Raw genomic sequence first — 41253 nt, forward strand, 5'->3', positions numbered from 1 at the left:
GTTCGTTTCGCGCAAGGTTATAGCGGCCGTGCCTTGGTGGGGCGCGGCGTATGGTTTACATCGGTTGATTCGGGTTGCGGCTGGAGTGGGTTGTACGGTTGGGCAGGCCTTGCGGATTGGCTTTACGCGGGTGCGGGGGGGGGGGGTGGCGGGTCAGGTGGGGACGCCGATTTGAGGGCAGTCTTTGAGGAGCGGGCATGATTCGCATTTGGGTTTTCGGGCTTTGCAGATCGCGCGGCCGTGGAAGATGAGCAGGTGGCTGAGCATGGTCCAGTTTTTTCGGGGGAAGAGAGGCATGAGGTCGCGTTCGATTTTTTTCGCGTCTTTGTGTGTGGTGAAGCCGAGGCGGTTGCTCAGGCGGGTGACGTGTGTGTCAACGACGACGCCGACGTTTTGGTTGAAGGCGTTGCCGAGGACGACGTTGGCGGTCTTGCGGGCGACGCCGGGGAGTTTGAGCAGTTCGTCCATGGTGTCGGGCACTTCGCCGGCGTGGTGGTCGACGATGGTTTGGGCGGCGCCACGGATGGACTTGGCTTTGTTGCGATAGAAGCCGGTGGAGCGGATGAGCTTTTCAACGTCGGCCGGCTTGGATGCGGCGAGCGCGGCGGGGGTGGGGTACTTTTCAAAAAGTGCGGGGGTGGTCATGTTCACCCGCTCGTCTGTGCATTGGGCGGAGAGGATGGTGGCGACGAGCAGTTCGAAGGCGTTGCGATGCTTCAGGGCGCAGGTGGCGTGGGGATAGGTTTTTTCGAGCTTGCGGTAGACGCGGCCCGCGCGGCGTTTTTCGGCGAGAGGGATGGGGGTTGGTGCGGGGGGCGTTTTCATTTGGGGTGGTTTTAGGTGGTGGTGCCCCACGGATTCGCTGCGCTATATCCGTGGGCTTTATGGGGGAAGGTTATTCGTAGTCGGTGGCGTTTTTTCGTTGGTCGGGGGGCAAGGGGCGTTCGATGAGGGCAGGGGCGGGGGTGACGCGGAAGGCGAAGGGGGAAATGAGCACAGCGACGGCGAGCATGAGAGCAGCGCCGCCGGTGGTGCGCTCGCTGAGGCGGTGGTGGTGGTCGAAGATGAGACGGGCCTCGATGCGCTGGGTTTCGGTGCGGGCGGGATCGTACATGGCTTCGCGGGACTGCCAGACGTTGGGGTTGATCCAGAAGACGTTGAGCAGGAGGACGAGGGCGGGGCCGACGACGAGCAGGGTTCGCAGGAGGTTGGCGCGCGATCGGCCGGCGTTTGCGAGGCGGCGGCGGAAGAGGGTGGTTTGGAGGAGGAGGCAGGCGATGGCGACGAGGGCGCAGATGGCCTGGAGCCAGGTGAGGCCTTGGATGATCTGGCCGACGACCTCGCCGGCAAAGATGCGTGGCGCGTCGGCAGCGTGGTCGGGCTCGACGCCCGCGGCATGCAGGAGACCGGTCTGGAGCACGAAAGCATGCTCTTCGAGGGTACGGAAGGTGATGGCGGCGGCGATCGCGAGCATGACCAGCGCGCCGAACCATGTGCCCAGGGCGAGATAGTAGAGGCCTTGCGTGAATCGAAACGCGGCAGGGCGTTCCATAGCGGACTCCTTAACGTGGGCGGGACGGACGCCGAGGGCATTCTAGGGGATGGTGGCTGCTGCGGGGCGGCAGATGGGTGGTGTGAGTTGAAACCGTACCAATTCGGTCCTAATATTGGCAGCATGTCCGCCGGCCGAGTGCTATGCGGGCGGGAAGGCAGGCTGCATGCTGAGTCTGACGCGAAAAGCGGATTATGCATTGATCGCGGCGGTGTATCTGGCGCGTCAGCGGGCGAGCGACGCTGGCCCGGTCAGTGCGCGGGAGATCGGCGAGGCGTTTGACCTGCCGGTGCCTGTCCTGATGAACGTGCTGAAGCAGTTGGCGTCGGCGGGGCTGTTGCGGTCGACGCGTGGCTCGGGCGGGGGGTATGAGCTGGCGGCGGAGCCGACGGCGGTGAGCCTGCTGGATGTGGTGGGAGCGGTCGCGGAGGGTGACGTCGATGCTGGTGAGCCGACTGAGGCCGATGCGCCTGTTGCGGGCGAGACGGTCGTCGGGGCGTTGCGAAAGCGGTTGGACGGTTTTTTTCAGCGGATGACGCTGGCGGAACTGTTGCGGGACAGCGATAGCGGCGCGGGCGAGACGATCGTGCCGCTGCGCGGACTGGACTGATTCGTGGGCGGTTGCCGACGAGGTGATTGTTCGCCTGACGGTACAGAGCCTACAATGGTGCCACGGCTGCCCGCTGAAGCGGGTAGCCGATCGATTGACGATACACACACGCAGTACTTTAGAAGACGGAGCCTTTACGATGGCCATCAAGCTGACTGAATCGGCAGCGCGGGAAATTAAGACGATTATCGAACAGCAGGAGCTGGATGCAGAAACGATCTGCCTTCGCGTGGGCGTGAAGGGCGGGGGCTGCTCGGGTTTTTCGTATCTGCTGGACCTGACTGAGCAGAGCCGTGAGAACGACGAGCAGTTTAAAGAGGGTGGCATTACGGTGGTCTGCGACCCCAAGAGCTACCTTTATCTCAATGGCACGACCATCGATTTCAAGGACGAGGTGATGGGGCGTGGCTTCGTGTTTAACAACCCGAATGCAACGAGCTCGTGTGGTTGTGGCAGCTCGTTCAGTGCGTAAAATCGAATTTTTGATTTGCGACTTTTGATTGGCGATCGTGTCGGCACGAGTGTGCTGCATGAGGGCCGGTTGAGAGTTGCATGTTCGACAAGCAGCCCGGGCGTCGTGCCCGGGCTTTTGCTTGCGCGGGGAGCGGTGATGGCGGACGAAACGTGCCCGTACGTGTCGCGCGGCGGGTTGAAGCTGGCGGCGGCGCTGGATGCCTTCGGCATTGATCCGACGGGGTATGTGTGTGCGGACCTGGGCTGCTCGACGGGTGGATTTACGGATTGCCTGCTGCAGCGAGGGGCGGCGCGGGTGTACGCGGTGGATACGGCCTACGGCGAACTTGCCTGGAAACTGCGGCAGGATGAGCGGGTGGATGTGCGCGAGCGGACGAACGCGCTGCACTTCGACCCGTGGGCCGAGGTAGCGGGTTTTCAGGGGTGTGACCTGGTGGTGCTGGACCTTGGGTGGACGGTGCAGGCACGAGCGGTGCCGGCGGCGATGCGGTGGTTGCGTCGTGAGGCGGATGCGAATGCCACGGGTGAGATTGTGAGTTTGATCAAGCCGCACTACGAGGCGAGTGGACAGGCGATGGGCTCGCGTGGCGGGGGGCGGGGGGGCCGTGGCGGCGTGCTGGACGAAGCGGCGGCGGAGCGGGTGCTGGGCGAAGTGCTTGAGGCGATGCCAACAATGGGTGTGCGGTCGCGGGGGCATGTCATGTCGCCGATTCGCGGGGGTAAGGGGGGCAACATTGAATACCTGGCCTACCTGGAACTTGTGGGGAGAGATTCGTGATCGCTAATTGCTGATTGCCAATTGTTGCACATCGCAACGCTTTGCTGTGCGTGGTTTGGTTTGGGGGGGAGGCGGGGTGGTGCGGGTAGACGACTGCAGGCAAATCGGTTAAACATTTATCTCGTCAGCTTTCGATTCCGGCGGCGTGTTGTATCGCAGCTTTCGTGCGTTTCCGGAGTTTACGACAAGCAAGCGGCGACGGCATCGAGATCTGCCATGATGCACTGGTTGCGGGCACGCGAAGGCCGGGCGGTTTGTATTGAGGGTTAGGTGATTCGTGGCCCGTGGTGCGGTGGCATGTAGCTGTTTGTCGGCCCCGGTACTCGCGTGCGTTGGCAGCCGAAGTCTGGTCCGGTAATTTCTGAGTGAATGTGAAACTGGCAGAGAAGCAACAGATTGTCGAGTGGATGGGCGTGCGGTTGCTGCTGCCGGCGTCCTGGCAGGTCGTTCGCCACAGCTTGGGTTTGGCCAAGGGCAGTCTGGCGTTGGTGGATCGTCGTCGGCAGCGTTTGCAGGTGATCTGGAGCGACTGGCCGACGAAGCCGGATGTGAATCATTTGATCGCCGACTATCGGTCGCAGCAGACGGATCGGGATTCGAACGCGGTGTTTGAGTCATTGGACCTGCCTGAGCCTTGGCAGGGCGTGGGACGGCATGTGGACAAGGGTGGTATGCTCGTACGAGCCGCGCGTTTTGATCCGTTGACGTATCGACTGATCGAGACGGCGATGCTGGTTGATCGGGAAGATCCAGCAGAGCGTTTGTTGGTCAGCGAGGTGCTGGGGAATCTGGAGGTGGTCTGTCGGCCGGAGGACGCTCAGCAGTGGCAGGCGTTTGACGTGAATCTGACCACGCCGAGCGGGTATCGGCTTCGTCAGGCGACGGTGAAGCCGATGAACGTGAGTCTGCGTTTCATGGGTTACGACGTGGAGCGGGACCGATACGATCGCCGGGAGTCGCGGGTTCGGCGGATGGCGATGGCGCAGGCGTGGTACAAAGGTGCGGAGCGGATGTTGCAGACCGCCGACCTGAATCTGGTGTTTGACCATCGTCCGATGCAACTGGGCCGACATGCCGCGACGCTTTCGACGTCGGATGAGGTCGGCACGCGTTGGGAGCGGCTGACGGGAAAGCTGCGTCGTCGGCGGGATCTGGTGTGGCATTGCGACCGAGAGGACGCGGTGTACCAGGTGACGACGTTCAGTCCGCAGCGGGCGGACGTGGATCCGGAAGACTTTACGGTGTCATGCTGTCGGGAGATCACGCCATGAGTCAGCGTCCGCCGCGGATGACCAACGAAATGTTGCTGGACGCGATCCCGGTGGTGAACCAGGCGGTTAAGGCGCGGCAGCATGGCAAGGCGATGGAACTGATCGTGCCGCTTCGTCAGACATGGTGGATGGGGCCGCCGTTAAGTTGGGTATTTCCATTTCGGGAAGAGCGACGAATCGCGCTGGATGCGGTGGGGCAGGAGGTCTGGCGATCGTGTAATGGTCGGCGGACGACGGAGCAGATCATCGAACGTTTCGCAAACAAGTACAATGTGCGTTTCCATGATGCACGGCTGGCTGTGACGCAATTTCTACGGTCGCTGCTGGAGCGGAATCTGGTCGCGCTGGTGTTGCCTGAGCAAGACAGCGGGCAGCCGTCGGCGGGCCCGGGCCAGGTCACAGCGTCTGACAATTGATCGCTGAGTTGTAATTTCAGAGCCCCGTTCTCGGAGGTTGTTTCTTGAAGCCGATTGAAGCTCGCAACCAGGTGAAACTCGGTGCCGTGCGGTGCCTGCAACTGGCGTTGTCAGGGATGTCGTACCGGTTGTTTCGCTCGCTGGTGACGGTATCGATTCTAGCGCTGGCGGTGGCGTTCCTGGTACACATGCTTGCGTATGGCATTATTGGTCACGAGACGGAACGGGACGCTTACGACGAGTTGCGACAGAGTCGGCAGCTAGGCGAGCGGATCACCCGTCTCGCGGCGATGGATAGCCGACAGGCAGCGGAGCGGGGGCTCGCAGGTGACAATGCGGATCGGCACGCGGAGTATCAGCGGTGGGCGTCGTTGTCCGCTGAGGAGTTGGACCGGGCACGCGAGGTTGCCCGGCAGATTCGTGCGACGAACCAGCATTTCATGGACATGCCGTTGACGCAGCGATTGCCGTTGATCGGCGACGTCGAGCCCCGAGGTCTGCTGGATCGCCTGCGTGACGAAGATCGCTTCGATCGTTTCGTGGCACGGATCGAGGAGCTTCGCGTATCGCCGCCGCTGGGTGATGTGCGGGCCTTTGCCGAGTTGGTTCGCGAAGGTCGGCCGTGGCTGTTGGGGGTGATCGAGCGGCTGCAAGCGGGGCACGTCGAGGCGATTGAGGCAGTGCGCGAAGCGTATCCGCAGCGTTCGCCGCGCGAGTTGTTCGCCGACCCGCCGGATGATTTTGTGGAGGTGTTGCAGGGGGCGGGCTTCGCGGTTGATTATGAGCGGCTTGCGGAGATTCGCACGTTCGCTCAGCAGATGGACGACATCGAGCAGATCACGTCCCGGATTACCGACAGCACGGTTCGCGCCGCGGTGGCGCGGCAGACCAACGAAGCGCCGACCGAGGTGAGCTTCGATAGTCTCATGCAGTATCTCAGCAGCCAGCGGCGGGCCGACTGGTTCGCCGGCGTGCTTGCCGAGGCGGGCGCACCGGCTCGGCTGTCGGGTGATCGTGTGCTTGAGTTGAGCAACGAGTACCGCCGGGAGCGTCAGCTCGAGCGCATCGTGGGTGAGGAAGCGCCGGAGGACTCAGGCGTGTTGTTCGGTTTGCCGCCGCGGACGCTGTATCTGATTTCGCTGTCTTTTATGGTTTGTGTGGTCGGCGTTGCCAATGCGATGTTGATGTCAGTCACGGAACGCTTCACCGAAATCGCGACCATGAAGTGCCTCGGCGCGATGGACGGTTTCGTGATGAAGATGTTTGTCTTCGAAGCGGTTATCCAGGGGCTCGTCGGCGGATTGGTGGGTGTGGTGCTTGGCATCCTGCTCGCGGCGCTGCGCGGATTGGCGGAATACGGCCTGCTGGTGACCAGCGGGTTCGCGGTGTTGACCGATGTGGCGATGGCGACACTGCTGGCGTTGAGTGTGGGTATCGGGTTGGCGGCGGTGGCGGCGATCGGCCCGTCGTGGGTCGCGGCGCGGCTGGCGCCGATGGAAGCGATGCGGGTGGAGTAGTGTGCCGGATTTCGAATTTGGAATTTCGGATTTGGTGTTTCGAGTTGTGATCGAGGCGTGAGTCAGTAGTCGCGGTGTGTTTGCGAAAGGCAGGAATCCGATGACGGCGGAAAGCCCTCCGGCAAATTCGAAATCCGAACCCCCCAATCCGAAATCGGATAAAAAGGCCGTCATCATCCGCACGCTCGATCTTGAGAAGCGGTACGGCGAAGGGGAAGCGGCGACGTACGCATTGCGTGGGGTGGACTCAACGATTCATCGCAGCGAGTTCATCGCTGTCATGGGCCCGTCGGGATCGGGCAAGAGCACGTACTTCAACATGATCGGCGCGTTGGACTCGCCTTCGAAGGGGCGCATCCTCATCGACGAGGTGGACGTCGCGCAACTCTCGGCGACGGAACTCGCGTTCCTGCGCTGTCGCAAGATCGGCTACATCTTCCAGCAGTACAACCTGATCCGCTACATGACCGCCCTGGAGAACGTCACGGTGCCGATGGCCTTCGCGGGCGTGACGCCGGAGGATGCGCGGGCGCGGGGGATGGAGTTGCTGGGGCTGGTCGGCCTGGCCGACCGGTGGGACCATCGGCCGATCGAGATGTCCGGCGGCCAGCAGCAGCGCGTAGCCATTGCCCGGTCCATGTGTAACAAGCCACGCATCCTGCTGGCGGACGAACCCACCGCCAACCTCGACCTGAAAACGGGGCAGGCAATTCTCGAGATTCTTCAGAAGATCAACAAGGAGCGCGGCGTCACCGTCGTCTGCTCGACCCACGATCACCGGCTGCTGAACATCTGCGACCGCATTATGTGGATTCGCGACGGCCGAGTTGAGCGCGTGGAAGAACGCAAGGACCTGACCATCAAGCTCGGCCGTATCGGAGGCGAAGACGAATGAGTTGTATCCACACCCGATCTGACCGAGTTCGAGATTCGAAATCGTACGTCTCATTGCTCCTTGCCTGGCTGTTGGTGGCGTTGTTGCCGGTGGCTGGCGTGCACGCCGACCAGTTTCAGGCCGACCTTGAAGCGCTGACGCAGCACCCGCATCGACTCTCCGGCACGGAGGAAGGTCGCGCGGCGGCGACGTATATCGAACAGCGGCTGGCGCAGATCGGCATTGAGCAGGTGCTGCCGTTGGAGATGCCGGTCTGGCAGACGCAGGTCGAGCATTGCGAGCTGATCGTCGGTGGTCAGCGTGTGCCGCTTTCACCCATCCGCCCGAACATCATCGCGAACCCTGTTACGCCCGCGGAAGGGCTCAGCGGGCGCGTGATGTATGTGGGCGATGGTGAGATTGGCAGTTACGGCACGCGCTCGCCGGACGGGGCGATCGTCGTGCTCGATTATGGGAGCCATGACAACTGGGCGGTAGCGTTCGCGCTGGGCGCGCAGGCGGTGATCTTTCTCGATCACGGCGATGGTGCGACGCCGATCCAGCCTAAGCATACCGGCCTGCCTGCCAACTTCGTTCGGTTGTACGCCCACGTTGACGACCTGGCCGAGGTGGGCATCGACCTGACGGCGGACCACGACGAGGCGGTGGTGCACAGCCATGTGACGTGGCAGCGCCAACTCGGGCGGAACATCATCGCCCGCATCCCCGGCACGGACCCGGGCTTCATCGCCGGCCGGAATGATGACGAAGCGATCGTGCTCGCGGTGCACTACGACAGCTTTGGTGTCGTGCCGACGCGCAGCCCGGCGGCGCGGTCGGCGGCGAACATTGCAGCGTTGCTGGAAGCGGCTGAAGGTCTGGTCAACGATCCGCCGCGGCGCGATGTGATCCTGATGTTCCTGGATAACCAGGCTCGCTATCACCAGGGCGCTCGCGAGGTCTATACCGCGCTGACGATCACTGACCGAGAGCACACGAACCTGAACCAGCAGCACTTGGACGAGCAACGGTTCGTACGGGCGATGGCGTCACGGCTGGATGAGGAGGGGTTGCAGTTCACGCCGACGGGTTCGGAAGGTCATCGGCTGTCGCAGGCGTTGCAGGATGAGGCGAACTTTGCGCGGGTCGACATTGTTCACGAACTGCGGCAGTTGCGGCTGAAAGCTCGGCCGATGCAGGCCGAGTTGGAGGCGATGGGCGTTGATCCGGAAACGGACGAGCCAGTGGACAACCCGCGGGCGCAGGCGTTGCTCGACCAGGTTCAGCCGTTGCTTGAGCAGGTGGAACAGTTGCACGTGGCATCACTGCGATGGGACGAAATTCGGCGGGCGTTGCACCGCAATGCACTGGCAGCGTTTGCCGCCGATCAGCAGGCGTACGCGGCGGGGCGTTTCGAGTCGGACGAGGCCCAGCGCTGGAACACAGAGCAGCGGCAACATGCCCAGGCCGAAGCCCAGCTTTTCGTTGAAATTTTCGATCGGCTGCAAGCGCGAGCAAGCGGACGGTTCGAGCGTCGGTTAACGGAGCTTGTCACGCTGATTCGGATTGACGAGCAGCGGGATGCGATTCGTTCGGCGCTGGCGGATCCGTGGATCGTGGCGCATGTCAGTTATGACTTGGCCGACGGCAGCGGCGTGTGGGGGCCGGTGGTGGGAGACTGGACGACGCGCCTGCATCGTCACACGGCACCGAGCGCTTCGGCGGACAACCCGGGCTACTACGGCCGAGTGCTCGCCGCGCTGCGTGATGCACGCGATCGGTTGGACCAGCCCATCGCGGTGGATGATCGACTGATGCGCGACCCGACGCTGGGCATGAGCTTCGCGCCGCGGCCGTTCGTTCATAGCGGTGCGATCGCCGGCATTCACCGCATCTACAACTTTTCAATGATGACCGGGCACGACGGCCGACTGCGTGACGGCCACCCGGCCGACACGGTTGATGCGCTGGACTGGGCACGGCTGCGCGGGCAGGCGACCGAAGCGACCGCACTGCTGCATGCCGCCGCCAACCGTGAAGCGATTTCGCTGTCCCGCGTGTTTCGCTCGGAATATCGTCTCAAGCTGCCGGGGTGGAGCAACGGTCGGCCGACGGGCGATTATGCCCGGCTGCAAGTGGTCGGCGGTCTGGCGGAAGACCGACCGGCGAGCGGGGCGATGCTGGCGATCTGGCCCAGCGCGGCCGCGACCGGAGCCGCGTCGTGGACCAGCATGGCCGAGGCCATGGCCGTACCGTCGTTCGAGCCGGTGATGTATGAAGCGACGGATGAGAACGGGCGGTTTCGGCTGGTGACTGCTCGCAACGATCAGTTTACAAGTCTCCTGGCGCTGGGCGCGACGTTCGACGAGCAAGGCAAGATGCGGGCCGTGTCGTCGATGGCGAGTCTGCTCCAGGATGCCAGCGCGACGATGCAGGTGACGATGTTCCTCGGCCGGGGGTACGCAATTTCGGAGTTCGGCGGGTTTCGCATCCGCCCGCAGCAGCTTCACGTGCTCAAGGCGAGTACGGACGCGGCGCTGCGCGACATTCAGAGCCTGTGGGGGCAACTCGCCCCACACACGTTCTTCTTTGTGGCGGACCAGGAGTTCGACGACCGGATCAAACTTTTTCAACCGTTGGGCCCGGTTGTGCTGGGGATCGACGATGACAACGATAGCGGCGTAGGACTTTCCGCATCGGGATTTTTCCAACGGCCGGTCTGGTTGAGCCCGCGGCGGACCACGGACCTGGAGATGCTCAATGAGTATCGTCTGCGGCAATTGCGTGACCGTGGCGTGACACAGGCGGACCTTGAGTCGTTGCAGGCCGCCGGCACGCGAGCCCGCGACCGGGCAGAGCAGGCCGAGTCTGTACGCGAACGCGAAGCGGCGCATCAGCAGGCAGCGGCTCTGTTCCAGAAGGTATATACCCCGTTACGCCAGGCGATGGACGACCTGGTGCACGCGATTGTCATGCTGCTGTTGCTGGCGATTCCCTTCGCGTTCGCGATGGAACGTCTGCTGGTGTGCGCGACCAGCGTCTACGGGCGGATCAGCGGGTTTACGGTGATCTTTCTGGTGACATTCGGCATGCTGTATTTCATGCACCCGGGTTTCGCTATCGCTGCGACGCCGGTCATCATCTTTCTTGCCTTTGCGATCATCCTGCTTTCGAGCATCGTGATTTACATTCTGGTGCGCAAGTTCCGCCTGGAACTCAAAGCGATTCAAGGCCATCGCGTCGGCCTGCATGATGTGGAAGTGTCGCGGATGGGCACGATGCTTGCCGCGGTGGGCATGGGCATGAGCACGATGCGCCGCCGCCCGACGCGAACGTTCCTGACCGCGGTCACGGTGGTGATGCTCACGTTCACGATCCTCGGCTTCGCCAGCTTCAGCCGGACGGTCGGCGTGCGAACCGTTTACCAGGGGCCGGTTGGCGAAACCATGCCCGCCGGCGTACTGATGCGCCATCTCGACTACTCCGAACTGCCGCGCGGCACGCTTCGTCTGATGGCGGGGCAGACGGGCGAGACCGGCTACGCCGCAGGCCACTGGTGGCGAATGCGCTCGGATGGCAGCGGCGCCACGCTTCAAATCGCCCGGCCGCGGGATGGCGAAGCGCTGAGTCTCAGTGCCATCATGGGCCTGTCGCTGGAAGAGCTGGACCGTTGGCCCGCGCTGGCGGCGGTGTTCGGCGATGACGCGGACATGGACGAAGTCAAGTCGAACCTCGCCAACGGCGGCGTGTACCTGCCGCGCGTTTACGAGGAACTGCTCGACCTGGAGGTGGGCGATACCGTTCTGGTTGATGGTGAACGTGTGCGGTTTGCCGGCGCGTTCCAGGGCGCTACGCTGCAACGGCTGCGACATCTCGATGGGCACTCCGTCCTGCCAGTGGATTTTCAGGATACCGCCGCAGCCATGGGCGCGGAGGAAGCGGAAGAAGAAGAGCTGATCATGGCTGACGAAGTCGACCGCGACTTCGTGCATCTCAGTGCCGATCAGGTCGCCATTGCCGCCGACCGGACGGTGCGGCGCATGGGTGGCGAACTGCACATGGTCACCCTCTACCCCGACGAGCAGGATGACACGCTCGCGAAGGGGCGCGAGCTTGCGCAGATGCTGGTGATGCCCGTCTGGGCGGCGGGGCCTGACGGCGTGGAACGCATGATCCTCACTGTGCTCACGGAAGTCACCGGCGGCATCGCGCTGCTCGTGCCCGTGCTGCTGGGCGGGCTGATCATCTTCGGCACGCTGCTTGGCTCGATCAGCGACCGCGAGAAGGAAATCTACACCTTCAGCGCGCTGGGCCTTTCGCCGCAGCACGTGGGCGTGTTGTTCTTCGCGGAAGCAGCGGTGTACGCCGTGGTCGGCGGGATGGGCGGACAGCTGCTCGCGCAGGTGGTGGCGCTCGTGCTCGGTTGGCTGCATAACGCGGGCATCATCACGATGACCGAGTCCATCAATTATTCTTCAACCAACGCGATGTTCGCCATCGGCGTGGTGATGGCGACCGTGCTGATCTCGGCGATCTATCCTGCCATGCGTGCGAGCAAGAGCGCCAACCCCGGCCTCGCCCGTGCGTGGCGGATGCCTCAGCCCGAGGGCGATCATCTGCACCTGGTGTTCCCCTTCACCGTGTCGGCCTATGACATCACGGGCGTCGTCAGCTTTCTGGCGGAGCACTTCCGACGACACGACGACGCGGGCCTGGGCAGCTTTGCGGCGAGCAACGTATCCATCGGCCGAGATGCCGATGGCAACCTGCAACTGTCCGCCGAACTGGCGCTGGCGCCGTTCGATCTGGGTGTGACGCAGCACATGAAGCTGGCTGCCAAGCCCTCGGACATCGAGGGCGTGGACGAGGTCGCCATTGACGCCGACCGCCTCAGCGGGGCGCGCGGCGACTGGATTCGCGCCAATCGAGTGTTCATGGCGGACCTTCGCAAGCAGTTCCTGCTCTGGCGTACGTTGAGCAACGAAATGATCGAGCAGTACCGGATGCAGACGATGACGGCGTTGGAAGATGTCGACGCCGAGGCGGTCGCGCAGCGTGAAGAAGCGTCTTCCGCGGGATCGCAGTCGGGGCAAGGTTCGCCTTTGATGTAGCTTCTCGTTTTGCTCGCGTATGCGGGTGACGCGATGTTGTTTTCGATTCATGACCTGTCGGTTAAAGCAATCCCTGAACGGACGGTGGAATGAGCAAGCAGGCCAAGCCGAAACGAGTAGACCGCGAGCTGGAAGAGTTTCGCTCGCTGATGACGCCGCCCTCGAAGTTCGAGGACGGGTTTACATGGGCGGCGTTCTTCGGCGCGATCTTCGTCGCGCTGCTGATGGTGCCCGGCGCGATCTACATGACGCTGATCGCCGGCGTGGGTACGGTGAGCACCGCTGCGCAGTGGGTGACGGTCATCCTCTTCATCGAGGTGGCCCGGCGCGCCAACAAGTCGCTGCGCAAGGCCGAGATTTTCACGCTCTTCTATCTGTCCGGCGGGGTGATGGCTGCCGCGTCGGCCGTGCAGGGCGGGTTCCACGGCGGCATGCACGCCATCTGGTCGCAGTTCTACGTGCAGTCCAGCGCCGCAGCGGCAGCGGGCATCACCGAGCATATTCCCGACTGGGTCGCGCCCAGCGACCCGGAGGTGCTCGATCAGCGGAACATGCTGATGTGGGAATGGTTGCCCGCGCTCGGGCTGGTCTCGTTCACCATGCTCATCGGCCGAATCGACAACATGGTGCTCGGCTACGGGCTGTTTCGCCTGACAAGCGACCTGGAAAAATTGCCCTTCCCCATGGCGCCGGTGCAGGCGCAGGGGATCATGGCCCTTTCCGAAGAGCAGGAGGAAGAGTCGCGTTCCGTGCAGCTTGACGACACGGAGCATACCGACGAAGACGAAGCCGCAGGCGAGGCCGGCGGCGACGCTGCGGGCAGGTGGCGATGGCGCGTCTTTTCCATCGGGGCGGTTATTGGCCTGGCGTTCGGCCTGGTCTACCTGGGCCTGCCGACCGTCACCGGCGCGCTGCTCGGCGAGCCAATCACCATCATCCCCATCCCGTTCATCGACTACACCGCCGACACCGCCAACCTCCTGCCTGCCGTCGCGGTCGCGCTGGCAATCGACCTTGGACAGGTCATCATGGGCATGGTGCTGCCGTTCTGGGCGATGGTTGGCAGCTTCGTCGGCCTGCTGGTGACGTTCGTGCTCAACCCCGTTCTCTACGCGGGCACTGCGCACTGGCTGCCCGACTGGATTCCCGTGCTGGGCACGTACGACGGCGGCACGCTCACGCAGTGGAGCCCCGGCGACAACATGCAGGAGACGTTCTACAAGAACAACATCGACTTCTACTTCAGCTTCTCGATCGGCATTGGCATGGCGATCGCGGTTGCGGGCATCTGGTCGGTGGCATGGAGTCTGGCACGCATCCGCAAGGAACGGCAGCTTGGCGGCACGGACATGGAAAGCGAACTCTACGCCGTGCCCGAAGGCCGAGGCGATATCCGCACATGGTTCATCTTCCTGACCTACTTCATCGTTACCGCTATGTACATCGGCGTGTCGATGTGGCTGCTGTGGATCACTGATGAGCATGGGCAGGGGTGGCATTGGGGCGTGTTCGCCGTCATGGTTTTCTACTCCATGATTTACACCCCGTTGATCAGTTACGTCACCACACGACTTGAAGGTATCGCCGGCGAGGTGATCAACATCCCCTTCGTTCGCGAGGCGAGTTTCATCCTCTCCGGCTATCACGGCGTGGCGGTCTGGTTCCTCCCCGTGCCGCAGCACAACTACAGCACGATGGCGGTGTTCTACCGCTCATGCGAACTGACGGGCACGAAATTCTGGTCGATCTGGAAGAGCGAAATTCTCCTGACGCCTATCGTGCTCATCGGCTCGCTGGCGTTCGCGCACTTCATCTGGCGGATGGGGCCGATCCCCGGCCCGACGTATCTCTACGCTCAGGAATGGTGGGAAGTGACCGCTGCTCAGCAATCGATCGTCTTCAGCTCCACGCTCGGCGGGTTTACCGAATTCGAGCAGGCGTTCAACACGTCGTACATCCTCTGGGGCTTGGTGATTGGCGGGGCGACGTTCGCCGCGTTTAACTGGATCGGCGCGCCAGTGTTCCTGGTCTACGGCATTGTCCGCGGCCTCGGGCAGACCCTGCCGTTCGCGGTCATCCCCCAGTTCATTGGGGCACTCATCGGCCGATACTACTTCCAGAAAAAGCTCGGGCTGATGTGGCGACAGTACATCCCCGTTGTCGCGGCCGGCTTTTCGTGTGGCATGGGCCTTGTCGCGACGCTGGGCATCGGCTTTACGTTCCTCGCCAAGAGTGTGTTTGAGCTGCCTTATTAATCGCTGATCGCTAATGGCTGATTGCTGATTGAAATCGACGGCAGGCTGATAAGCAATCAGCCATTAAAAATTAGAAATCGGACACTCCATGACCCAACTCGACACCAGCAACCTCAACACCATCAACCGCGGCGATCGGCTGATTACCGTCAACGGCGTGTCGAAGATCTACAACCTCAAGAAGCAGAAGGTCTACGCGCTGAACAACGTCAGCCTCGAGATCTTCCGCTCGGAGTACCTCTCGATCATGGGGCCGTCGGGATCTGGCAAGTCGACACTGTTCAACATCGTCGGCGCACTGGACCGGCCGAGCGAAGGCAACGTGGCCATCGGCCCGCTGGACCTGACGAAGCTTTCATCTCGCCAACTCGCGTTCGTCCGTTGCACGTACATCGGCTATATCTTCCAGGCTTACAATCTCATCCCCTCGCTGACCGCGCTGCGGAACGTCGCGCTGCCGCGCATTTTCACCGGCGAGCCGCCGAAGCAGGCGGAGGAGGCGGCCGCGAAACGTCTGGAACAGGTGGGCCTGGCTCACCGCCTCGACCATCGGCCTGACGAATTGTCCGGTGGCCAACAGCAGCGTGTTGCTATCGCCCGCGCGCTGGTCAACGATCCAACCATCATCCTGGCGGACGAACCGACCGCCAACCTCGACCTGAACACCGGCGGGGAGATCATCACCATCCTCAAGGATCTTTCCTCCAAGGAAGGCGTGACGATCATCACCGCAACGCACGACCACAAGATGCTCGCCAACTCCGATCGCGTGCTCTGGATCAAGGACGGTCAGGTTGACAAGATTCAGACGGCCGACGAACTGGAGATCGAAGAAGGCGACATCTCCGTCGGCGGCGAGTCGATGGAGTAAACCTCAGCCGCGAAGCGAAGCGGAGCGTGCTCCGTGCCTGATCGACATGCGGGCCAGCAGCACGAACCAGGATTAAGATTAAGATTAGGGGCAGGACGCGGATCGCGCTTTACTGCGTTTGCGGCGAACGGCAACGGTGTGCGCTTGACCGCGACGTAACGGGGCCCGAATATCTTCATGCATTATGGCTGACCAAAATCAGGACAACATCACTGCGCAGGTGCTCGTCGTCGACGACGAGCCCGATCATGCCGAGGTCATGGCCGAGGCTTTGCGACGCATGGGACACGTCTGCACGCTGGTGCACGACCTCGACGCCGCGAAGGATGAGCTGACGCATGGCCAGTTCGATTTGGTCGTCACCGACCTGGTCATGGACACCGAACGCGACGGCATGGAAGTGCTCGCCACCGCGCGTCAGCACCAACCCAATGCCGAGACCGTGCTCGTCACCGCCCACGGCGACGTGCCCACCGCCAAGGCGGCCATCAAGGGCGGTGCCTACGACTTCATTGAAAAGCCGCTCGACCTCGACGTGTTCCGCACGTTGTGCACCCACGCGATCCAGGCAGTCGGGCTGCGCGGTGAAAACACACAACTGCGCGAACGCCTCGACGAGCAATATGGCTTTGAAGGCATCATCGGCAACAGCCAACCGATGCGCCAGCTCATCACGCGCATGAAGCAGGTCGCGCCAAGCCCCATCCCCGTGCTCATCACCGGCGAGTCGGGCACGGGCAAGGAACTGGTCGCCCAGGCGATCCACAACAACTCCAAGCGCGCCAAGAAACAGTTCGTCCCGCTGAACTGTGCTGGCTTGAGTGAGTCAATCCTCGAAGACGAACTGTTCGGCCACGTGCGCGGTGCGTTCACCGGCGCGGAGCGAGATCGCGAAGGTCGATTCGAATACGCCCACGGCGGCACGCTTTTCCTCGATGAAGTCGGCGACATGCCGCTGACCATGCAGGCGAAGCTGCTGCGCGTGCTGGAAAGTGGCGAGGTCGTTCGCCTGGGCGCCAATGCGACGCGACACGTGGACGTGCGTCTGATCTCCGCGACGAACCACGACCTCAAAGCGTTGGTGAAGGAAGGCAAGTTTCGCGAGGACCTTTATTTTCGCATTGCCGGGGCGGAGTTGAAGCTGCCGCCGCTGCGCGAACGTCGCGATGACATTCCGATGCTGGTGCGTCATTACGTGCTTAAGTTCAGCAAGGAGATGGACCGCGAGCCCGCGGGCCCGCCGGAGGTGGCGGAGGATGTGATGATGACGCTGATGCAGGCGCCGTGGCCGGGCAATGTGCGTCAGCTCATGAACGCGGTGCAGAACATGCTGGTGATTGCCGAGGGTGATCGGATCGAGCCGAGGCATTTGCCGCCCGACCTTCGCGGCAGCGAATCGCCGCAGGTGGCAGGGTTGCTGCCTGACCCGAGTACGATGAACCTGGAGCAGATTGAGAAGCGGGCCATCCGCAACGCCCTGCGCATCAACCACGGCAACCGCGAAGCCGCGGCGAAGATGCTCGGCATCGGCGAGCGGACGCTGTATCGGAAGTTGAAAGAGTACGGGCTGAAGTAATGGCGATGCCGCCGGGATCGAACTGTCCATGAAATACCGCATCGGCCACGGCTTTGACCTGCATCGCCTCGAGCCCGACTTGCCGCTGATCGTCGGCGGCGAACAGCTGGCGCATGATCGCGGCTGCGCGGCGCATTCCGATGGCGATGTCGTGTATCACGCGGTGACGGACGCGGTGCTCGGGGCGCTGGGGCAGGAAGATATCGGCCAGTTGTTTCCGGATACCGACGCCGAGTGGAAGGGGGCGGATTCGCGCATCTTTGTTGAGGAAGCTGCGAAGCGGATGCGCGATGCGGGGTATGCGATCGGCAATCTGGATGTGACGGTGATTCTCCAACGACCGAAGCTTGGGCCCCACAAAATGGCGATTCGTGAAAACCTCGCTGAGTTGCTCGGCTGTGCCGTGGAGCAGGTCAACCTCAAGGGCAAGACGCATGAGAAGGTCGACGCGCTGGGCGAAAACCGGGCGATCGCGTGTCACGTGGTTGTGCTGTTGAAACGGGAGGCGGACGGGGCGGGGGACTCAGCGTGACAGCGTTTCGTGTGTTTCCGCGTCGGCTTCGTCGGAGGCAGGTGGCGGGGGAGTGGTTCTTGGTCGTGGCGGGGGGTACTTTTCGCCGGTGGTTTTTTCCCACTTGCCATGTCGTCGGCTCATGGGCATGCCGGAGAATTCGCTTCGGCAGCGGTAGCAGACCAGCACACGGCGGGTGAAGAAGTAGATCGCCACATCGACCGCCCCGACCAGCACGAGGATGAGCACTGCGAGTCCGACTTCGCCGATGCCCAGCAGCACCATGGCGACCACCGCCGCGAGGATGATCAGCACGAAACCGGTGACTTGCGGCATTTGCTTGCGTAGGAAAAGATCCGGGCAGCCACACACCGGGCAGCGGCGGAGGTGTCGCTCGTCGTCGAGGGCGCGGTCCCAGTCGAGATGCGCTTTAGACCCGCCGACTGCGTTGGGCGGGCGTACGACCGCTGGCGGATCTTCCAGATCGACATACACGGTGAATAGCCGATCTCGTTGCTCGTTGCGAAGGTCGATTCGCATATCATCCGGGTCCGGCTGAAACTACAAAGATGTGGGAGGCCTTCCATGGACCAGCATACCAACATCGGCCCGCTGACGCGCGACCAGGTTCGGGAATTGGACCGCCTGGCGATCGAGTCGCTGGGCATTCCCGGCATTGTGCTGATGGAGAACGCGGCGGCGGGCGCTGCGGCCGAGCTGCGAGCCCGGCTCGGCCGACGTGCGAAGGCCGCGATTCTCTGCGGCGGGGGTAACAATGCAGGCGACGGCTATGCCATGGCCCGCCACCTGCACAACCACGGCCACGGCGTGACCCTCTACGCCCTGAAAGACCCGGCGAAGCTCACCGGCGACGCGGCAACGAACCACGCGATCTGTCAGCGCATGGGTCTGCCGATCGAGCAGCTGGCGGATGCCGGGGCCATCGAAGCCGCGGCGGATCGTTGGGCCGAGGCCGACGCGGTGGTGGACGCGCTGCTGGGCACGGGCTTCGCGGGCGAGGTGCGGGAGCCGCAGGCGACGGCGATTCGACTGCTGAACGCGATGAGCGGGCCGACGGTGCTGGCGGTGGACGTGCCGTCGGGCCTGGACTGTCAGACCGGTGAGGCGGCGGAGGCGTGCGTGCGGGCGGATGTGACAGCGACGTTCGTGGCCAGGAAGACGGGGTTTGACGTCGCGGAGGCTCGGCGGTGGCTTGGGGAGGTGGTGGTGGTGGGCATCGGGGCGCCGCCTGAGCTGGTCGAACGGGTGCGTCGGAGCTAGCCGTGCATTTGCCCCGACGGGCAAGAACGGCTAAAAATGTCGTTTCTGCTGTACCGTCGCGGGCCAGTGCCAGGCGGACGTGCATCAATATCCTGAACGCAGCCCCGAACGCGGCAAAATCTCATGAGCGCCCAGTTTTTCGTCAGCATTGTGACCATCACCATCGTCGTGCACGTGATCCTGATCGCGTGTGCGTATCTGATCTTCGCCGAGCGCAAGGTCGCCGCGTGGACGCAGGACCGCATCGGCCCGAACCGGACGAACCTCTCGTTCGGCCTGCACGATATCTGGGACCGCGTCGGGCTCGGCGGGATCATGCGCCGCATGCACTGGGGGCTGGGGCAGGCGCTGGCGGACGGCTTGAAGCTGCTGGTGAAGGAAGACTACAACCCGCCACACGTGGACAAGGTGCTGTTTTTCCTGGCTCCCGCGCTGGCGGTCGTGCCTGCGTTGATCGCCTGGGCGGTCATCCCCTGGGGCGGGGTGTACTACTTCCCGGGCCTGACGTTGCCGATCCTCGGCGAGATCGAGGCCGGGCTGGTCAGCGTCACCGTCGCACCGATCAACATCGGCGTCGTGTTCATCCTCGCGATCTCCTCACTGGCGGTGTACGGCGTCGTGCTCGCCGGCTACGCCTCGAACAACAAGTATTCCTTCCTCGGCAGCCTGCGGGCGACCGCCCAGATGCTCAGCTACGAAATCCCCATGGGTGCGATCGTGCTGATCATGATCCTGACCTACGCGACCACCGACGCGGGGCTGATGACCAACCTTCAGGGCACGGGCACGTGGGGCATCTTCCTGCACCCGCTGCTGGCGATCCTGTTTTTCGTGTGCATCCTGGCTGAGACCAACCGCGCTCCGTTCGACCTTGCGGAGGCGGAGCAGGAACTGGTCGGCGGCTTCCACACCGAGTACAGCTCGATGAAGTGGGCGCTGTTCTTCCTGGCCGAGTACATGCACATGGTGACCGGCTGTGCGTTTTTCGTGCTGCTGTTCCTCGGCGGATGGGACCTGCTGCCGTTCATGGCGGTGCTGCCGGTGGTGACGGAGAGTATCTTCGTCGTGCTGCTGAAGGCGGGCGTTTTCGCGGGCAAGATCTTCCTGCTGCTGATGGTGATGATGTGGATTCGCTGGACGCTGCCGCGGCTGCGGTTTGACCAGTTGATGACGCTGGCGTGGCGGGCGCTGATTCCGATGGTGATCATCATGCTGCTGCTCACGGGCGCGCTGGTGTTTGCCAACAACACGATGGCGGACGGCCTGCCGCTGTTCGGGCTGTGGCTGTTCGTGGCGAACGTGGTGGTGGGGCTGGCGACGATGTTCCTCGGGCCGAAGCTGCCGCAGGGTCCGTCGATGAACCGCCGGGTTCGGCTGGAAGGTTCGCGGTTCTATCCGCCGCTGCCGGAGTCGGATGAGACGTCGGCCGAGCGCGAGACGATGGCGAGTGTGTGACGCGAGCACGCCGGGCACGGGCGTTTGGGGCGGTGCATATTGAAGATTTGAATTGATGAGCCCGGAACACCCGTTCCGGGCTTTATCATGTGGGGTGAGCGTGCCATGACTCAGGCTTCCGCATCCAACCCGATCATTGACCCGGCGGTGCTCGATGTGCTGCTGTCGGCCGAGGGGCCGATGGGTGTCGAGGCGGTGGCGCTGCGGTGCGGGCTGTCGGTAAAGCAGGCGATGGCGGAACTGGCGAGGCTGCGGGCGGCGGGGTGCGAGTTGGACGAGCATCCGCAGCATGGCGTGACGCTGACGGAGGCGGGGCTGAGCACGTGGCAGGACTATCTCGCGTGGCGGCTGGGGGCGGGGCGGCATGTGGCGGTGTATCGGCAGACAGGCAGCACGCAGGACGTTTGCCGGGGCTTGATCGCGGCGTACGGCCGATCGGCAGACGGCGCGCTGGTGGTGGCGGAGCAGCAGTCAGCCGGTCGCGGTCGACTGGGTCGGCGGTGGGTGGCGCCGGCGGGGGCGGGGCTGGCGTTCAGCCGAGTGTACGTGGGCGACGACGAGGCGACGGTGGATCGGCTGATGTTCGCGACGGCGGTGGCGGTGGCGGAGGCGTTGGAGCGGGCGTTGGGTGGGAAGGCGGCAGTGGGGATCAAGTGGCCTAACGATGTGTGTGTGGATGGGCGGAAGCTGGCGGGCGTGCTGGTGGAGGCCGAGCCGACGGCGGCGGTGATCGGTGTGGGGGTGAACACGCATCTGCAAGCGGACGACTTGCCGAGCGATGAGCCGACGCTGCGCGAGCGGGTGACGAGCCTGGCGATGCTGGGCGTGCGGACGCATCGGCTGGCGGTGCTGGCGGCGGTGGTGTTGGCGATTGATGAGGCGTTGCAGCGCACGCCGGTGTCGGTCTTGCTTGAGCGATGGCGGCAGCGGTGCACGATGTTGCACCAGCGTGTGTCGCTGCTGAGCGACGGTCGGCCGGTGACGGGGCAGGTACTCGACCTGGACGCACACGCCGGGCTGATCGTGCGTCGCGATACGGGTGAGATTGTGCACCTGCCCGCTGCGACGACGACGGTGGTGTGATATTGAGTTGCCCATCAACCATGGACTGTGTGTATGAGGCTGACAACGCCGACGGATTGAATCCGTGGGCTTCCAGCGCACCCGAGATTCATGTCCATGCCGGATGAGAGGGTGATGGACATGAGGTGGCTTGTCGGGCTTGGCAGAGTGGGGCACGATGATGGCGTGATGGGGGAACTGCTGGTTTTTTCGTTGGCGAGTCGAATCGCGAGGATGGCCGATCTACGGTCAAGCGACGGGCTGCGAGCGAAGCAGTCCGAACGTGACACCCCTTGCCGTGCGAAGGAGCCTGACCATGCAAGCGAGCGAAATGATGACAACGTCGATTCACTGCTGCACGCCGACCACGCGCGTGGCCGACGCGGCGAAGAAGATGAAAGAACACGACATCGGCGCGATTCCGATTGTCGAAAGCGAATCACGGCGGAAGCTGATCGGCATGTTGACAGACCGCGACATCGTCGTGCGACTGGTGGCCGAGTCGATGAACCCGCTTGAATGTGATGTGGAAGACGCGATGACGGGACAGACATTTTCTGTTACGCCGGAGACGAGCGAAGAAGAGGTTTGTCAGTTGATGGAGGAGCATCAGGTTCGTCGCGTGCCGGTGGTGGACAACGAGGGCAATTGCCTGGGCATCATCAGCCAGGCGGACATCGCCCGCCGCGCGACGGAACACGAGACGGCCGAGTTGTTGAAGGACATTTCCCGGCCGAGTCGCGCTGCGTGAGACATGATGCGAGTTGCAGGGTGATGTGAGCCTCACCAGGTGTGCTGTCATGATCCGTCCCAATGCATCGCCTGCTGGTGACGACCGGCCTGTGGTGGTCGTCACCAGCAGCAGCGGATTGACAGGGCAGGCGGTCGTACGACGACTGGCGGCGCGTTGCCGCGTGCTCGGCCTGGGCCGGGTTGAGCCGACGACGTTGATCGAAGGCGTTGAGCACTTGCCGTGCGACATCACGGCCGAGCGATCGCTGGCGGAGGCGATGGCCTTGGTGCACCGGTTGGCTGGTGATCGACTGGCGAGCGTGGTGCATCTGGCGGAAGATCACGCCGGTGATGAAGCGGCTCGGCGAGTGTTTGAGCACGCTCGGCCGTTGGCGCCGAGGCAGTTTATCTACACCAGCACGATGCTCGTGCACGCGTCGTGTGAGCCGGGGCAGCGGATTGACGAGCATTGGCCCATCGAGCCGAGGGACGCGCGAGGCCGCTCCGCTGCGGCGGCTGAGCGGTGGCTGGGCGAGCATGGCGGGGCGACGCCGACGGTAACGCTCCGTCTGGCGGACTTGTACGACGACGTCTGCCACGCGCCGTCGCTGGCACGTCAGGTGCAGCGCATTTACGAACGGCAGATGTTGGCGGAGGTGTATCCGGGGAACGTAGCGCACGGCAGGGCGATGTTGCATCGCGATGATCTGGCCGAGGCGTTGGAGTGTGTGATCGGTCGACGGGATGCGCTGCCGGAGTATGGCGTGTTGCTGGTGGGCGAGCCGGAAACGCTCAGCTATGGCCGTATTCAACAACGGGTGGCGTGGCAGTTGTATGGGCAGGCGTGGACCACGCAGTCGATCCCCAAATCACGGGCGAAGGCGGGCGCGTGGGTGCGAGGCCGGGTGCCGGTGGGGGAAGAGCCGTTCGTCGTGGGGGAGGCGATCGACCATGTTGATGATCATTATTCGCTGGACATCTCGCGAGCGCAAGCCTGGCTGGATTGGCAGCCACGTCGTCGGCTGAGCGAGGCGCTGCGGACGATAGTTCAGATGCTGCAAGCCGATCCGGTAGCGTGGTATCGCGAGCACGGCCTGCCGATGCCCGGCTGGTTGGAGGAGTCCGCCCGGACCCGTTCGACCGCTTTGTTCCCTCCGCCGACAGGCGAATGAATGGCTGGCCCTGGCCGATCCCCGGCCTGGCACTTGCCAGTTTCGTCAAATTCCGTAGAATTCGCGAGCAAAGAGCGCCTCATCGGGAAATTCGTCATTTGCATGACATGACCCGAGTCCGATTACCCGCCAGCGTAGCTCAGTGGCAGAGCAGTGCTTTCGTAAAGCACAGGTCGCCGGTTCAAATCCGGCCGCTGGCTTTCTGTTATCTCTCGCAATGCTTCGTCATTACTGCCTAAAAAAGGGACGTCGCCTTTTTCAACTGCTCATCCTCAACTTTTCGTTACGCTCCGCTGGTACGGCCCATTAGCTCATGTTGCCATGCTTGGCCAGCATTTTGATCGGCCTGCGTATGAAGCTCGGCGAGCAGGCGGTTCGCAAGCTTTAATGATGGAGCCATGCGGACCGCAGTGCGCAGTGCCAGAACGGCCTGATCTGTTCGGCCTACGGCGGCCAACGATCGGCCGAGCGTTTCGTGCGCCTGTGGGTAATGGTGGACAAGGGCGACGACACGCAACGCATAGTCGACCGCCTCTTGCGGGCGTTGTTGAGCGAGCGCGATGAGAGCTAAGCCATGCATTGCCTCGGCGGAATCGCTCCGCAATTCGAGGGCCCGCCGATACGCTGTTTTCGCGGCCTCTAACTCGACGGCCTGGCGATGAGCGTGGCCCAACTGGATCGCGACTTCCGGCAGTGTTGAGGTGTGGCTTTGAAGCGATTGCAACAGCCTGGCCGCGTCGGCAGACTCCCCGCGTTGAAGGTGTATGCGAGCTTGCGTCAGCTTGACCATCGGGTGTGATCGAGTGTCAGGGCGCAGACGGTCGAGCGTGGCTTGACAGGCGTCGAGTTGCCCGAGTTTGAGGTGGCAGCGCACGATCTGCATGAGGAACGGGTCGGGGTCCAGGCCTTCAGTCTGGCTGAGTTCCTCCCATAGCGGAATGGCGCGTGCTGCCCGCTGGCTGTCGGACAGGGCGAGCGCGAGGTTCTTCTTCATGTCACGCACTGTACGATCGACGTTCGCCTGCGCGTCGTCGGACAGCGGCTCCATGTAGCCGAGGTCGACGAGTTGCCGCAGCGCCTCGGCCTCTGCCAGTGGATCGACGCGCGTTTCGGGCGGATGCATCCCGTCGTTGCCGACGAGGGCGTCCCAGCTGAATATCTGTTCCGGCGTGGTCGGTTCGACAAAGGCCTCGACCCACGGTCGGCCGTCCATGTCCGCGCCGACCGGCAGGCCGAAGGCTGTTAGGATTGTGGGCGTGACGTCCAGCAATGTCGCCCCATACAGTGTTTCGTTCGCCTTGACGCCGGGCCCGCTCATGCACGCGATGCCGAACGGGCGATGCCACGTTTCAGGGTTGTGCATGCCGTTGGCGCTCGGCCTTGCGGCGTCGCTGTGAAAGCCATGATCGCTGACCAGCATTACCAATGTATCTTCGCCGGCGTGATGCAGCAGCGTGGCGAGCATCATGTCATGCAACTGGTAGCAGCGGTCGATCACTTCGCCATAGATCAACGCATCCTGCTCCGACACTCCGTCCATCCGCGGCGCGCGATACGGCATGAACACGTGGCCGAACTGGTCGATGCCTTCGTAGTAAACGGCGGCGAAGTCCCACTCGCGACTGCTCATCAGCCGACAGGCCGACGCATGCACCGTTGTCATCTGTGCAATCAGGCGAGCCAGCTTCGCAAGGCGATCGTCTTTCGTCTGATCAATCATTGCCGCACGCGGGATGAAGCTGGTCAGCGTGGCGACGTCCAGCATGTCGGGTGTGACGATTAATCGTTCGAGATCTTCCGCCAGGTCGGCCGGGTGAAATGTTCCCGGTAGCATGTTGCGCTGCGCCGGCGGGATGCCGGAAGCGGCGGCGTATCGGTCGGACACGACCGCGCCGCGAATCGGCTCGGCAGGGTAACTGGCGAACCAGTTGACGACAATGGACGACAGGTCATGCTGTGAGAGGATGTTCCAGATGGCCTTGCAGCGACGACTCGTGCTGGTGACCGGGCGGACACCCTGACCGTCGGGCGTGGGCTCGGCGAAGCCGTGGATGCCATGCTTGTCGGCCCGCTTGCCGGTGGCGATAGAGTTCCACAGCATCGGCGAAAGGATCGGCCGAATGGTGGCAAGGTTGCCCGACGTGCCCGCTTGAATCAAGCGAGCGAGCGTGGGCATGCGCCCCTGGTCGATCAACGGCCGAATGATCTGCCAGTCGGCCGCATCCCAGCCGACAAGCAACACACGACTGGCTTTGCGTTCACTCATGATTCGGTTCACCTTTGCATCAGGATGTTCGTCGACGCATGACAAGACTGATCGCCCCGCCGAGCATTGCCACGAGACTTGTCGGTTCAGGGATGGGCACAAACTCGAAGTTCGTGATGACGATTTCAATCGAGTCGTTCGTAGCCGGCGCATTGCCCTGGAACAGCCAGAGATTCATGTGTACCCGTTCACCGCTTGGCACGGGGATGTCGCTGCCGGTGTACGTCCATTCGTGAATGAGGTGCGATGCTGGCGGGTTGCTGCCGTAGTGGCCGTGATGGCTTTGCCATTCGATCGCGTCAGGCGTCCAGTTGAAGCGATGGGTTGAATGGTTGCCTGTAAGGTTGAGGTCGAACGTTTCGGTATTGCCCGGCGTGGCGGCGGGCTGTGTGACATAGTTGCCCGCCGGATTGTTCGCATTGCCCCATCGCGCAAACTCGATGTCGATTTCGTTCTCATCGTCGAGATAGGTAAACAGGCCGAGCGTGACGTTGGGGTCGAGTTGTTCGACGTCGCTTGCCAGTTGGAAGCGATACTCGCCGTAGCCGAACGTTTCGGTCGAGACAACTTCCGCGGCGTACCACATGCTTCCGACGCGGCGGAGTTGCAGGTGCAAGTGTCCCTGGTCATCCACCCAGACGCTTTCGGTGCTGGCAGACCAGTTGTTCGGGCCAGGCCCGCCGTAGCCGGAGCGGACCGTCCAGTTGCGGCCTGCGAACTCGATCTCGCGGGCGAAGGTGACGTTGGCGAATGCGCCAAGCACCAGGCCGACGAACAGGCAGATGAACATTGGTTGCATTGGATCGCTCCATATAACGCGAACCGCCGCCGCCGCTCGCGACAGCAGGCCACACGTCTGGACAACGAACAAAGGAAGGGCCGCGACGATCATTGGGGCAAATCACGCCGCGGCCCATTGCTGATCAAGCCGGTTGGTCACGCGACTTGCCTGCGACGACGGAACGCCAGCGCGCCGGCGCCCGCGGCGAGCAATGCCAGCGACCCCGGCTCGGGAATCGCACCGGCCTCGATCGCAGTGTTGGGCGTTTCTTCGTAGGCGAACGACTTGAGCGTGACGGTCAGCCCCGCCCCTTCGCCGGTGATGTCCACTTCAAGCCAGCCGAAGCGCACATCACCTTCGCCGATGTCCCACTGCACACCGACGTAGCCGCCCGTGCCGACGAAGTTGTAAGCGTTCAGTGCGGCGAGATTCGCGCCGCTGGCAAACGAGGCACCCGGTCCGATCGACTCGCCTGCCTGGAAAGCAAAGACGTAGTAATCGCCATCACTGGTGAGCACCTTGCTGTCCTGCTGGCCGAGGTTGTAAGGATTGACGCGGATGCTTGAATTGAATGCCGAGATGGCGAACTCGTTGCGGTCATCGCCGTTGAGGTTGATGTAGATCGGCCCTTCACCTTGGCCGATGGTGACATCGTCAATGTCGGTGAAGATGATCGCCGCGTCGGCCGCCTGCCCGACAGCGAACGCGCCCAATCCCGCCGCTGCGGAATAGGCCAACAAGTGACGGTTAACCGATACGCCTGTCTTTACTTTCTGAGACATGAGACTCTCCTTCCAAGGGTTATGCAGACCATGTTTCGAAACGCATTGCAAATTCATCAGCATGTGGCCGACGCAAGCCGACCATCCGATCCATATTCATCCCCGGCCGAGGGCGACGCCATCAGTTGACGTGTCCGACGTCGAAGCCTGACTGTGCGGCAGGTCCATCCGTGGCGCGAGCGCCAGCCAGTCGGCGAGCCCCTCGGCAAGCCTCGGCTCAAGGCCGGCCCGCATTGTTCGCCACACGCCAAGCCGATGCAGAAACCCATCGAAGCTGCGCCCGTACCGCGGCGACCACAACGCTTCGCTGAACGCGGCCAGTCGAGGCAGCAGATGCTCAAACAGTTTCGCTTCCGTGGGCACAAACTCGGTCCACATCGCCATCTCGCTGCCCAGCACGCGATCGTGCAGTTGCGCGTCCAGCCCGTCGGGGATCGGTTCGAAGTGATACGCCTTTTCCAACGGCAGCACGATCATCCAGTCCGGCTTCTCGCACGCGACCGCTTCCGACCACGGGTAGTCCAGGTACACCCATTCATGATTCGAGTTGATCGTGCGATGCCCCAACATCGCGGCCTTCGCCGACTGCCCCGGATGCCAGCCTTGCACGATCTGTCCGCTCGGCATACCCGGGCCGAGGTTGTCGGCCCACACGATCGTTTCAAGCGGCAGTTTGGCCTGCACACGCTCGGTGATCTGCTTCATGAACCACGTCTGCAAGTCCGCTTCGTTGGCGATGCCATGGGTCTTCATTGCTTGTTGGCAATGTGGGCACTGTTCCCACAAGCCCGCCGGCCGTTCGTCGCCGCCGAGGTGGATATAAGGCGAGCGAAACATCGACGCGACCTCGTCAATCACGTTCAACAGAAACTGCTCGACCTCCGGCTTCCCCGCGCAAAAGACACGTCGGCCAGCCTTCGCCGTGTACGCATCCCAGCCGCGGCCACCCACCGGAATCGCCTCGCCCGAGCAGGACAACGACGGGTAAGCCACCAGCGCCGCATTGCAGTGGGCCGGCATCTCCACCTCGGGCACTACGATCACGCCACGGTCGGCCGCGTAGCTTTCCACCGCCGCAACGTCGGCCCGCGTGTAATAGCCACCCTCGCGATCCGCCCCCGACCCCCGCCACGCCGCCACCTCCGTCAGTCGCGGGTAACGCTCGATCTCAAGCCGCCAACCTTCATCATCACAAAGGTGCCAATGCAGTCGGTTCAACTTCAGCGACGCCAACAAATCGATCACCCGCTTGATCGTGCTCACCGACTGAAAGTGTCGGCTAGAATCAAGCATCAGCCCCCGCCAGGCGAACCGCGGTGTGTCTTCAATACGACAACAGCACAACGCACGCACATGATGCCGCGATCCGTCCCACTTCAACAGTTGCCCGAGTGTCGTCAGGCCGTACTGCAACCCCGCCGCAGCGCCAGCTTCAATCAGCACATCGGTTTCGCTCACTGTCAGGCGATACGACTCGGCGGTTTCATCCTTCCTTAACGCGACCAGCGACAAGCGCACCGTCGGCCGACCGTTGCCCGCGGCACCGTCGGCGATCGCCGTCAACCCTGTTTGCTGCGCCGCCCAGTCGACCAACGCATCTCGCTCACGTGAGGTCAGCCCCCGCTCCGCCGCGGTGTCCATTGCCATGCCGAACGCCGACCCCAAAGCAAGCGTGCCGCTTGCGGGCTTGTATGCCTTCGGGATCGGGATCAATTCCATTCTCATGCCGCACACTTCCGTGGCAACGCTTGAGCTGCCGTAAGCCAATCAACTTTGTGAACGCACTTCAACCGACCAGCACAGCGTCTGCCTCCGGATCGGTCAGCACGCCGTCGGCTCCAAGCAGTCGCCGATTGATCGCCACCAGCGCCGCGCCCATCGTCACACCTTGACTCAGTAACTCGCCCGAGCGGAACGCCACCGTCCGACCAGCCACCGGAATCGCATCCCGACGAACCTGCTCGGCGATCAACGCGAGCATCCCCCGGTTCGCGATCTGCACATTGCCCACAAACACCACCAGTTCCGGGTCGATCAGGTCGACGATCGCCGCGAGCATCGTGCTCAACCGATGCGACAGCTTGCTCAGGCCTTCCGTCAGTTCACCCTCGGGCTTCGCCATTTCAAGCAGGTCGCGTGCCGACAGGAGCACGTCGCTTGGCCGATCGATCAGGTTGTCAATCTCGCCCGCCGCGAAGTGGGCTCCGCGATACAACTGCCCGCCGAGCACGAAGGTCGCGCCAATGCCTCGCATCGCGTATGACGAGCCGTCCTCTTCGCTGTTGACCAGAAAGTAGACCGCATTGTTCGCCCCGACACCGCTGCCGATGCACGACTCGGCATAGGCAGCGAGGTTGGCGTCATTGTCGATATTCACCGGCACGCCGAACACACTTTCGATCGCCGCTGCCAGTTCGAATGACTCGACATTGAACCATCGCGATCGGAGCACCACGCCACGTTTCGGGTCGACAATGCCGGGCACGCCTACGCCGATGCCCAGCAGCCGGGCCCGCGACTGGCTTGCCCGCTTCAACCAAGCCTCGACGCGCGTGTGCAGCATTTCGGGCACGATGGAAACATCGCGGCCGAGGGTAATTCGATCGCGATCGATCACCTCGCCCGCCGCGTCGACATACACCAGCGAAGCGCTGTCGCCTTCCAGGCTCACGCCGACGAACCAACCGAAGTCGGGGTTGATTTCGATCAGTTCCTGCTTTTTGCCCACCCCGCCGCCGACGCGTTTGCCGACGGTGCGGATGATGTTCAACTCCAGCAGATCGCGAGCGATGTAGGTCAACGTCGAGCTGCGCAGTTGCGTCAGTTCCGAAAGCTGACGTCGCGAGAGTTGGCCATGCTGACGAAGCAGACGAATGACCAGCTCGCGATTTCGCTGGCCGGCGGTGGCCTGATTCGAGCCCAGTCCGTCGGGCGTGTGGTGGGGGACCATCATGATCGATTTCCAAAGCTGCGAAGGTGAAAAGCCTGTCGGCGTGTTCTGGGAAATTAGTTGCTGCCGTCCCATGTGATCAAATCAACCGTAATCTCCTCGGGTTGCATTGAACTGGCATGGCCATCCATGAACAACAGGTTTCCAGCGCCGCCAGCATGACGCAACGGATCAGGGAGCATCGCAAGAAAATCACGGTCAAAGCGATAGTGCACAAATTCAGGTGCACTGGCGACGCGCGGCGCGTTGCTGTCCCAGAGCATGATGTTGGAAGAGGGGTTGCGAATCACCGACGAACGTTCGCTTCGCCAGTTGCGGTCGTCGTTTTGATCCATCCCGGCTCGGTTGCCGCCCATTGCGATCCAGCCACCGCTGGGGCCATTCGTGAAATGGTCGAAGTTCAGCGCATAACTGCCGCCACGTTCAACTTTGTAGAACGCATAGTCAAGCGGCGCCGGTGCACCATAGGGCTCCGCGTCGTCCGGACACACCAGCAGCGACTGCCCAACCTCAGTCATGCTTGACGGGCTGTTGGTCGCCTCCGGATAGCGGCTCGCCAAGAACCAGGGCCAGAGATTGTCATTGACAATCGGCGTGAACAGGTAGTCGTCCTGATCACCAAGGTGGATCTGATGCACAATGCCCAACTGCCGCTGCTGGCCGAGGCAGACCATGGCGCGAGCAGCTGCCCGCGCCTGCTGCAACGCAGGCAGCAGGAGCCCGATCAGCAGGGAAATGATGCTTATCACCACCAAAAGCTCAATCAATGTAAATGCTTGTCGGCGGTTCATGGAAGTACCTCAATTCCCTCTATTGAGAGGATTTTTATGGGATAAAACAAAACGGCACCTTCAATGGCAGATTTGAACAAACATCAATTTACCCAACTTGGAACCCCTGTCAATAGTTATTTCAAACAAAGAGATAATTATTGACAGGCCGCCAGCCGACCGCTATTTTGGCTTCCATGAAAAACAACCCTTCTGTCCTGGCACGCGGCGTACGAATTGCCCTGATCGTCCTGTTCGCCAGCCTTGCCGGGCCTATGGCATACGGGGCCCAGATGAACAGTGACGCCACTCAGCCACCTGCTCAGCCGACGGGCATCCAGGGACTCTGGGTCTGGCAGGAGCAATGGGTCGCGGACGAGGCCGAGCAGGATCGGTTGATCGAGTTCTGCCGACAGTACGGCTTCAACATGCTCATGGTGCAGATTCACCTCGACGGCGGCGGCGGCCCTTCGCCTGCCCTCAAGTATCCCGACCAGCTCGCCGAGCTGATTCGCAAGGCCGCGGAGCATGGCATCGCTGTCGAAGCACTGGAAGGCGGCCCCGAACAAGCTTTGAAAGAAAATCACGACCACACGCTGGCGATCCTCGATGCCATCATCGCCTTCGACAGTACGTTGCCCGAGGACGCCCGCCTCACCGGCGTGCACTACGACATCGAGCCTTACGTCCTGCCTGCCTGGCAGGACCTCGACGACCGCCGACAGATCATGCTCGGCCTCGCGCAGTTCTTCGCCAAGGCCCGCGAACGCATTGACGAACACGCGCCGCATCTCACCCTCGCCGCTGACATCCCATTCTGGTACGACAACCTCGGCGAAGACGGCGAAGTCGAATTTGCCGGCCAGACCAAAAACATTCACCAGCACATTCAGGACATCTGCGACTACATCGGCATCATGTCCTACCGTCGCGACGCGACCGGCCCCAACTCCGTGGCCGAGCACGTTGAAACGGAAATGGCTTACGCCGAGCAGATTGGCAAGTGGGTCCTGCCCGCCCTGGAGACGGTCGAACTGACCGACACGCCGCAAATCACGTTCTTCGGCGAGTCGCCCGAATCGTTCTGGCAAACGCACAACGCGGTCCGCGAGCATTTCGCCGACCGGCCCGGGTTCGGCGGCATGCTGACGCATTCCTACCGATCGCTGCGTGAACTGTTGGAAGGCGATCAGGACTGAGCGTCGGCCTCGGCTGCCCGCGACCCGCCATCATGGAGGCAAATCGTGACGGACGCTTCATTCATTACCGTTGTTTCAGGGCTGCCGCGATCAGGCACGAGCCTGATGATGCAGATGCTCGCCGCGGGCGGCATTCCACCGCTGACTGACGATGAACGGGCGGCCGACGAAAGCAATCCCAAAGGCTATTACGAACTCACGCGAGTCCGGAAGCTCGCGGCCGACAGCACGTTTCTCGACGCCGCGGCCGGCCACGCCGTGAAAATCATCCATCGCCTCGTCACGCATCTGCCCGAGCGCCATCATTACCGCGTTATCCTGATGCGTCGCCCGATTGAAGAAGTCGTCGCCTCGCAGCGGGTCATGCTCGAACGCCTTACCAGACCAGGCGCCCGCCTGGCGGAAGATCGTCTTGCCGTCGTATTGGAGCAACAGCTTCAACAGACGCGACGGGTTCTGGTCCAGCAGTCGTTTGTGCAACTGCTGGAGGTCGACTATCACGCCATCCTCACGACCCCCGACCGGACAATTCAGGCGATCAATCATTTTCTCACCGGCCAATTGAACACAGCTGCCATGAAAGCCGTGGTCGACCCCAGGCTCTACCGGCAGCGACGCGATGCCATCGCCGTATGTTCATCAATTCCACTGGCATCTGTTCACGTACCGGGTACGGCGAACGACGATGAGCCAGCCGCAGGTCGGCAATGCGTCTAAGCGATGCAAGCCTGACTGAGGTGAAGTGCCTTTATCACGATCGTGACAATACGAGGCCGCCTTCGATCTCCGCCGGCACGCGCGACGACCTGTGCTTTGCCGTCGATGCGTTTGCGCAGGTTGAGCGCGAACTCGGACTATAGCCGCGGCCGTTGTATGCGTTCTCGCTGTTATCGAAGCGGTCGACGTTACTTGACTTCGCTGATCTTTACCGGCGCCCGATTTCGCGCGGAGAGCGTTGCCGCTTCGAGTACACGTTGCGTCTGGTAAGCGTCTTCGAAGTCGGCCATGGGCACTTCGAGCTTCCCGCCGCCGATCTGGTTGAACATGGTTGAGGCAAGGTTAATGAAGCCGTGCTCGTAGCCGAGGATGTGCGCGTCGGGCCACCACGCGTGCGCGAACGGGTGATGGTCGGCGTCGGTGACCATGATCCGCTGCCAGCCGTTGGTCTCGGCGTCACCCTGTGCGTTGTAGTACCAGAGCACGTTCATGTCTTCGAAGTTCCAGCGGATCGCGCCCTTTTCGCCGTGCACTTCGAGCTTGTTTTCGTTCTGACAGCCGATGGCCAGGCGGGTGGCTTCGAAACTCGCCGCCGCGCCGCCCTTGAAGCGGGCGAGGAACATGACCGTGTCGTCGACCGTGACTTTGCCCTTCTTCTTCGCAGCGCCGCCTTTGCCGCGGATGTTGCCGCCTTCATCGCCAGGCAACTCGCGCTGCTTGATGAAGGTCTCTTCGATCGCGCCGCTGACTTCGGTGATCTCTTCGCCGGTGACGAAACGGGCGGCGTCGATGGAGTGTGCGTTGAGATCGCCGTGCGCGCCGGAGCCGGCGAACTCCTTACGGAATCGCCAGACCAGCGGCGTCGCGGGCCCGCCCCAACCCTGAAGGTAGTTGGCGCGGACGTGATAGACCTGGCCGATCTTGCCATCCTGCACCAACTGCCGCGCCAGTGCCAGTGCCGGGCAACCGCGATAGCTGAACCAGACGAAGGTCTGGGCCTTGCTGCTGCGCTTGGCCTTCTTCGCGGCGTCACGCATTTCGCGGGCTTCGTCGAGCGTGGCGCTCAGCGGCTTTTCGCAGGCCACGTGCTTGCCGGCTTCCAGCGCTGCCAGGGCAATGTCTTTATGAAGATTGTTCGGCGTGCAGATGTCGATCAGGTCGATGGCATCGCTTTCCACCATGTCCTGCCAGCGGGTGGTGGTGTTGGCCCAGCCCCAACGGTCGGCGAAGGCCTGCGTTCGGCCCGGATCGCGGCCGGCGGCGGTGTGCATCACCGGCTGCAATGGCAGGTCGAAAAACCGCCCGACCTTCAGGTAAGCGTTCGCGTGCGCCCGCCCCATGAATTGCGTGCCCACCAGCCCGACGTTGAGGTTCTTGCTCTTTGTCATGATCGCTCCCCTGCTATTGCGTGGCTCGAATGAATGGAATGACTGAAAAGTAGGTCGAGTTTAGCACTCGACGTCGGGCTGTGACAAGATTGCGGCACGTTCGCATGTTTGCGTTGCGGTGGCGATTTGTCCGCAAGGTTCGCCGCAGCGCCCGTTGTGGGATATAATAGAAGTGCTCTTTGACAATTGGGGCCGACTGGCATCGACCGGGCAGGGAAGGTCGGCGGTTGCATGCCGAGGTGCACGTAGGCCTCGTTAAACCACGTGCAAAACTTTAAATGCCAACGACAATGTCGCTGGTCGGATCGGCTTCGCGCCGGCCCGCCTGGCTGCCTAAAGTGCAGCCGTGTCTTCAAGCAGTTTGTCTGCGGCCGCTTGAAGGCAAAAAATCAGCAGACTCGCGACTTGACGCTGCTTGGACGTCAAGTTGCTAAACAATATCCGAGTTGGATCGTGTGGAGGCTGTCGATGGTCGCCACAAGATCGAGATTAAATCATTGACTATGCATGTAGACGCCGTCGATTGACTGTCACGGGACGGGGGTTCGACTCCCCCCGGCTCCATTTCGTTTCCAGCCCATTAAGCTGGACCTGCCCAAAATTGTGCCTTAAACTCAAGGCATGAAAAAAGGCAGACCACATAAACCGTACCGCACCAGTTGGGGTGAAAACATCGACGGCTTGCGTCGTCGTTCATCCGATGGGCGGTGGGTGATTGTCCAGACGGGGAAGATGTTCAGCGAAGCCGATGAACGGCGGGCGGTGAACAGGTTCCGTCAATGGCAAGCCGAACAGAAGCAAGCCGAAATCACAATCGCCACGTTTCGACGTGGTCGGCGGGCATCCGGTAAACGATGGAAAGGCCTTCAACATCGCATCCTGCCCACTGCCCAAGGCACAGTTCGGCCGTCAGACTACGACGTTTTCGCCGAAATCCCCGAACCCGAATTATGGGCATGGTTCCGTGAGCAGCTAATCAAGCGTCCTGAATACGTCGCCGAACAAGTGGACATTCCAGAGGTCGCAAGGTTGGCGAACCTTCCGACGCCGAAGCCATCCCCCACGTTGGATGAAGTCGGCACGTTGTACGTCGAGAAACCCGGACTTTCAGAAGCCGAATCTAAAAAGGCTAAAACCCGTTGGGCGGAGTTCGTGAAAGCCGTCAAGGTTCGGACCTTGCGGGAATTGAGCGTTGAGAATGTCAACGTCTACGGCGACGGGATTCTAGAGACAATCAAGAAAAAGAACCTTTCCCCCGTTTATGCTCGCCAGCGTTTCGGACTCATTAAGACCGTGTTAAACCATTCTCGCCGTCGAGGTCTGAACCCTGATGACGTACGTCATGCGTTGGACTGCTGCGCCGTACTGGTTCCCCCAAAGGCACGGACCCCGAACCCTGAACCCATCAGTCGGGAACACTTCGCCACGTTGTTAGATGCTGCTGATGTTGAAATGAAAGCGGCTCTTTTACTGGCACTGAACCTTTGCATGTATCCATCAGAGGTAGCAGCGCTGGAGTGGTCTGAAATTGACCTTGCTAAAAAGGCAGTCCTAACCCATCGGAACAAGACCAGCATCATCAGAGTCGGCGTCTTATGGGATAGAACTGTAAAGGCACTGGAAGCCGTAGAAGGCAACCGCAGCGGCTTTGTCTTTAAGAGTGACCGAATACACCGATTGAACGATGCGACCATGAGAAAGCGCTTCTGGCGCCTTCGTAAGGCGTGTGGCTTGGATGGTGACAAAGTTCAATTCCAACACATCAGAGATGGCGCGTATACGGCTGCTGCTGAAACTGACGTCGTGGACCTTGCCCACGTGCGGGCGCTTGCGGGACATTCGTCGGGGATCAGTGACCATTATCTGGCAAGGCATCCTCGTATAGTGGCGAAGGCGGTCGCTGGCATTGAAGCTGTCTATTTTGGTTGATGCCGCGGACCTCGTTTATGATGCGAAAAACGATCGTAAACAGCACACAATATGTGCCTTATGGCCTAGAAACGGCGGCGTGAAAACGGCTGAAACAGCCAAAATGTGCCCCCTCCCCTCCAAATTCCCCGCAGTTCGTTACCCTTGGCTGCTTTGCCGTCAATCCCCTGTAGATAGAATGGTGCGGGAGGGCCGCACGAAAAATCAAACATCCCACCTTTGTTCGCAGTCGAATTTGCTACGCTGCTCGTATGCAGCTTCACCAGAAAACTTTTGTTGAGCGACATGATTCGGGCCACAAAGAGTGGGTCGATATTGTGGAAATTACGCCGGATATTGCCCGAGACCACTTGGACACATGGTGGAATGCAAACCAGTTTCGGATGGATTGGGACAAGGAAACCGCAGACGTCGATTACTATTGGTCTTGGCATCACTTAGCATCCAATGAGTTTAGTGGGCCTGGATTTAAGCAGGTGGCTACGAGAGATGCCAGTGGAGACGTGCAATCGGCCATTATCTACAGGCGAAAAGCATCCTCTCTGCTTGAAAAAGGCCATTTCGGCGTGTTTGTCGAGCGGCTCGCAATCGCCCCATCGAATCGCCCGTGGGTTGTGACCAATCCACGATTCAGAGGGTGTGGTTCATGCTTACTGCACTATGCCATTCGGGACAGCAATTTGCTGGGTTTTGGTGGAAGAGCATTGTTGATACCAACGGGGAGCATCGCAAAAAACACGTACCGGTCGATGGGATTTAGATCAACTGGAGTAGATGAAGGAAGCGGTTCCGAAATTTGGGAGTTGCCACCGGAGGTTGCCCGAGATATCCTTAAGGGTGCGAAAGAGCAGGGTTTTTTCTATGACGCATGATCGAGCTACAGCTTGGAGGGAGCTTGATGCTTGTCCGCCCACGGGCGGGCGGGGAATCCCTGCGCCCGTTGCATGTGGTGTGGATGAGTTCCAAAATCTTCCAGACGATGAATTGGTACAGCAGATAGTACTACTTCAGCGCCTGCATCAAAATGCCGCAGTCCAATTTCGACGTGATGAAAATATCGCTGATTTATCCCCTAACGACAAACGGGCATTGCTCCAGAGCCTTCAGATTGCTCTTGGTATCGAGCCAATCTGATGATGGATGTCGGTTCGGCTCTCAGCGTCGCTGAACAGCACTTCCCGCTCGGGCCAGAAAAGCTCGCGGAGCAGCTTGGAGTTCGATGGTGGCGGACGCCCTTGGATGGAGCGGCGGGATGGTGTATCCCCACCAGTTCCCCAGTAATCGTCTTAAACGCCAACGACCCCTCTACCCGCCAACGCTTCACCTTAGCCCACGAGTTGGCACACTTGGTGCGGGGGACGCCGGGGCTGGAACTCACCCGAGATCGCGACCTGTTCACGTCGGATGCTCAAGAAGAGCGAGAGGCAAATGAACTTGCTGCGTCCTTACTGATGCCCCTACGGTGGCTTGAGGCACAAGCCCTCCAAGCTCCCATCGGGAAGCTGGTATTGAATAAACTCGCCGCCGAAGCCAACGTATCCGTGCCGACCCTGATGTATCGAATTGCAAATTGCGCTGCAGAGTTAGGATTTTCTACGATCACGGTTCTGCGTTTCGATGGTGAGCACCTAAAGAGCCAGTTTCCACCTGTAAATGTGAGCGATGAACTTGCGGGGCGTCTTCTCTCGGGAGCAAAATCAACTTCAAACGGCATTTTTCGACAGCCTTTGACGGATGGAAGTGTGGCTCTGGGCACCCTTATCGAGAATCCGGCATTTTACACCACCGTCTTTGTCCAGATTGTCTCGGCTCAGGTAGCCACACTCCCCTCAGCCGATGAGTACCTTGATCGGTGCAAGCGATACCTCTTTCAGGACGAAACTCGTTTCGTACAGAAGTTCGGAGGTTGCTTGGGTTCCTTCAAGAGTAAAAATGCTGAGCACTCGATGCCTTTAGAACATGCAGTCCATCAATTCCTGGAACAGTATGCAGGCAAGTGGCACGATCCCGAACACGAGGTGAGGCTGCGCACTGAAATGGGGCTAGCGTGGCTCCGTTACAGGCTCTCCAAGTGGTACCACTGAAATACTGCGTATCGTCGTCTACTTCATCCAGCCTCGTCGGTCCGAAAATACACAGACCAGCGGCATTATTTTTTGCATCGTCATTTGCCGCATCCCGCTCCCTCTTCGAGCTTTCTTGATTTACGAACGATGGTTCCGACTTCATATCATCCATGTGACCGCAGTGGCATTACCAAGGGATGAGGGCTGAGGTTGAAGCCCGACGTCAGCAAGTCATGCTAGCGATGCTAGGTCCTCATCGTGCTGGCATTTCTTAGGCAGTGATCTCGTCGCACAGCATCGTCGCCTGACCACGGAGACGATGCTGCACCTGCGCCCCCGCCAAACCATGTGGTAGTGATCTGAACATTTTAACGACAAAGAGGCACTAGCGTAACCTTGCAAATCGACGGTGATGGAGGACGTTGTCACGCCGATCGAGCTATCCTGAGACCGTTCGGGCCACACGAGCAGGTGACCATGTGGTGCACATTCGCGCTGAAAAACCGACGTCGGAGTTGGTCAACAACATTAGGACGGTCGTGTAGAGGAGTGGCATTCGAACGCACGAGTGGCCCCGGACCGACTATCCAACGCCGATCAGCAAAGTGACCGGACCACCATCTTCCCATGTGATCCGCATTTCCGCCTTGGCTCTTGCCTGCCGCACCTGATGTGATAAGCTAAATTCGGCGATCATGTAGTATCGTTCGTACGGGGGTTTGCCGAACAACGGGAGGGGGAGTCATGGTAACGGGTAAAGTACTTGGCGGCCAGCCTCCGAATGATTCCCCTCAGGTCATCTGCCAGCGAGTAAGCGATTCCTCCCTTATTGGTCCATCAGAAGCGGCAAGCTGCATTTGCCCATTTGTATCGAAGGGGAAGGGCAGGCACCGGCAATTCACTCGGGTGACGTCGAACAGCCAAGCCCCCTGGACCTTTGGACGTAGAGTGAGAATCTAAAGCATGACGGCCTCCACGAAATCGTGCATTAAATGCGGTACCGATGTTACCACCATGAAGCGGTGGAAAGACTCGATAGGCAATTATTATTGCGAAGTCTGTCGCCGCAACGTCTTAATTTCTCGTCGCCGATCTACATCGTCCGACGACTCCGCCCAATATTCCGTCGTGAGGTCTTGCGCCAATTGCGAACGAGCAATTGGTAAATTGGAGTCTCTGAAACAATGGCAGAACGAGATGGTGTGCAGTACATGCTACAGGATACTGGTTGAATCGGCTCCAGCTACCATTGATCGCGAGATACCTTCACCGTCTCATGGTGACGCCGAGGCGAACGATCCTTCACCGGCCTTCACGCAGACCCCTGGGAATGCCCCATCTGAAATCGACGAGAAGGCTCGCATGTTCCGTACCTTGGGAGAGGCGATTGCACTTCCAATATGGGTAGTTACCAGGATACTGCTATTTACTTTGGCGGCCATCATGGGAGTGTTCGTCTTATGGACTGAGGAGGAGGCTTCAATTGTGATCGGTGGGGGGGTTCTCGTCGCTATCGGGATGATCGTAGGCACCGTTCGCAAGGCGATAAAAGTCAAGCAGGATCGCCAGTCGCTGGAACATGCCACTGTGCCCGGACTGTCGTTGGTAGACGCAAAGACAAAAGTGCTTTATAATCGCCTGCAGGCGTTGTTGAATTGGGCAATAATCATAGCCCTACTCTTAATCGCCATCTCGATCACAATCCTGTTAAATTACTTTATTATGCCACTGGGGGATTGGGCATGGCTTGTCGGCTCGGTGTTATCATTTGTTATAATTGGGCTGGCGGTGCCAGTCGCAAACAGATATATTTGCGCCCGCTGCGAAAAGTGTGCCATGTTTAATGCTTTAGTAAACGTGGATACGGTTCATCTCGGCAGCAGTCAGCGGTCAGTGAATGATACGCAAAACGTACGCGTATACGACGGTGCCACGCCCGGGAGGCCGATCGCGAATCTTGAGGTCCCCGTCACTAAGCAAGTGACAGATCACCATTTCGAACATCATTATATATGTCGGCATTGCGGCAACCATACTGAAGTCCTGACAACATCGAGTCGTGATTGAGTTCGTGCCCGAGGCGCAAACTATCCGTTCCACTCGTATATTTATAGCATGCCACTATTATGAAAAGCGGTAGTGGGCTTTGCGACTTTATTCAATGGCGACTTTTCCTGATGCGATAGCGAGCCTCTTTTCACATAATCGTGCATACCGCGGCACCACCTCAATGCCCGCCGCCCGACGTCCACACTGGGCGGCCGCAACCAACGTCGTCCCCGACCCCGCGAATGGGTCGAGAACCAAACTCCTCTTTCGGCTGAACGTCTGCACAAGCTGCGTTACCAGTGAAAGTGGCATCATTGCTGGGTGCTCGATGCCACGCTCAATCTCAGCAGTGCCTGCGGTGAGGACATCTGAAATACGAGCAGCGCCGATTGCAGTCTCAGCATCCTGTGTCAACGCCACCGGCGCACGATCGCGAATGGCGCAGTCAGATCGATAGCCCAAGCGTGTCGAGGATGGGCCCGCCGCAGTCAAATCAGCGTAGGGCCGGGGCTGCGCGGCATACCAGAGTATCGACTCCCATGCTCGTCGAGGCCGCCCCGGGCTGCCGAGCGGTGGACTCGACGTTTTAGCCCAGATCAGTTCCTCGCATTCGCACCAACCATCTTCTCGAAGCGCAAGGCGTGTGCGCGCAATACATAATCAGAGACTTGCCCGTTGCGGATGTGCGGGCGAATGACGACCAGTACCGATGCCTCCGACATCAGCTTCGGTCGCAACTGCGACATGACCGCGCGGAACCACGCGGGATAATCGGACTCGGGTATCCCTGGGTAACTGCCTTGTCTTTGCTCGGCGTACGGGGGGCGAGGTCAGCACC

General features: G+C 61.2%; 35 protein-coding genes, 1 tRNA gene and 1 other RNA gene. 26 read left to right on the plus strand and 11 right to left on the minus strand.

Going from position 1 to position 41253, the window contains the following annotated elements:
- Nucleotides 1–153 precede the first annotated feature (153 nt).
- Nucleotides 154–825, minus strand: coding sequence for an endonuclease III (nth, locus tag ACERK3_19215; protein MFA9480404.1), 672 nt, complete (start codon nt 823–825; stop codon nt 154–156).
- Nucleotides 826–895: 70 nt separating this feature from the next.
- The gene (locus tag ACERK3_19220; protein MFA9480405.1) at nt 896–1552 is read right to left on the minus strand and encodes a DUF4149 domain-containing protein; all 657 of its coding nucleotides are present in this window, start codon (nt 1550–1552) and stop codon (nt 896–898) included.
- A gap of 166 nt (nt 1553–1718) precedes the next feature.
- Between ACERK3_19220 and ACERK3_19225 the strand changes: the two genes are divergently transcribed.
- The 12 genes from ACERK3_19225 (at nt 1719) to ispF (ending at nt 17837) form a co-directional block, all read left to right on the plus strand.
- Nucleotides 1719–2162 (plus strand): Rrf2 family transcriptional regulator, encoded by a 444-nt coding sequence (locus tag ACERK3_19225; GenBank protein MFA9480406.1) that lies wholly within the window; start codon nt 1719–1721, stop codon nt 2160–2162.
- A gap of 139 nt (nt 2163–2301) precedes the next feature.
- The gene (gene erpA / locus ACERK3_19230; GenBank protein MFA9480407.1) at nt 2302–2634 is read left to right on the plus strand and encodes an iron-sulfur cluster insertion protein ErpA; all 333 of its coding nucleotides are present in this window, start codon (nt 2302–2304) and stop codon (nt 2632–2634) included.
- A gap of 138 nt (nt 2635–2772) precedes the next feature.
- The gene (locus ACERK3_19235) at nt 2773–3414 is read left to right on the plus strand and encodes an SAM-dependent methyltransferase (GenBank protein MFA9480408.1); all 642 of its coding nucleotides are present in this window, start codon (nt 2773–2775) and stop codon (nt 3412–3414) included.
- A 365-nt stretch (nt 3415–3779) separates the two neighbouring features.
- Nucleotides 3780–4685, plus strand: coding sequence for a hypothetical protein (locus ACERK3_19240; GenBank protein MFA9480409.1), 906 nt, complete (start codon nt 3780–3782; stop codon nt 4683–4685).
- A complete protein-coding gene (locus ACERK3_19245; protein ID MFA9480410.1) occupies nt 4682–5101 on the plus strand; it encodes a PqqD family protein in 420 nt (139 codons plus the stop codon). Before ACERK3_19240 ends, ACERK3_19245 begins: the two co-directional genes overlap by 4 nt.
- A 44-nt stretch (nt 5102–5145) precedes the next feature.
- Entirely contained in the window at nt 5146–6618 is a 1473-nt protein-coding gene (locus ACERK3_19250; GenBank protein ID MFA9480411.1) for an ABC transporter permease, read from the plus strand.
- A 100-nt stretch (nt 6619–6718) separates the two neighbouring features.
- Nucleotides 6719–7513 carry an ABC transporter ATP-binding protein gene (locus tag ACERK3_19255; protein ID MFA9480412.1) on the plus strand — a complete coding sequence of 265 codons (795 nt, stop codon included), beginning with the start codon at nt 6719–6721 and terminating at the stop codon, nt 7511–7513.
- Between the two features lie 53 nt (nt 7514–7566).
- Nucleotides 7567–12603 carry an FtsX-like permease family protein gene (locus ACERK3_19260; GenBank protein ID MFA9480413.1) on the plus strand — a complete coding sequence of 1679 codons (5037 nt, stop codon included), beginning with the start codon at nt 7567–7569 and terminating at the stop codon, nt 12601–12603.
- Nucleotides 12604–12692: 89 nt separating this feature from the next.
- On the plus strand, nt 12693–14858 hold the full coding sequence (locus ACERK3_19265; protein ID MFA9480414.1) for a peptide transporter: 2166 nt from the start codon (nt 12693–12695) through the stop codon (nt 14856–14858).
- Nucleotides 14859–14946: 88 nt separating this feature from the next.
- On the plus strand, nt 14947–15729 hold the full coding sequence (locus ACERK3_19270) for an ABC transporter ATP-binding protein (GenBank protein MFA9480415.1): 783 nt from the start codon (nt 14947–14949) through the stop codon (nt 15727–15729).
- A gap of 184 nt (nt 15730–15913) precedes the next feature.
- Nucleotides 15914–17305: a sigma-54-dependent transcriptional regulator gene (locus ACERK3_19275; GenBank protein MFA9480416.1), complete on the plus strand. Its 1392-nt coding sequence runs from the start codon at nt 15914–15916 to the stop codon at nt 17303–17305.
- A 28-nt stretch (nt 17306–17333) separates the two neighbouring features.
- The gene (ispF, locus tag ACERK3_19280; GenBank protein ID MFA9480417.1) at nt 17334–17837 is read left to right on the plus strand and encodes a 2-C-methyl-D-erythritol 2,4-cyclodiphosphate synthase; all 504 of its coding nucleotides are present in this window, start codon (nt 17334–17336) and stop codon (nt 17835–17837) included.
- Here the strand turns inward: ispF and ACERK3_19285 are convergent.
- On the minus strand, nt 17829–18356 hold the full coding sequence (locus tag ACERK3_19285) for a hypothetical protein (protein ID MFA9480418.1): 528 nt from the start codon (nt 18354–18356) through the stop codon (nt 17829–17831). The two genes, ispF and ACERK3_19285, sit on opposite strands and share 9 nt — an antisense overlap.
- 45 nt (nt 18357–18401) lie before the next feature.
- Between ACERK3_19285 and ACERK3_19290 the strand changes: the two genes are divergently transcribed.
- From ACERK3_19290 to ACERK3_19315, 6 genes are all read left to right on the plus strand, one after another.
- Nucleotides 18402–19097 carry an NAD(P)H-hydrate epimerase gene (locus tag ACERK3_19290; GenBank protein MFA9480419.1) on the plus strand — a complete coding sequence of 232 codons (696 nt, stop codon included), beginning with the start codon at nt 18402–18404 and terminating at the stop codon, nt 19095–19097.
- A gap of 123 nt (nt 19098–19220) precedes the next feature.
- Nucleotides 19221–20552: an NADH-quinone oxidoreductase subunit H gene (locus tag ACERK3_19295; GenBank protein ID MFA9480420.1), complete on the plus strand. Its 1332-nt coding sequence runs from the start codon at nt 19221–19223 to the stop codon at nt 20550–20552.
- A gap of 105 nt (nt 20553–20657) precedes the next feature.
- Nucleotides 20658–21635 (plus strand): biotin--[acetyl-CoA-carboxylase] ligase, encoded by a 978-nt coding sequence (locus tag ACERK3_19300; protein MFA9480421.1) that lies wholly within the window; start codon nt 20658–20660, stop codon nt 21633–21635.
- Between the two features lie 295 nt (nt 21636–21930).
- Nucleotides 21931–22365: a CBS domain-containing protein gene (locus ACERK3_19305; protein MFA9480422.1), complete on the plus strand. Its 435-nt coding sequence runs from the start codon at nt 21931–21933 to the stop codon at nt 22363–22365.
- Between the two features lie 49 nt (nt 22366–22414).
- Nucleotides 22415–23518 carry an NAD-dependent epimerase/dehydratase family protein gene (locus ACERK3_19310; GenBank protein MFA9480423.1) on the plus strand — a complete coding sequence of 368 codons (1104 nt, stop codon included), beginning with the start codon at nt 22415–22417 and terminating at the stop codon, nt 23516–23518.
- A 128-nt stretch (nt 23519–23646) separates the two neighbouring features.
- Nucleotides 23647–23718 (plus strand) — tRNA-Thr (locus ACERK3_19315).
- A gap of 83 nt (nt 23719–23801) precedes the next feature.
- On the opposite strand, the gene ACERK3_19320 is transcribed toward ACERK3_19315, so the two are convergent.
- From ACERK3_19320 to ACERK3_19345, 6 genes are all read right to left on the minus strand, one after another.
- Nucleotides 23802–25784 carry an alkaline phosphatase family protein gene (locus ACERK3_19320; protein ID MFA9480424.1) on the minus strand — a complete coding sequence of 661 codons (1983 nt, stop codon included), beginning with the start codon at nt 25782–25784 and terminating at the stop codon, nt 23802–23804.
- Between the two features lie 19 nt (nt 25785–25803).
- Nucleotides 25804–26583, minus strand: a complete 780-nt coding sequence (locus tag ACERK3_19325) for a family 16 glycosylhydrolase (GenBank protein MFA9480425.1) — start codon at nt 26581–26583, stop codon at nt 25804–25806.
- 137 nt (nt 26584–26720) lie between these two features.
- Nucleotides 26721–27347, minus strand: a complete 627-nt coding sequence (locus tag ACERK3_19330) for a PEP-CTERM sorting domain-containing protein (protein MFA9480426.1) — start codon at nt 27345–27347, stop codon at nt 26721–26723.
- 96 nt (nt 27348–27443) lie between these two features.
- Nucleotides 27444–29072, minus strand: coding sequence for a beta-N-acetylhexosaminidase (locus tag ACERK3_19335; GenBank protein MFA9480427.1), 1629 nt, complete (start codon nt 29070–29072; stop codon nt 27444–27446).
- A gap of 61 nt (nt 29073–29133) precedes the next feature.
- Nucleotides 29134–30300 carry an ROK family protein gene (locus tag ACERK3_19340; protein MFA9480428.1) on the minus strand — a complete coding sequence of 389 codons (1167 nt, stop codon included), beginning with the start codon at nt 30298–30300 and terminating at the stop codon, nt 29134–29136.
- Nucleotides 30301–30353: 53 nt separating this feature from the next.
- Nucleotides 30354–31088: a type II secretion system protein gene (locus tag ACERK3_19345; protein ID MFA9480429.1), complete on the minus strand. Its 735-nt coding sequence runs from the start codon at nt 31086–31088 to the stop codon at nt 30354–30356.
- A gap of 272 nt (nt 31089–31360) precedes the next feature.
- On the opposite strand from ACERK3_19345, the gene ACERK3_19350 reads away from it, so the two are divergent.
- Entirely contained in the window at nt 31361–32266 is a 906-nt protein-coding gene (locus tag ACERK3_19350; GenBank protein ID MFA9480430.1) for a hypothetical protein, read from the plus strand.
- A 45-nt stretch (nt 32267–32311) separates the two neighbouring features.
- The gene (locus ACERK3_19355) at nt 32312–32983 is read left to right on the plus strand and encodes a sulfotransferase family protein (protein ID MFA9480431.1); all 672 of its coding nucleotides are present in this window, start codon (nt 32312–32314) and stop codon (nt 32981–32983) included.
- Between the two features lie 188 nt (nt 32984–33171).
- On the opposite strand, the gene ACERK3_19360 is transcribed toward ACERK3_19355, so the two are convergent.
- Nucleotides 33172–34371: a Gfo/Idh/MocA family protein gene (locus ACERK3_19360; protein ID MFA9480432.1), complete on the minus strand. Its 1200-nt coding sequence runs from the start codon at nt 34369–34371 to the stop codon at nt 33172–33174.
- 188 nt (nt 34372–34559) lie between these two features.
- Between ACERK3_19360 and ssrA the strand changes: the two genes are divergently transcribed.
- The 6 genes from ssrA (at nt 34560) to ACERK3_19390 (ending at nt 40433) form a co-directional block, all read left to right on the plus strand.
- Nucleotides 34560–34938, plus strand: a transfer-messenger RNA (tmRNA) gene (ssrA, locus tag ACERK3_19365).
- Nucleotides 34939–34992: 54 nt separating this feature from the next.
- The gene (locus tag ACERK3_19370; GenBank protein ID MFA9480433.1) at nt 34993–36300 is read left to right on the plus strand and encodes a tyrosine-type recombinase/integrase; all 1308 of its coding nucleotides are present in this window, start codon (nt 34993–34995) and stop codon (nt 36298–36300) included.
- A gap of 251 nt (nt 36301–36551) precedes the next feature.
- Nucleotides 36552–37172 (plus strand): hypothetical protein, encoded by a 621-nt coding sequence (locus ACERK3_19375; GenBank protein ID MFA9480434.1) that lies wholly within the window; start codon nt 36552–36554, stop codon nt 37170–37172.
- Nucleotides 37173–37251: 79 nt separating this feature from the next.
- Nucleotides 37252–37434, plus strand: coding sequence for a hypothetical protein (locus ACERK3_19380; protein MFA9480435.1), 183 nt, complete (start codon nt 37252–37254; stop codon nt 37432–37434).
- Nucleotides 37434–38384 carry an ImmA/IrrE family metallo-endopeptidase gene (locus ACERK3_19385; GenBank protein MFA9480436.1) on the plus strand — a complete coding sequence of 317 codons (951 nt, stop codon included), beginning with the start codon at nt 37434–37436 and terminating at the stop codon, nt 38382–38384. Before ACERK3_19380 ends, ACERK3_19385 begins: the two co-directional genes overlap by 1 nt.
- A 1344-nt stretch (nt 38385–39728) precedes the next feature.
- Nucleotides 39729–40433, plus strand: coding sequence for a hypothetical protein (locus ACERK3_19390; protein MFA9480437.1), 705 nt, complete (start codon nt 39729–39731; stop codon nt 40431–40433).
- 87 nt (nt 40434–40520) lie between these two features.
- Here the strand turns inward: ACERK3_19390 and ACERK3_19395 are convergent, their stop codons facing one another.
- Nucleotides 40521–41069 carry a site-specific DNA-methyltransferase gene (locus ACERK3_19395; GenBank protein ID MFA9480438.1) on the minus strand — a complete coding sequence of 183 codons (549 nt, stop codon included), beginning with the start codon at nt 41067–41069 and terminating at the stop codon, nt 40521–40523.
- Between the last annotated feature and the right edge of the window lie 184 nt (nt 41070–41253).

The organism is Phycisphaerales bacterium AB-hyl4, from assembly GCA_041821185.1.
GTDB lineage: Bacteria > Planctomycetota > Phycisphaerae > Phycisphaerales > Phycisphaeraceae > Natronomicrosphaera > Natronomicrosphaera hydrolytica.

What these genes read in the sequence shown, in the direction of transcription:
- ACERK3_19290 (MFA9480419.1), top strand. Translation starts at nt 18,402, where the DNA reads ATGGACCAGCATACCAACATCGGCCCGCTGACGCGCGACCAGGTTCGG.
- ACERK3_19360 (MFA9480432.1), bottom strand. Translation starts at nt 34,371, where the DNA reads ATGACAAAGAGCAAGAACCTCAACGTCGGGCTGGTGGGCACGCAATTC.
- ACERK3_19275 (MFA9480416.1), top strand. Translation starts at nt 15,914, where the DNA reads ATGGCTGACCAAAATCAGGACAACATCACTGCGCAGGTGCTCGTCGTC.
- ACERK3_19245 (MFA9480410.1), top strand. Translation starts at nt 4,682, where the DNA reads ATGAGTCAGCGTCCGCCGCGGATGACCAACGAAATGTTGCTGGACGCG.
- ACERK3_19335 (MFA9480427.1), bottom strand. Translation starts at nt 29,072, where the DNA reads ATGAGAATGGAATTGATCCCGATCCCGAAGGCATACAAGCCCGCAAGC.
- ACERK3_19325 (MFA9480425.1), bottom strand. Translation starts at nt 26,583, where the DNA reads ATGCAACCAATGTTCATCTGCCTGTTCGTCGGCCTGGTGCTTGGCGCA.
- nth (MFA9480404.1), bottom strand. Translation starts at nt 825, where the DNA reads ATGAAAACGCCCCCCGCACCAACCCCCATCCCTCTCGCCGAAAAACGC.
- ACERK3_19310 (MFA9480423.1), top strand. Translation starts at nt 22,415, where the DNA reads ATGATCCGTCCCAATGCATCGCCTGCTGGTGACGACCGGCCTGTGGTG.
- ACERK3_19375 (MFA9480434.1), top strand. Translation starts at nt 36,552, where the DNA reads ATGCAGCTTCACCAGAAAACTTTTGTTGAGCGACATGATTCGGGCCAC.
- ACERK3_19265 (MFA9480414.1), top strand. Translation starts at nt 12,693, where the DNA reads ATGAGCAAGCAGGCCAAGCCGAAACGAGTAGACCGCGAGCTGGAAGAG.
- ACERK3_19385 (MFA9480436.1), top strand. Translation starts at nt 37,434, where the DNA reads ATGATGGATGTCGGTTCGGCTCTCAGCGTCGCTGAACAGCACTTCCCG.
- ACERK3_19370 (MFA9480433.1), top strand. Translation starts at nt 34,993, where the DNA reads ATGAAAAAAGGCAGACCACATAAACCGTACCGCACCAGTTGGGGTGAA.
- ACERK3_19255 (MFA9480412.1), top strand. Translation starts at nt 6,719, where the DNA reads ATGACGGCGGAAAGCCCTCCGGCAAATTCGAAATCCGAACCCCCCAAT.
- ACERK3_19390 (MFA9480437.1), top strand. Translation starts at nt 39,729, where the DNA reads ATGTTCCGTACCTTGGGAGAGGCGATTGCACTTCCAATATGGGTAGTT.
- ACERK3_19285 (MFA9480418.1), bottom strand. Translation starts at nt 18,356, where the DNA reads ATGCGAATCGACCTTCGCAACGAGCAACGAGATCGGCTATTCACCGTG.
- ACERK3_19330 (MFA9480426.1), bottom strand. Translation starts at nt 27,347, where the DNA reads ATGTCTCAGAAAGTAAAGACAGGCGTATCGGTTAACCGTCACTTGTTG.
- ACERK3_19225 (MFA9480406.1), top strand. Translation starts at nt 1,719, where the DNA reads ATGCTGAGTCTGACGCGAAAAGCGGATTATGCATTGATCGCGGCGGTG.
- ACERK3_19345 (MFA9480429.1), bottom strand. Translation starts at nt 31,088, where the DNA reads ATGAACCGCCGACAAGCATTTACATTGATTGAGCTTTTGGTGGTGATA.
- ispF (MFA9480417.1), top strand. Translation starts at nt 17,334, where the DNA reads ATGAAATACCGCATCGGCCACGGCTTTGACCTGCATCGCCTCGAGCCC.
- ACERK3_19340 (MFA9480428.1), bottom strand. Translation starts at nt 30,300, where the DNA reads ATGATGGTCCCCCACCACACGCCCGACGGACTGGGCTCGAATCAGGCC.
- ACERK3_19220 (MFA9480405.1), bottom strand. Translation starts at nt 1,552, where the DNA reads ATGGAACGCCCTGCCGCGTTTCGATTCACGCAAGGCCTCTACTATCTC.
- ACERK3_19320 (MFA9480424.1), bottom strand. Translation starts at nt 25,784, where the DNA reads ATGAGTGAACGCAAAGCCAGTCGTGTGTTGCTTGTCGGCTGGGATGCG.
- ACERK3_19305 (MFA9480422.1), top strand. Translation starts at nt 21,931, where the DNA reads ATGCAAGCGAGCGAAATGATGACAACGTCGATTCACTGCTGCACGCCG.
- ACERK3_19300 (MFA9480421.1), top strand. Translation starts at nt 20,658, where the DNA reads ATGACTCAGGCTTCCGCATCCAACCCGATCATTGACCCGGCGGTGCTC.
- ACERK3_19270 (MFA9480415.1), top strand. Translation starts at nt 14,947, where the DNA reads ATGACCCAACTCGACACCAGCAACCTCAACACCATCAACCGCGGCGAT.
- erpA (MFA9480407.1), top strand. Translation starts at nt 2,302, where the DNA reads ATGGCCATCAAGCTGACTGAATCGGCAGCGCGGGAAATTAAGACGATT.
- ACERK3_19295 (MFA9480420.1), top strand. Translation starts at nt 19,221, where the DNA reads ATGAGCGCCCAGTTTTTCGTCAGCATTGTGACCATCACCATCGTCGTG.
- ACERK3_19350 (MFA9480430.1), top strand. Translation starts at nt 31,361, where the DNA reads ATGAACAGTGACGCCACTCAGCCACCTGCTCAGCCGACGGGCATCCAG.
- ACERK3_19235 (MFA9480408.1), top strand. Translation starts at nt 2,773, where the DNA reads ATGGCGGACGAAACGTGCCCGTACGTGTCGCGCGGCGGGTTGAAGCTG.